The organism is Streptomyces sp. DH12, assembly GCF_020873895.1.
Taxonomy (GTDB): Bacteria; Actinomycetota; Actinomycetes; order Streptomycetales; family Streptomycetaceae; genus Streptomyces.
The window spans coordinates 54,716-110,549 of sequence record NZ_JAHWGT010000005.1; the positions used below are offsets into that span (position 1 = coordinate 54,716).

A 55,834-nucleotide genomic window follows, 5' to 3' on the forward strand; every position below is an offset into this window, starting at 1 on the left:
CCGTCCCGCCCCTGCTGTGCGCCGTCGCCTTCGCCCTCACCATCGACTACGAGGTGTTCCTCCTGGCGCGCATCAAGGAGCACTACACCGCCCACGGGGACCACGTCGCGGCCGTCGTCGCCGGCATCGCCCGCACCGGACGCCTCGTCAGCGTCGCGGCACTCGTCTTCGCCGTCGCGATGGCCGGCCTCGCCACGTCGGGCGTCGTGACGCTGAAGATCATCGGGGTGGGGCTGGCCCTCGCCGTGCTGGTCGACGCGACGCTGATCCGGGGCGTCCTGGTCCCCGCCTTCATGCGCCTCACCGGAGACGCCAACTGGTGGGCACCGGCCTTCGCCCGGCGACGCGCGCCCGTACGGCACCCCGCACGGCAGGAGGACCACGACATGGCAGGCCCCTGACCCACCGGGCCGCCCCCGACCCACCGGGCCGCCCCCGACCCACCGGGCCGCCCCCGACCGCCGGGCCGCCCCTGACCCACCGGGCCCCCCGACCCGCCCAGGCGGCCCCCGGCCCTCAGACGGAGCCGACCGGGCGCCGGTAGAGACGGTACCGCTTGGTGACGCGGCCTCCGATACGGGCGGTGGCCGCGTTGACCTGCCGGTTGTCCTCCAGGACCCACGACGCCTCGCCCACGCCCAGCCCGCGGTCGTGGCACGCCCGCGACAGCGCCAGGTACATCAGCAGCTCCAGACCCCGCCCGCGGTCCTCCTCGCCGACCCCCATGGCGATCAACCGCCCGCGCGTCAGGCGCCGCTGCGCGGACCAGAAGCGGGCCAGGCCGAGGGGCAGGCCGCAGGTGAACAGCCGGCCCCGGGCGGCGGCGAACGCCGGAGCGAGGTCGGGCAGGGCGATGGCGAAGCCGACCGGACGGCCCCGCACCTCGCCGATGACCGCCATGTCCGGCTGGAGCACGTGCTTCAGCCGGCGCGCCAACGTGGAGAACTCGCGCTCGTCCATGGGACAGAACCCCCAGTTGTCGCCGAGGGCGGCGTTGTAGAGGGTGCGGATCAGCTGCGCCTCCGCCGCGAAGCGCCGCATGTCGACCGGCCGCACGGTCAGCGCCCCCCGCTCGGAGAGGCGGGTGGCGGCGCGCACCAGCCGGGGCTCCTCATGGAAGGTCGTGGGGAACTCCCACGCCAGGAGGTCCTTCGCCTTGGTGAAGCCGCATGACTCCAGCAGCCGGACGTAGTACGGCGGGGTGTACGGCATCATGACGGCCGGCGGCTGGTCGAAGCCGTCGACGAGCACGCCGCACTCGTCGTTGGTCGTGAACGACAGCGGTCCCAGCATCGTGGGCCTGCCCTGCTCGGCCAGCCAGTCGGCCGCGGCTGCGGTGAGGGCCCGGGCGACGGCGAGGTCGTCCTCGGCGTCGAAGAACCCGAAGAAGCCCTCCGCCGTCCCGTGGTGCTCGTCGAAGCGCGGGTTGACGTGCGCGGCGATCCGCCCCACGACCGCCCCGCGGCGGCGAGCGAGGAACAGCCGGGCCCGGCCGTGGGCGAAGAAGGGGTTGCGGCGCTCGCTCAGCAGCGCCCGCTGCTCGGCGCGCAGCGGGGGGACCCACAGGGGGAGCCCTCGGTGGAGCCGGTAGGGCAGCTCCAGGAAGGCGGCGCGTTCGGCGGGCGTACGGACGGGGGTGACGTCGATGCGGGCGTCCACCACCACGGGCGACACGGACACGGCTTGCTCCTCGGGTCGACGGCGGCCCGACCGGGAGGCGGGGCGCACACGGTCGGTCGACCCGACAACGACGCGGTGGGACGGGCGAGCACGCCGGTGCACCCGTGTGGCGCAACGGGGGAGGGGCAGCGGGCGGCCTCAGGGCCGGAGGGCCTGGCGCAGGGTGGGGTAGCAGGTGATGACGGTGTCGAGGCCGACCAGCTCGATGACCCGCATGACGGAGTCGGAGGGCGCGGCCAGGCGCAGCCACCCGTCTGCCCGGTGGGCCTCCTGGTGGGCGGTGACGAGGACGTTGATCCCGCTGGAGTCCATGAACGTGACGGCGCTGAGGTCCAGGACGGACCGTGCGGTCGGCGGGTCGTCGTCCGCCGTCACCGTCAGGGCCCGGCGCAGGTCGGGGGCGGTGTGGTGGTCGAGCTCGCCGCGCACGGTGAGCACTCTGATGCCGTCGGTGGAGGTGCGGGTGATCGAGATCCGCTTGTCCTCTGGTGATCCGTAGATGTCTGCCACTCTTCCTCGACACGTGCTCGCTGACGGTTCCGACCAGCGCTCCCGGCGGGACGGCCGGCTCCGCATGGTACGGGCCGTGCACCCGTTTGGCCCTGCCACCGTTACCCGACCGGAGGGGCGCGTACGGTCGAACGCCCGCGCCTCCGACCGAGCCCCGGCCCGGCAGCGCCGGGTTCCTTGCCGCGACCTCGCCCTGGCCAGGAGGGCGGTCACGGGGGCGCCGTATGAGCGGGGGCGGGGCGGGTAGGCGCGAGGTATGTCGGAAGCAGCGGAGAACGTCGTGGCCGTGGTGGTCGAGTCGGCGATGAGTGCGCGTGAGGAGTTGGGCGACACCGTGACGGAGGCCGTCACCGAGGGGCGCGGCGGGCTGTCCGCCCTGGCGGCGGGTGGCGCCTGCGGCCTGCTCGCCACGCTGACCGCCCATGCGGCGATCCAGCAGCGGCTGTCCCGGGCCTGGTCGCCGGAGATCGCCGCGGGGGTGCTGGCCCTGACGTACGCCACGGGCGCGTCCGTGCTCGTACGGTACGGGCGGACCAGGCTGCGCCGCGCGCGCGAGGCGTCCCGCGAGACCGTCGACCTGTCACGGGAGACGGTCGTGCGGACGGTGGACGAGCTGGCGCGCGGCTGACCGCGCCGACCGAACGGAGCGCGACGACACGGACGCCTCCTCCCGGTGGAACCGGTGGAGGCGTCCGTCGTGTGTGCCGTGCGGCGGCCGGCGTCAGCGCACCCAGACGTCCATGACCGGGGACACGGCCCGCCTGCTGTCGTCGACCAGGCGCAGCTTGTTGAGCCCCTTCATGCCGAGCACCACCCGCATGTTGTACATGGAACGGGAGTTGGTGTTCATGGACGCGGGCAGGGTCGTCCAGGAGCGGCCGCTCAGCTTCTGCTGGAGGGTGACCCGGCTGCCGGGGGCGAGGTTCTTCGCGACGCCGCGGACCCGGAACTGCTCCCAGGCGCGGACGCTCTTCGTGGAGGCCTTGGCCGTGAAGGCCGGGGCCGCGGCGGCCGGCTTGTGCCGCACCGGGGTCGGTGAGGCGACGGCGACCGCCGCGCCGACCGAACCGGCCACCACGGCCGCGGCGGCGATACCGGCACTCCAGATGCGTACGGACTGACGCATGCTCTCTCCCAGATGTGTAGGGGGGAAGGGCTACGGCAGAAACATAGACACATGGGGCGATAACAGGATTATTCGACACGGGCACGTCGGGCCATATGCCCCGTCCAGCCGTGTGGACGGACCAACGTGGCGGCGACGGCCGAGGCCTCGGCGGGGGCCGTCGGCCCCGCACCTCCTGATGAGACGTCAATTCCGCGCCGGGCGGCGGATGGCCGACCGGCCCGCCGGGGGCGACCGGCGCGACTACTCCCGGCCGCGGCGGGCATCCGCACCCCGTGGAGACCTCCGACGACAAGCTCCCGCGTGCCACGGCCGAGCGCCGCCGCACCCCCTGGTGGTTCACCGTCCCCGCCGTCCTGCTGGCCCTGGCGCTCCTCTTCACCGCCGCGGGACGGTTCGACATCGTCCCCGGCTGGGGCGACGTCTTCGGCGAGGAGACACGGGACAGGTCAGGACCCGCGCTGCTGCGGTCGATCCAGGACCTCAGCCGCTACGAGGGCGCCGCGGGCTCCTACCAGATCGTGGTGGACCTGGAGAAGGACGCCAGGTTCCTGCCGGACGCGCTGCGCGGCACGCGCACCCTGTACGTCGCCGCCGGAACCGTCGGCGCGTACGTGGACCTCGGGAAGACCGGGCCCAGGGACGTGACCGTGAACGAGGAGCGCACGTCCGCCGTGATCCGGCTGCCGCGCGCCCGGCTGGGCGCGCCCGCCCTGGACCCGGAGCGGTCCTACGCGGTGTCCAAGCAGCGCGGCCTGCTGGACCGGCTCGGCGACCTCTTCTCCGACAACCCCAACGACGAACGCGCGGTCCAGCGCCTGGCGGCCCGGCGCATCGGCGAGGCCGCCACCGAGAGCGGCCTCACCGCGCGCGCCGAGCGGAACACCGCCGCGATGCTGAAGGGGCTGCTCGGCTCACTGGGGTTCGAGCAGGTGACGGTGACGTACACCTGAGCCGTCGTCGGCCGCGGGCCGGGAGCGGAAGGTGCGACGGTAGGTGTCGGGCGGCACGCCGACCGTGCGGTGGAAGTGCCGGCGCAGCGTCGTGGCCGTGCCCATCCCGGTGGCCGCCGCGACGGCCTCCACGCTGTCGTCGGTGGCCTCCAGCAACTCCTGGGCGCGCCGGATCCGTTGGGTCAGCAGCCACCGCAGCGGCGTCGTGCCCGTGACGGCCCTGAAGCGCCGGCCCAGGTGCCGCGGACTCATCCCGGCCCGGCGGGCCATGTCCTCCACGGTCAGCGGGCGGTCGAGGCGTTCGACCACCCACGGGAGCAACGCGGCCAACGGGTGGTCGTCCCGCGCGGGCACCGGCGCGGCGACGAACTGCGCCTGACCGCCCGCCCGGTGCGGCGGCACCACCAGCCGCCGGGCGACGGCGTTGGCGACCGCCGGGCCGTGGTCCGACCGGACCAGGTGCAGGCACAGGTCCAGCGCGGCGGCCTTCCCGGCGGACGTGAGCACGCTGCCGCCGTCCACGTACAGCACGTCGGGGTCGACCTCCACGGCCGGGTGACGGGCGGCCAGCGCCGCCGTGTGCGCCCAGTGCGTCGTCGCGCGCCTCCCGTCCAGCAGACCGGCGGCGGCCAGCACGAACGCGCCCGTGCACAGGGACGCCACCCGCGCGCCCGCCTCGTGCGCCGCGCGCACCGCGTCGACCAGCTCCGCCGGCGGATCGGCGTCGACGTCCGCCCAGCCGGGGACGACCACGGTGTCGGCGTGCGGCAGCCGGTCCAGCCCGTGGTCGGGCCGCAAGCCGAACGGGCCGACCCCGACACCGCCCCGGGCCCCGCACACCTCCACGTCGTACCAGGGGACCTCCACGGTCGCCGGCGCGGTCCCGAACACCTCGTACGCCACCGCCAGCTCGAAGTGCAGCATCCCGTCCGTGACGGCCAACGCGACAGTCCCCATGTCCGGAAGTGTACGGGTCACGTCGTTCCGGACACTCGCGGTGCATGCCCGTCCCCGGCAGGATGTCCGTGCTGGATCATCCGACGTGGGGAGAGGTCATGGAGACGCGGCAGACGGTGGCGGTGTACGGCGCGTACGGGCACACCGGGCGGTTCGTGGTGGCGGAGCTGCGGGAGCGCGGATTCCTCCCGGTCCTCAGCGGCCGTGACGCCCGGAAGCTGGCGGCCGCGGCGTCCGCCGCGCCGGGGGCCGCCGTCCGCCCGGCGCAGGTGGACGACGCGGCGGCACTCGACCGCGCCCTGGACGGCGCCGCGGCGGTGGTCAACTGCGCCGGGCCCTTCGCCGTGACCGCCGCCCCGCTCGTCGAGGCGGCGCTGCGCGCCGGGATCCCGTACGTGGACGTGGCGGCCGAGATCGAGGCCAACGTCGACACGTTCGCCCGCTTCACGGACCGGGCCCGCGCCGCCGGTGTACCGGTCGTCCCCGCCATGGCGTTCTTCGGCGGCCTCGGCGACCTGCTGGCGACCGCCGCGATGGGGGAGTGGACGGACGCCGACGAGGCGCACGTCGCGTACGCCCTGAGCAGCTGGCACCCCACGCCCGGGACGCGCGCCGCGGGCCGCGTCTCCCGCCGGCGGCGCGACGGCAGACGCGTCCGCCACACCGCCGGCCGCCTGGAGTACCGCACCGACCCCGCGCCGACCGTGGAGTGGCCCTTCCCCGCCCCCACCGGTCCGCGCGCCGTCATCGCCGAGTTCACGATGGCCGACGTCGTCACCCTCCCCAGCCACCTGTCCGTCCCGGAGGTCCGCACGTACATGACGGTGGAGGCGGCCGGGGACGTGTCCGCCCCGGACACCCCGGGGCCGTCGGCGGCGGACGCGCGCGGGCGGTCCGAGCAGACCTTCGTCGTGGACACCGTGGTACGCCGAGGCGGCACCGAACGCCGCGCCGTGGCCACGGGCCGGGACATCTACGCCGTGACCGCGCCCCTCGCGGTGGAGGCGGTGGAGCGCATCCTCACGGGACGCGCCAAGGCGGTCGGCGTCGCCTCGGCCGGCGCGGCCTTCGACGCCCCGGACTTCCTGCGCGCCCTGTCGCCGCACCTCACCTGCGCACCGCACCCGTGAGGCGGTGCCCGACGGCCGCCCGCGGCCGCGCGCGGTCCCTCACATCCAGGCGTTGATGTGCGGGGAGGTGTCCGCCGCGTACTGCGGCTTCGCGAGGGGGCTCGACGCGACGCCCGTGCCGCGGAACCACCACAGCCGGCCGTCCTTGTCGCGGACCAGCAGCGCGCCCTTGCCGACGGCCGATCCCTCACCGGGGGCGATGATCGCCGTGTACCCGCCCCAGCCGGTGGCGACCTTCGAGCGGGGGGCGTAGGGGCGCGCCGCGTCGCCCGTGCCCCGGTACAGCCACAGGACGCCGGAGGTGTCGCGGGCGTACAGGTCGGCGTGGCCGTCCCTGGTGACGTCCACACCCCCGGTCAGGGCGTTGTACACCTGCCAACCGGAACCCACCTTGGTACGGGCCGCGAACGGCCGGGCCTCGACGCCCGTGCCGCGGTACAGCCACAGCACGCCCGCCTTGTCCCGGGCGATCAGGTCGGCGTGGCCGTCGCCCGTGACGTCCCCGGTGCCGCGTACGGAGGAGTAGATGCTCCAGCCGGTGCCGACGCGCACGCGCGGCTTGAACGCCCCGGTCGCGCCGTACCGCTGGCCGAGGGCGGGGTAGTACCAGAGGGTGCCGGACGGCTCGCGGGCGACGACGCCGCCTCCCCGGTTGTTCGTGGCGATCGGGGACAGCTTGGTGAGCGCGTCGAAGGCGCTCCACCCCGAGCCGAGCCCGTCGCCGCCGGCGAGCGGCGGGCCGTCGGTGAGGGTGGGGTAGGACCACAGGTTGCCGACGCGGTCCCGCCCGAAGACGCGGTACGACAGCTCCACCGGATCGTCGCTCAGCACCGAGAAGCGCTCCGTCGCCCCGTACGTCTCAGGGGTGGCCGCCGGTGCGAAGGTGGCCCGCAGGTCCATCTCCCAGGCTTCCATGGCCTCGGCGGCCGTCAGCGTGTACGTGATCGTGCTCGTGCCCGGGCGGAGGTCGCAGGCCGGCCGCCGCTCGCCGTTGGCCAGCACCTCCAGCCGGCAGGTGGCGTTGCCCGCGCCCTCGGGGACGCCGTAGTTCAGCTGCCGCCACTCGTGTTCGACGAAGGACCGCAGGTGGTCGGCGGTCCTCAGGTCGACGGTGACCCGGCCCGGCTCGGAGACCTCGACCTCGACGGTGTGCGTCACGGTGCCGCCGGCCGGGATGTCCGGTACGTCCATGGAGAACGACGGCAGGTGCGGCTCGCCGGCCGCCGGCGCCGCGCCCGCGACGCCGCCGGTCGCCAGGAGCGCCGTGGACGTCGCCACGGCGACGGCCAACCGCCGCCACGCCGACCGGATATGTCGCTGCTCGCCCATGGGTCCCCTCGTGTTCCGCCAGGCCGGCGGCGCCGTCCGCCGCCGGTCCCGGCACTGAGACGACCCTCGACACGATCACATGGTTGTACGGCCCGTCAGGACCGGGAGCAGCCGGCGGGTGTCAGGGGGCGATGGGCAGCTGCCGCTTGTGCTCGGTCAGGCGGTAGCGGCGGACGATCGCCTCGAAGGCGGCCTCGCCGACCGGCTTCCCCTCCAGGAAGTCGTCGATCTCGCCGTAGGTGACGCCGAGCGCCTCCTCGTCGGGCTTGCCGGGGCTGAGGCTCTCCAGGTCCGCGGTCGGCACCTTCCCGACCAGCGACGACGGCGCGCCCAACGCCTCCGCCACCGCGCGGACGCGCCGCTTGGTGAGGCCCGTCAGCGGCACCACGTCGGCCGCCCCGTCACCGAACTTGGTGAAGAAACCGGAGACCGCCTCGGCGGCGTGGTCGGTGCCCACGACGAGGCCGTCGTGCGCGCCCGCCACCGCGTACTGGGCGATCATGCGCTGCCGGGCCTTGATGTTGCCGTGCACGAAGTCCTGGTGGTGCGCGTCGCGGAAGGCGGTGTCACCGGCGAGGAGCGCCTCCAGGGCGGCGTCGCTCGCGGGCTTCACGTCCACGGTGAGGACGCGGTCGGGGCGGATGAACTCCAGCGCCAGCTGCGCGTCGGCCTCGTCCGCCTGGGTGCCGTACGGCAGCCGCATCGCGAAGAACACCGCCTCGTGCCCGGCGGCGCGCACCCGCTCCACCGCCAGCTGGCACAGCCGGCCCGCGGTCGTGGAGTCGACACCGCCGCTGATGCCCAGGACCAGCGCGCGCAGGCCCGTGGAGGTCAGCCGGTCGGCGAGGAACGCCACCCGCCGTTCGATCTCATCCCGCGCGTCGAAGGACGGGCTCACGTGGAGATCCCGGGCGATCTCCTGCTGGACGGACATGGGCGCCAGGCCGGTCACGGTTGCTCCTCGGTCAGGCCCGTGGCGAAATCCGCACGTGCCGCCGGGCCGACACCACGGCACGTGTAGGGGACAGTGGCACTCTAGAGGACGCCTCCGACACCCTGCGCGACGCCTCACACCGGGAGGGTGCGGGCCCGGTGCGGGACGCCCCGGCGGGGGTAGTCGCAGGGTATGGCGACACGACGACGGCAGTACGCGGTCGCGGCCTCCGGGCGGTGGACCGACGAAGAGGACGGCTTCCGCCGAAGGCTCCCCGCCGGGGAGGTCCACGCCTGGGAACCCGGCCGGAACGAGACGGTGTGCGGGCTCTCGCTCAGCCGCTCCCAGCTGGCCCGCTTCTCCCACGTCCCCTGGGCAGACGCGATCCCCGAGTCCGGTGGCTCCGCCGACCGGGTCCAGCGGCTGTGCCACCGCTGTGCCGCCGTGGCGGGGCGGCGCGGCACGGACGCGTCCGCCCCGTGGCGGCGGACCAACCCCCGGCCGTGACCGGGGGAGCCGGACGCCTCCGCCCGTGTGCGGGGAGCCGGTCCGTTGCCGCGGCGGTCGTCCGTCGGCGACAATGCCCGGCATGACGATGTGAAGAGCGGCTGGCGGACGGCCGCACCGGTGGCTCAGGTCCGGGACGTGGGAGACGGTCCCGGACGGGGACCGGCGGGTCTGCGCGACCTGCGGCACGGCCGTCCGCTCGTACCGCTACCGCTGCCATCCGCCGGGCTCCCCGATGTACGAACGGTGTGTCGCACTGGCCTGGTGCTCCCGCTGCCGGGTGTACTCGGGCGCCATGGTGCGCGTCCCCCGGGACCACGTCCTCGCCGACCTCCTGGCGCCCCTGCCCGCCGAGCGGCGGGAGCGGCTGGAGCGCAGCGAGACGCGGCTGGTCGGGTACCTCGACGGACGGCTCGGGCCGGAGGACCCGCGGCCGCGATCCTGACGGACGGCCCCGCGCCCCGGCGGCGCCGGGCCGCCCGCGCCTCATGGCCGCGGACGGCCCGTGCCCGCGGCGGGGTCGGGTGCCGCGCGCCCCGACCCCGCCGCCCGGCCCGCTCGGCTCAGCCGCGGGCCAGCAGCTTCTTCATCTCCGAGATCTCGGCGCTCTGCGAGGTCACGATCGCGTCGGCCATCTTCAGGGCCGGCGGGTACGCGCCCTGGGCCCGCTCCGCCTTCGCCATGGTCACGGCTCCCTCGTGGTGCCTGATCATCATCTCCAGGAACGCCGTGTCGAAGGCCCTGCCCGAGGACTCGCCCAGCTCGGCCATGTCCTCGGCGCTCATCATGCCTTCCATGCCCTCGTGGTGGGCGTGGTCGGCGGGACCTTCGGCGGGGACCTTCTCGCCCCAGGACGAGAGCCACTCCGAGAGCGTCCTGATCTCCGGGTCCTGTGCCTTCTTGATGTCCTCGGCGAGCTTCCTCACCTCGGGCGACCCCGCCCTCGACGGTGCGAGGTCCGCCATCTCCACCGCCTGCCGGTGGTGCGGGATCATCCCCTGCGCGAAGGCGACGTCCGCGGCGTTGTGCCGCCGGTCCTGCGACGCCGGCCCCGAGGCCGGTGCGGTGGAGGCCGTCGCGGGGGCGGCGCCGTGGCCGGCGTGCCCCGCCGATCCGCCGTCGCTCCCGCCGCAGGCGGCCAGGACCAACGCGGCGGCGCCCGCGGCCAGGGCGGCGGCGGTACGGCGGTGGAGGGAAGTCCTGCTGTTCGACCGGGTGCTGTTCATGTGGGTGCTGCTCCTTCGCGCGCGGCTCCATGCGCCGCGCGGGGTGTCACGGACGAGGACGTACCGGGGCACGCCGCTCCACCGGCCGGTGCCGGAGGGCGCACGTGCGGCGCGGCGGTCTATATCCGCAGGAGTTGCAGCTCGGACAGGTCGGGAGGCCCCCTGCCGCTCACCGCGGAGGCCGGAAGGCCGTTCCCCGGCGCCACGGCGGCGGGGGCGCCGGACGGGGCGGGGGCCGGCGCGGGCGGCGTGTAGGCGGAGCCCGTACCGGCGGCCGCGCACGTCCCGTCGGCGTGGTCCGAGTGGCCCGCCCCGCCGTCGGAGTGCGAGCAGCCACCGTCCAGCCGAGGCACGTCCGACGCGGGAGCCCGCACCGCGTGGTGACCGGTGCCGGCGGCCGCCACGGGCAGCGAACCGGGCACCAGGCCGTGCATGCCGAGCACACCGGCCAGCACCGCGAGCACCAACGACGCCGGCAGCCACCCGACGGGGTGACTGCTGGTCACGGTGCGCGCGCTCGCCATGGCGCCATCGTACGCGGGCGGTGACGAGGATCCGCGCCGGTGGCGAGGCCCCGCCTGCCGCCGTCGCCGCCGGACCGCCCGAGCGGCTCCCGCGGCACGCGCGACGGCACCGTCACCCGGGGCCGGGGCGCGTCCCGAGCATGCGGACCGGCGACAGCGTCGACGGGCACAGCTCCGCCAGGGGCACCCAGACGGCCGCGTCGGTGGAGCCGTCGGTCTCCTCCACCAGCGGCGTCCCGCCCGGGAGGTCGACGGCGTAGAACAGCGCCGTGAGATGCCACCGCACGCCGTGCCGCCGCGCCCCGTAGCTCCTGGCGTCGAGCAGGCGGGCGGCGGAGAACTCCAGGCCGGTCTCCTCGCGGAGCTCGCGGGACAGCGCCTCCACGGGCTGCTCGCCCGGGGCGACGCCACCGCCGGGAAGGTGCCACAGCCCGGGGGCGAACACCGGCGACGCCTCCGACAGACGGGCCAGCAGCAACCGGTCGTCGTCCACGGCGACCGCGTACGCCGAGACCCTCGTCCGTACCTCAGTGCCCACCCTTCGCCAACCCTCCCGCTCCACGCCGGCACCGCCCCCGGCCCCGGCAACGGCAATCCCGACAACATCGGCCGGGCGCGCCGGCGCCGCCCCGTGGCGGTCGTCGGCCGGAACCGGGTTGCGGGGGGACCCGTACGGAACGTCAGATGAGCCCATGCCCTTGCACTGGAAGCTCGTCATCGACAGCGCGAACGCCCCCGCCCTCGCAGACTTCTGGGCCGCGGCCCTGGAGTACGAGGTGGAGGACCCCACTCCCCTCGTCGAGCAGCTGACGGCCGCCGGCCACCTCCCGCAGGACGCGGTCATCGAACACCGCGGCCGCCGGATCTTCCGCGGGTACGCCGCCATCCGCCACCCCGACGACCCCTACGACGCGACCAGCGGCGTCGGCCACGGCCGCCGGCTGCTCTTCCAGGACGTGCCGGAGCCCAAGGCCGGGAAGAACCGCCTGCACCTGGACGTCCACAGCGGACCCGGCGGCCTGGACGGCCTGGTGGCGAGGTTGGAGGCGCTGGGGGCGACCCGGGTCCGCGAGGTGGACGAGGGGCCGGCCGGCCACTGGTGGGTCATGCGGGACCCGGAGGGCAACGAGTTCTGCGCGACCTGAGCGACCGCGGTCCGGCGATGGCCCGGCCCGGTGCCGCGGGCTGCTGCCCCTGGGCGCCGCGTCCCCGGGGCCACGTCCGGCCGAGGTGGCCGGAGCGGCTGCCTGCCCGACCGCGACCGAAGCGCCCCGGGGGCCTCGTACCGCGGAACCGGCTGTTCAGGCCCAGGCGTTGAAGAGCAGTCCGCCCAGCGTGTCCACGCCGTAGGTGCGGGCGTGGCGCCGTTCCTCCCGGGTGAGCGCCGACATGTCGGCGTCCGACAGGGGCCTGGTCAGCTGTTCGCGGGTGAGGACCACGAAGCCCGCGTCGGAGAAGGACCGGGCCCATGGGGGCGGGGTCGCGAACTGTTCCGTGTACCAGTTCCTGCGGGTCTCGGCGAAGGCGATCCACGGGTGGTGGGCGTGGCACAGGACCACCCGCTCGCCCCCGCGCTCGGTGACCGCCGCGGTGTGGAACGTGAGCGGGTACGTCTGCTCCTCCACCTCGCCGACGGCGCCTCCCGACGCGCGGGCGGCGGCGTGCAGCGCGCGGCGGAAGGCGCGCGGGTCGGTCCGGGGGAGCGGGCCGTCCTCCGGGCGGAAGAACCCGGTCGCTCCGCGTGGCAGGGCGAAGCCGGCGGCCTCGTCGTGGCTCATGGGCCCATCCTGCCCGAGCGGCCCGCAGGGCCGGGCGGCGGCTCCCGCCGTCGGCCGCACCGGTTGGCCGCCCCCGGCGGCCGAGCGGTCCCGGCCCCTCAGGCGGAGGGTCGGCGCGGCGGCAGGTCGATCCGGGCGCGCAGGTACTCCAGACCGGTCGTGCCTCCCGTGCCGGCCTCTTCACCGATCATGCGTTCCACCATCAGCAGGTGGCGGACGCGCCACCGGGTCACCGCGTTGTGCAGGGCCCGCCAGGACGAGGCCGGCTCCCGCGGGTCTTCCGATCCCCGCGGCTCCTCGCCCGGGGCGGTGGACGTGCCGGCCGCGCCCCCGGTGTCCGGGCCGTGTCGGAAGAAGGCCCCGCCGTGCTCTTCGACCAGCTCGAACAAGGTCGCGAACTGCGGTGACTGGGCCCCGCTCGCCCCCTCCAGCAGCGGGCGGAAATCGGCGAAGTCGGCCGGGTCCAGGTGGTCGAGCAGGGCCAGGTGCCGGTCGAGGGCCTCGACCAGGGCGGTCACGCGCCGCAGCGACGAGCACGTCTCCGGCACCCGGTGCGCCCCGGCGTGCTCCAGCGCGGTTCCGAGGTCGATCAGGGCCTGGCGGACGAGCAGCTCGGCCGACTGGTGCACGACGATGAAGAAGTGCTCGTCCGCCCACCGTTCCCGACCGTCCCGGGGCGTCCGTGGATCCTGGAGGGACAGAAGCGCGGGCAGGCGCAGATAGCGCTCGTAGGGTGTGTCCACAGCGGGCTCCGTCGCAGCTGGTCCGAGAGGGGAGGGCGGTCGGCGCCTTCTCCCACTGTTACCGGGAGCGGGCCGGAAATCACCTCCGGTGCGCCGGCGCTGCACCGACCGGCGCAATGTCCCGCCGCACCTGCCGTGATCGCGAGGCGCGGCCCGGGCCCGTTGGCGTACCCTTCCCGCCCATGACCGTGCTGCGCGGCGCCTCCGTCGTCCTCCGCCCCACCGTCCGCGAGGACCTGCCCGCCCTGGCGGCCATCCGGGCGACTCCCCAGGTCCGCTCCCGGTGGAGGGGCGGGGACGACCTGGAGGCGGAGATGGCGCGGGAGTTCGACGCCCCGGACAACCGGTGGCTGACCGTGGAGTACCAGGAGCGGATCGTCGGCATGATCCAGTGGTACGCCGAGGAGGAGCCGGACTACCGGCACGCCGGGATCGACCTCTTCCTCGACCCGGCGACGCACGGCAGGGGGCTGGGCACCGACGCCGTGCGGACCCTCGCCTGCCACCTCGTCGACGTCCACGGCCACCACCGGCTCGTCATCGACCCGGCGGCCGACAACGCGGCGGCGATCCGCTGCTACACCAAGGTCGGCTTCCGCCCGGTGGGCGTCATGCGGCAGTACGAGCGCGGAGCGGACGGCACCTGGCACGACGGGCTGCTCATGGAGGTGCTGGCGGACGAACTCGTCCGCCACCCCTGACCGGCACGGGTGAGACGCCCGCCCCCCCCCGGCCGTCCGCCACCGCCGCGCCTTCGTCGCCCCGCCCGGGCGGGGGCGGGGCGCCCGCCGTCGTCAGCCGCCGTCCCGGTGGCGCGCCGCCGACGACCCGCGGTCCCGGGTGACGGCCAGGACGCCGCCCGCGATGGCGATCACCGCGATGGCCAGGGCGATGCTCACCCCGCCCTCGGTGTCCCAGTAGACGTCCTCCAGGCTGATCAGGAGCGCGGCCTCGTCCACCACGAGCGCCAGGCCGACCCCGTACGCCAGTCCCATCCACGCGCGCGTGCTGGCGGAGCGCTGCACCAGGCCCGCGACACCGACGGCCGCGAGCAGCAGGATGCCCCACACGTAGTGGTGGAGGTGCACCCCGCCGGCCTGGACGTCACCGACGCCGGCCACGTCGATGTGGATGAGCCAGGTGAGCAGCCGCATGCCGCCGAAGGTGAGGGCGAACCCCCACCAGGCCAGGACCAGGCCGCGTCGCTCCGGTGAGACGCCGGGCAGGACGCGCAGCCAGGGCGAGGGCTTGCCGCCCTCCTCCCCGGCCCGAGGGGTGCGGGTGGTGGTCTTCGACGGCTTCACGCGCGTCCTCCTGTCACGAACGTCCTGATCAGTGCGGCTGTGGCATCGGGCGCGCTGTAGTGGGCCGCGTGCGCGGCGTCGCGCACCTCGGCGAGGTGCCCGTCGGCGACGGTGCGCGCCACCCGCCGCACCCAGGCGCCGGAGGCGAGGGGGTCGCGTGCTCCCCGTACAACGAGCGTCGGCGCCCGGACCCGGGCGAGGTTCGCCTCGAACGACGTGGCCGCGTCCCGCAGGGCGTGGCGGAAGGACGCGGCGAACCGCAGCGGGCCCGTCAGCAGGTAGTCGGCCGTCGCCACGGCCAGGAGCGGCAGCGGCTCGCGGGGCGCGTCCGCGAGGAGCCGCGCCGCCTGGCGCCAGGCGGGCGCCCCCGGTTCGAGCGCGGGCCCGACCATCACGGCCCGGTCCACCCGCCGGGGGTGGCGGGCGGCGAACGCCGCGACGACCTGGCAGCCGACCGAGTTGCCGACGTATGTGCACGGCCCGAGCGACAGCCCCCGGTGCCAGTCGCCGACCGCCTCCGCGAGGGCGCCGACGTCCGGCATGCGGCGCACGGCGGACCGCGACCGCGCGTTGCCCGGGAGGTCCGGTACGAGCACGCTCGCCCCGCCCGCCGCCAGCCGCCGCGCGAGCGGCAAGAAGTACCGGCCCGACAGCCCGAGCCCGTGCACCAGCACCACGGCCGGGACGCCGTCGCACGGCGGGGGCCCGAACCGGCGGGTGAAGATCCCGGCGGTCGTCGTCTGTCCCATGGGAACACCATCGCGTCCATGGAGGTCGGAGGCGGGGAGGTGCCGTGTGTCGTCCATGGACTCCCGCCTGCCCCGATCACCCGCCCGCCATCACCCGCCCCCCGCCATCCCCCGCCACCCCTCCGGGACCGCCCTTCCGGCGGGTCGTCGGGGCGGCACGGCCGCCCCGGCCCGTCGACGCCGTGGGCGGGCCGGTGCCCGGGGCGGGGCGCGCGCCGGTACCTCACAAGCTCGCGCGCGCAAGTACCTCACAAGGAGGACCGCTCATCCGGACGCGTGCCCCGCCTCCGGCCGGGGTCCCTTCCTGGGCTCGCGAGTCGGCGCGATGCCAAACGCTCCTCTTCCGGTCATCTCCGTACCGGCGGCAGGGCGCACGGACGGAGGCACCGGGCGATGAGACCCCATCGAGGGGGTAATGGTCCTGGGCGGAGGTGGGGGCCGCCCGGGGCCACGGGTACCGGGCCTCCCACGGCGTCCGCATCACAGGAGACAGTCGTCCCGGGCGGACGGCGCGGACGACCGGAGGTGCCCGGTGAGGCGAGGGAGCAGCGAGGGCGGACGGCTCATGCTGGCGGAACTGCTCGCCGCCAGCCATCTGATGCCCGTCGAGCTGCTGCCGGTCAAGGCGTCCGAGTTCGCGCGCGCCGCCGGCTTCCACCAGGTGGCGATCTACCTGGCGGACGTACAGCGCAGCGTCCTGTGCCTGCTCACCGGGGACGAGGAGCCGGCGGACCAGCCCTACGAGGCCGTCGTGCCGGTCGAGGGCACCGTCGCCGGACGCGCCTACCAGTACAGCGACGTCCTGCCCGCCGTGCCGGGCGCCGGGGGCGGCCTGTTCGAGTGGTGGGTGCCGCTGCTGGACGGCACCGAGCGCATCGGCCTGCTCCGGGTGGGCGCCGAACGCGACGGCCCGGACGTCCGTGGCGACCTGGAGGCGCTGGCCGGGCTCATCGCGTTGATCCTCGTCAGCAAGCGCGGGACCAGTGACGCACTCGCCAAGCTGGTGCGCGTGGAACCCATGAGCGTCGCCGCGGAGATGCAGTGGAACCTGCTGCCGCCCCGCACGTACGCGGACGGGCGGGTCGCGATCTCGGCGTCGCTGGAGCCCGCGTACCAGATCAGCGGCGACGTGTTCGAGTACGCCGTGGACGGGCCGCTGATCCACCTGTCGATCTTCGACGCGATGGGCCACGACACCGCCGCCGGACTCTGTGGCACGCTGGCGCTCGGTGCGTGCCGCAACGCCCGCCGCGAGGGCGCCGACCTGGTCGGCAGGGCCGAGGCCATCGAGGCCGCGCTCATCGAGCAGTACGACCGCCGGCGGTACGTCACCGGAATCCTGGCGACCCTCGACACCCGCACCGGCCTGCTGCGGTGGGTCAACCGCGGTCACCACCCGCCGATCGTCATCCGCGACAACCGCTGGACCACCAACCTCGCCTGCCCGCCGGGCCACCCCATGGGCACCGACCTCGGGCTGCCCAGCACCGAGTGCCGGGAGCAGCTCCAGCCGGGCGACCGCATCGTGCTCTACACCGACGGCATCACCGAGGCCCGCCGGCCCGGCGGTCCGGAGTTCGGCCTGGAACGCTTCACCGACTTCCTCATCCGCCACCACGCCGACGGCCTGCCCGTCCCCGAGACGCTGCGCCGGCTCGTCCACGCCGTCCTCGACTACCACGACGGTCACCTCCAGGACGACGCCACCGTCCTGCTCTGCGAGTGGATCGGGCCCGAACTGGAGCCGGCCCACACGGCGGCCGACCTGACCGGCCTCTCCTCCCAGGGTCCCGACACCCCTGCCGGAACCGGCTCGTGAAGCGCGGGAGCCCCGGCTCACCGCCCGGCGACGGGGTGGCGGGCAAGGCCGCCTTCCCGGCCGTCGTGTCGCATCTGTGACGGTCCGCCAGGCCGGCTGCCCCACCCGGGTGTCCGGCAGTCCACCGCGCCGGCGGTGCGTGGCCGGGCGGCGGACCCGGCAGGCCGTGCTCACGAGGCCGCTCCGGTGGGTGTGGGGGAGCGGGGGAGGGGAAGGCGGAGCGCGGCGACGAACGAGAACCGTGTTCGCTTTGCGGCGATACATGGCCAAAAATTCCCATCCGTGATGTTCGTCCTACTTGTCGGTAGCTTTCGGGGACTAGCGTCCCGTCCATGATCGAAACCAAGCGGACATCAGCACGGAAGGCCCGAGCCGTGGCGACGGCCGGCGCGGTCCTGGGTCTCGCCGCGGCCCTGGTGCCCGGCCAGGGCACCGCACACGCGCAGACCGACCGGGACCGGCGGATCGTGGTCGACAGCACCACCGACGCGCCCGACGCGACCCGCTCCGACGGCATGTGCCGCACGGCCGGCGGCGGTTGCACGCTGCGGGCGGCGGTCATGGAGGCCAACGCCCACCCGGGCTCGACGATCGTGCTCCCGGCCGGCCGGTACGACCTCGGCATCCCGCCCCTCCTCGGACGGGCCTTCACCGACTACACCCTGGCCGACACGGCACACGGCAACCTGAAGGTCTTCGCGCCCACCACGATCACCGGGGCCGGCGTGGGCCGGACGGTCATCGACGGCCACGGCATCGACCGGGTGTTCACCACGATGCGGCCGACGACGATCACGGACCTCACCATCACGGGAGGCCGGTCGGAACCCACGGCGTCCCCCTACAACCTCTACGGCGGCGGAGCCGTGCTGAACTCGTCCGCCCTGACGATGGAGCGCGTCCACCTCACCCGGAACACCGGGCGGATCGGCGGTGCCGTCCAGAACATCCCGTTCAGCTCCCTCACACTGCGCGACAGCCTCGTGGACCACAACGAGGCCGGCGAGGCCGGCGGCATCCGTTTCGACTCGGCTGGACTGGTCGAACGGTCGAAGATCACCGACAACCGCGTCGTCGACCCCCACGACCCGACCCGCCCCGGCGAACTCGCCGGCTACGGCGGCGGCATCGACGTGCGGGGCGTCCGCGACGTCACGCTCGTGGACAGCGAGGTGACCGGCAACCACGCCGACAAGGGCGGCGGCGGCATCAACATCACTCTCGCCTACGTGCCCGGCCCGCCCCTGCCCGCCGGCCCCGGCGACGTCCGGCTGAAGAACAGCACCGTCACCGGCAACACCAGCCTGGCGGGGCCGGACGACTGCCGCGCCGTGCTCGCCGGGTTCGTCGACCTCGGCGGCAACACCGTCTCCGACGACCGCTGCGGCGTCACCCGGTGACATGCCGGGCCGGGCCGCGACCGGTCGCGGCCCGGCCCGCGGCCCCGCCGTGCCGGGGCCCGCGTCAGTGCGGCGCGGGCCCCGAGCGGAGGGTTACGCGGTCTCCTCGACGAACCCCTCGTCCGGGAAACCCTCCTCGGGGAAGTCGCTCCCCGCGGGCCCTTCCGCGCCCATCCCCGCGCCGGCGAAGATGTTCTCCATCAGCTCCTGGACGTCCAGCTCCGTGGCGCCGGCCGGGGCGGTGGGCTTGACGCCCTCGCTCACCCGCATCACGAGGCCGAGCTTCTTGACCTCGGCCTTCTCCGCGAGCTTCGCGAGGTCGACGTGGACCTCCTTCAGCTCGCCGTTCTTCAGGGTGAAGTCCGCCGTCACCTTGGTGTTCGGGGCGTCCTTCAGGTCCTTGTCCGCCGGCAGCTCCACACCCGGCGGCAGGTCCTTCACCAGCGGGCGGATCTCGCCGAGCATCTCGGTGATCAGCGTGCGGAAGGGGGCCGTGGCGGTGATGTGCTCCGTGCCGTCCTCGCCGCCGGCCGTCTTGAAGTCGACCTCACGCGCGACGACGTCCCGCAGGGCCTCCACGAGCCTCTTCTGCGTCGCGGCGTCCAGGCTGGGCGCCGGCGAGGGCTTCGCCCCGGGCTGCCCGCCGTTCTCGGCCGCGAGCTCCTCCATCTTCTTGGTGTCGATCTTCACCCACTCGCCCTCCAGCACCTTCTTCAACGCGCCGGCCTCCGGGGGCAGGTCCTTCGCCTCGGGGAGGGGGCTGCCCATGGCCTTGCCGATGGCGCTCGCGTCGGTGCGGAAGTAGGTGTGGTCGCCGACGACCCGGTACTCCAGGACGTCCCCGTCAGGGGTGCTGACCTTCATGGCCATGCCGTCGAGGTCCTTCTCACCGGACTCGTCGAACGGCTTCTTCGACTGCACGGTGACATTGACCTTCGCCCCGCGGAGCAGTTCCACCGCCTCGTCCGGCATCGCCTCGCCGCTCTCGGGGTCCGACGTGTCGTCCAGCGCCTTGAGCGAGGCGGCGTCGGTGTCGAGGGAGAGCTCGAAGGAGAGCGTCTTCTCCTTGTTCAGCTTCTCGAAGGCCCGGTCGAGCTTCTGCCCGGCGGACAGCTGCTCCACGGTGCCGCACGCGGCCGAACCCGCGAGGACGGCGCCGACGACGGCGGTGGCGGTGAGGGTCTTGCGTATGGCGGTGATGATGGTCTCCTCGTAGGTGTGATCGGTACGTAGACTCGCGCCCGCCTCAAAAGGTTGCCCTGTTCCTGCCAAGACGGAGGGAGAGTGACGGACCGAGGACGTCGCCCCGCACATCCTGGGTCCCGACGGGCGCCCGCGCACCGGGTTTTCCGGCGTCCCGGGCGGCGCGTGCCCCCGGCTCGACGGCGCGCGGACCCACGGAAGGGTGGTCGTCGCCGGGCGGCCTCGCCCTCGCGCCGCCGTGCTGTGACACTGGACGGGACCGGACGGGTACGGCCGGCGGCGACCGAGCGGAGGGCCGACGTGAACTGTCAGCGATGCGGTGCGCAGGCGTTACAGCAGGGCCCGCGGTGGACGTGCTCCCAGGGCTGCGGTTGGTCGAGCGCGACGCCGCCGACGGCGGGGGCGGGCGGCGATGACCAGTAGCAGGTGGGAGCCGGAGCGTGAACCGGCCGGAGCGCGGCTGACCACGCCGGAGATCACGACGACGATGTGCGAGGCCTGCGGATCGCAGGTGTCCGGACTCAACGGCCGCTACGCCTGTGGGGTCTGCGGCTGGGTCAACAACTGGGCGGAGGGGCACACGCGCCTGCCGACGGCCGACGAGGACCCGAACGCGCCGCACCCCTGAGCAGGCCGCCCCTCCACACGGCGGCCGCACGCCGGCAGCCGCCGTGAGACACCCGCACCCGTTCCCGCCCCCTGACCGGGGCCCTGGAACGGGCGCTTTTCACCGGGGTGCCGAATTCACCGCCGGGTATCGCGACGGGCCTCGGGAAAAAGGGGAAAGATCCGATTCCACATCGGGAAATCCTGCCGGACCCGGATCCGGGCCCGACCCGTCCCCGGCCCATACCCCCGGGGAGCCGCTTCACTTGAACAGCGTTTCTCTTCCCCCCGCCGCGCACTAGCATCCTGGCGAAGAACACCTGGAATGGGAACTTCGGCCGATTCTCGATGTGAGGACGCGATGACGGGACCGCTGGTAGACGCAGAATCCCTGGTCAGGAAAGACCGCTCCCGCTTGATCCACCCGCACCTGCCCGGCGACGTCACCGACCGCATCGTCATGGTGGCGGGTTCCGGTTGCCGCTTACGCGACGCGCACGGCCGCGAATACCTGGACGCCACCGGCGGTCTCATGCTCGCGCACGTCGGCCACGGACGGCGCGAGATGATCGAGGCCGCGGCCGGGCAGATGGGGAAACTGGAATACTTCAGCAGCTTCCACGAGTTCACCAACGAACCCTCGATCAGACTGGCCGACCGCCTCATCGGCCTGGCGCCCTCCCCGATGGAGCGCGTGTACTTCACCAGTGGCGGCGCGGAATCCGTCGACGCCGCACTGCGCATGGCCCGGCTCTACCACCACCGGCGCGGCGAGACCGAGCGCACCTGGGTCCTCGCCCGGAACTTCGGGTACCACGGAATCACCTACGGCGGCGGCGCGGCGACCGGAATGCCGATGTTCCACCAGGGTTTCGGCCCCATGATGCCCGACGTCCGGCACCTGACGCCCCCGATGCCCTTCCACCCGGAGATGTACGGCGGTGAGGACCCCACGGAATTCTGTCTGCGCGAACTGCGCGAGACCATCGAGGAGATCGGCGCCCACCGCATCGCCGTCATGATCGGCGAGCCGATCCTCGGCGTCGCCGGTGTCATCGAACCGCCGGCCGACTACTGGCCGCGAGTGCGTGAACTCCTCGCCGAGCACGGGATCCTCCTCATCCTCGACGAGGTCATCACCGCGTTCGGCAGGACCGGGCACTGGTTCGCCGCCGAACGGATGGGCGTCACACCCGACTTCATCGTCACGGCCAAGGGGCTGACCTCCGGCTACTTCCCGATGGGCGCCCTGCTCGTCGCCGACCACGTCGTCGACGTCGTCACCCGGGACGAGGGGTTCATCGGCGGCTACACCTACAGCGGCCACGCGACGGGGTGCGCGGTGGCCCTGGAGAACCTCGACATCATGGAGCGGGAGAACCTGCTCGGGGCCGCCGTGAAGGTCGGCGACCACCTCGGCGCCCAGCTGCGCCGCCTGGAGGAACTGCCCACCGTCGGCCAGGTGCGGCAGATCGGCCTCATGATCGGCATCGAACTGGCGGCGGACCCCGCCACCGGTGAGCCGCTCTCCGCCGAGTGGGTGCCGCCCTTGGTCCGGGAGCGCCACGGCGTCGTCATCCGCAACAACCCGAACACCGTCCTGCTGAGCCCGCCGCTGGTGATGGGGCTCGACGAAGCGGACCGGGTGGCGACCGCCGTCACCGACGCCCTCACCGAGCACGCCGACAGGTCCGCCCGCAGGCGCGCCGGCGGGAACGGCGCCGCCGGGGCCGCCGCGCCGACCCGCGAGCCGTCGGTGCTCGACGCGCCGTGGGAACGGCCACCGTCGATGCCGGACCTGCTGGCCGCCGCCATGGAGTGGCACTTCGACCCGAAGACCGGCTCCCGGTTCTGGCTGGAGCGGGCCAGGACACTCGACTTCGACCCGCGCAAGGACGTCCGGACCGAAGCCGACCTGGCGCTGTTCCCGAACGTCGTCGACGAGCTGCGCGACGTCCGCGCCGAGGACCTCGTGCCGCGCGGGTACGGGGAGGCGCCGATCCCGCTGGACGTCTTCGAGAGCGGCGGCACGACCGGCGCCCCCAAGCGCGTCGCCTGGCTGCCCGACCTGCACGACCGGCTGAACTCGTGGCACTGCGGCGTCCTGGACGACCGCGGCGTCCCCCGGGGCGTCAACTGGCTGACCATCGGCCCCAGCGGACCGCACATGTTCGGCCCCATGGGCCGCACGCTGGCGCACCGCCGCGGCGGCCACCCCTTCACCGTCGACCTCGACCCCCGCTGGGTGAAGAGGTGCGTCGCGGAGGGCCGCCAGGACGACACCAGGAGGTACCTGGAGCACGTGCTCGACCAGGTCAGGTGGATCCTGCGGAGCCAGGACATCGGTGTCGTCTTCACCACCCCGCCCCTGCTGGAGGCGCTGGCCGACGACGAGGAGATGGCCGACCTCGTCAACCGGAAGGTCCGCACCCTCATCTGGGGCGGCGCCTCCATGGACGTCGACACCCGCACCCTCTTCCGCACCGAGGTGTTCCCCGAGGCGCAGCTGCTCGGCTTCTACGGCAGCACCATGGTCGGCTGCGGCATGTACGAGCGGGCGGGCCTCGCCGAGGACGAACCGTCGACGTTCGACCCGCCGTACCCGTTCGTCAGCATGAGCGTCGTCGACCCGGAGACCGGGAAGCGCGTGCCGTACGGCGAACGCGGGCGGGTCGTCATGAACCACGTCAGCCGCAGCATGCTCATACCGAACAACCTCGAACGGGACACCGCCATCCGCAGGCCCCCCGCCGCCGGGTTCGGCGGGGACGCGGTCGCCGACATCAAGCCCGTCCCGACGTTCGACGGCACCACCGTCATCGAGGGGGTGTACTGACGATGCCCGCTTCCCCGGGAGTCGTCCACCTCGACGCCCTCGGCCCCGGCGGCCCCTACCGGGCGCAGGCGCGGGAGGTCGTCACCGACGTCACCGGCCGGCCGGTCGCCGAGCTGAGCATGGTCCCGCGCCTGTACGTGCGGCGCGCCCTGACCGCGCTGAAGCGGGCGCGGACGCTCTCCGCGGACGAGCGGACGGCGGCACTCGCCGAGGCGGGCCGGCTGTTCGCCACGGCCACCCTCGGCGGCCTGTCCGTCGAGGCCTACGAGCACGCCGTGGCCCGCGTGAGCGGTCTGCCCGTCACCATGGTGCGGGAGGCCACCGCCACCACCGCCGCGGGCATGGCCGGCGCGTACGGCTCCGCGGGCCAGGCCAGGCCCCGCGGCAGCCGGGACACCTCGCACGGCGCCGGCCGGGCGGTGTGGATCCGCCGCGCCGACGTGCTCGCCGTCGTCACCGCCGGCAACCACCCCGGCATCCACGTGCAGTGGGTGGAGGCGCTGGCGCTGGGCTACCGCCTCGCCGTGCGGCCCTCCCGCCGCGAGCCGCTGACCGCGCACCGCCTGGTCACCGCCCTGCACGAGGCCGGGTTCGGCACCGACCACGTCGTCCTCCTGCCCACCGACCACGGCGTCGCCGACGACCTGGTGGACGGCGCCGACCTCGCCATGGTCTACGGCGGCGAGGACGTCATCGCCAAGTACCGCGCCGACGCGACCGTGCTGCCGCACGGGCCGGGACGCGCCAAGATCCTCGTCACCGCCGACACCGACGCCACCGGGCACCTCGACACGATCGTCGACTCGATCAGCCGGCAGGCCGGCGCCGCCTGTGTGAACGCCACGGCCGTCTTCGTCGAGGGGGACCCGGCGCCGGTCGCCGAGGCCATCGCCGGCCGTCTCGCCGCCCTCCCCTCGCTGCCGCCGCAGGACGACCGGGCCGTGCTGCCGGTCCGGCAGGTCGACGCGGCCCGCACCCTGGACAAGTACCTGCGCTCCGAGGCCGCCGGCGCCAGGGCGTGGCTCGGCGGCGAGACCGTCGTCGACGAGCTCGGGGACGGCTCCGCGGCGCTGCGCCCGGCGGTGTTCCAGCTGGACCGCGCCGACGCGCCCCAGACCCGCCTGGAGATGCCCTTCCCCTGCGTGTGGGTCGCGCCCTGGACCCGCGCCGACGGCCTGGCCCCGCTGCGCGACACGGTGGTGCTCACCGCCCTGACGTCCGACGGGGAACTGGTGGAGGAGCTGCTCGACGAGCCCGCCATCCGCAGTCTCCACGTCGGCGACCACCCGACGCACGTACTGGTCCCCGGACTGCCGCACGACGGCTACCTCGGCGAGTTCCTCATGCGCGGCAAGACCTTCACACCGCCGTCCGCGCCGGCGGCCGCGGCGACCGCTCCCGCCACTGCGACCGCGGGGCCGGGACGGTAGCGCCGCCACGCTCCGAGCCCGGCCGCACCACGGTCGGCGCCGGGGCGGAGCCGTGTGCTCCGCCCCGGCGCCGGCCTCCTCCGCTCCCGCTCCGGAGCGCGAGACGCAGGTCACACCCGTCCGTGTCACACGCGGTCGGGCTGTCCCGTCTCGGGTGTGCAAGCCACTTCGCCACCGCAGGGAGCACACCATGGACGCGCGACTGGACTTCTTCGCCCACCAGAGCTCGGGGAAGGTCCTGAAGAACTTCATCACGGCGGGCCGGGCCCTCAGGGAATCGCCGCTGCCGGCCGCGACGCAGGAGCTCGTGGCGCTGCGCGTGAGCCAGATCAACGGCTGCGCGGTCTGCCTCGACATGCACACCAAGGACGCCGTCGCCGCCGGCGAGACGGCGGTGCGGCTGAACCTGGTGGCGGCGTGGCGGGAGGCCACCGTCTTCACCGAGGCCGAGCGGGCCGCGCTGGAGCTGGCGGAGGAGGGCACCCGCATCGCCGACGGGGCCGGCGGGGTCGCCGACGCCGTGTGGGAGCGCGCCGCCCGGCACCACGACGAGGAGCAGCTCGTCGCCCTGGTGCTGCTGATCTCCTTCATGAACACGGCGAACCGGATGAACGTCATCACCCGGCAGCCGGCCACCGGCTCCTACACGCCCGGCCTGGCCCACTGACCGGGCGCGCTGGCGGCCGTGCCATGGGCGGGGCCGCCGGCGGGCCGACGATCGGAGAGGAAGCCGCCCGCGCCGCCGCGTACGGTCGGGTGGGAGCGAGTCCGGGGAGGACTTCGGTGCAGGTGGACCAGGCGAACCACGCGAGCAAGGTCGAGGAGTTCGAGGGGCTGCGCCCGCTGCTGTTCTCGATCGCCTACCGCATCCTGGGCAGTGTGGGCGAGGCCGAGGACGCGGTGCAGGAGACGTGGCTGCGGTACGACGGTTCGTCGACCAGGCCCGCGTCGACGAAGTCCTTCCTGTCGGCGACGGTGACGCGCGTCTCGATCGACGTACTGCGTTCCGCGCGGGTGCGGCGGGAGCAGTACGTGGGCCCCTGGTTCCCCGAGCCGCTGCTGAGCGATCCGTACCAGGACCCGGCGCGGTCGGCGGAGCTCGCCGACTCCGTCTCCATGGCGGCGCTCCTGCTGCTGGAACGGCTCAGCCCCCTTGAGCGGGCGGTGTTCGTGCTCCGGGAGGTCTTCGGCTTCGGCTACGAGGAGGTCGCCTCGGCGGTCGGGCGGTCGGAGGCGGCCTGCCGGCAGCTGGTCGTACGGGCGCGGCGGCACATGCGGGACGGGCGGCCCCGCTTCACGGCGGACCGTCGGGAGAGGCAGGAGCTGGCGACGCGGTTCCTGGTCGCGCTGAAGGACGGGGACGTCGAGGCGCTGCAGGACCTGCTCGCCGCGGACGTGCACCTCGTGGGGGACGGCGGCGGCAAGGCCCCGCAACTGCCGAGGGCCCTCGTCGGCGCCGGGAACGTGGCCCGGCTGCTCGCCTCGGTCTTTCCCGCGATGGCCCGTGTCGGGGTGACGTTCGAGCCGCGGGAGGTCAACGGCCAGCCGGGAGCCGTCTCCCGCGACCGGGAGGGCAGGGTGCTCAACACGTTGGTGCTGGACGTGGTCGAGGGGCGGATCCGGACCATCCGCTCCGTCATCAACCCCGACAAGCTGCGGCACCTGGGCCCGGTGGCCGACGTGTGGGCCCTCTCCCACGAGGTGAAGCAGGCCCGCCGACTCACGCGGTGACCCCCGCGGGGCGGCCCCGCGGGCGCCGCCGGCCGCCCGGCGCCGGAGACGTCGTTGCCGTACCGGCACCGTCGCTTCCCGCCGGGAGAAGTCGTGCCGCAGGCTTCCCGTAACGGGCGTCGTACGGGGCGGGGCGCCCGGACGAGCAGACGACCGCCCGGCACCGGAGGCACCCGATGAACGCCACGCCCGCACCGGAACGGCCCGCCGACTTCTGGGAGGCCCGCTACCGCGACACCGCCCGCCTCTTCAGCGGCCGCCCGAACGACCTGCTCGTCAGGGAGGCGGCGGGCCTGCCGCCCGGCACCGCCCTGGACCTGGGGTGCGGGGAGGGCGGCGACGCGATCTGGCTCGCAGCGACCGGCTGGCGGGTCACCGGCGTGGACGTCTCGGCCACCGCGCTGGAGCGCGCCGCCCGGCACGCCGTCGAGGCCGGGGTGGCCGAGCGCACCTGCTGGGAGCGCCACGAACTGGGCCGGTCGTTCCCGGACGGCTCCTTCGACCTGGTCAGCGCCCAGTACCTCCAGTCGCCGGTGGAACTCGACCGGCGGGGCGTCCTGCGCCGCGCCGCCCGCTCCGTCGCGGACGGGGGGACCCTGCTGATCGTCATGCACGCGGGCTGGCCCTCCTGGATGGAGAGGCCGCCCTTCGACACGGAGTTCCCCACCCTGGACGGCCTCCTCGCCGAACTCGCCCTGCCGGAGGGGGAGTGGAGCGTCGTGACCCGGGAGACCGTGCGCAGGCCGAGCGCGTCCCCGGAGGGGCTCGACGGCCACCGTGACGACCACGTGTGGCGCCTGCGGCGGGAGTGACCCCACGGGGGCCCTGCGGTGTCAGCGCCAGCCGGGTCGACGGTGGGCGCGGGGGGTTCGGTGTCGGTGCGGTCCCGGCGCTCCGCCTGGTCCGCCGCGAACTCGTCGAGCAGGGCCCGCAGCTGACTTGTCGGCAGTGACTCATCGGCAGCGCCGATCAGGAGCCGTCCCGGGTGCGGCTGTCGGCGATGACGTCGTCGGACTCGCCCTCGCAGCGGGCCCTGGCCCGGCCGGAACGCTCGCCGAGCAGCGCGGGCGGAACCGGGCGGTCGGACCGGAGTCCGGTGGGCCCGGCGGGAGCGGCTTCGCCGCTGGGCGGGGGTGGTGCTCGCGCCGGGCGCTCGGGGCGCGTGGGAGGTCCCGGGTGCGCTCCCGGACGCCCTGTGCACCTCCCCCCAGCGCCCGGAAGGATCCAGGCATTGCCGGAGTTCTCCGGCATACCGCAGGAGTCGACCGGCCCCGCGAGGCCGGTCGGAGACAGCGAGAGGACGGGCTTCGTGAGCAACCCGCAGGACGACGCGGTCAGCACCTTCACGGCAGCGCAGTTGAGCCGGATCGCCCGGCACGGCATCCACACCTCGCCCACATCGATCGACCCGGCCGCCGTCCACCTGGCCGAGGCGCTGATCGCCGCCCTGGACGGCACGGCCGAGCAGCCGACGCTGCCCCCGGACCTCCGGGAGCTGACGGAGCGGGTGCGGCAGGCGGCGGACCTCGGCTTCCCCCGGATCACCGCCCGGGACGGGGTGCGGCTGTCGGCGTTCAGCATCAGGCTCCGTACCGACGAACCGCGTCCCGTGGTGATCGTCCCCTCGGGCTGGACGCCGTTCGGCTGGGGCCTGTTCGCGTACACGTACCTCCAGCTGGCGCTGCGCGGGTACCACGTGCTGGCCTACACCCCCCGTGGGCTCGGCACCACCACGTTCGTGCCGGGCAAGGGCTACGTCGACGGGCCGTTCACCTCCGGGGGCACCATCGACGTGGCCGGGCCGGCGGACTGGGCCGACGGCTCGACCGTCATCGACTACGCCCGGCAGCACCTCTCCCCGAGCCGGATCGCCTTCCTGGGGGAGTCGTACGGTTCGGGGATCAGCCAGCTGGTCGCGGCGAAGGACCCGGACGGGCGGGTGGACGCGGTCGTGGCCCTCAGCACCTGGGGCGACCTGGCCACGAGCCTCCTCCAGGGCGGCACCCGGCACCTGGCGGCCGTCACGCTGCTGGTCGACTTCACCGGCGGCCCGGTGGAGCGGAAGTTCGACGCGCCCACCCGGCAGCTCCTGGCCGACTTCCGGGCCGGCGAGAACCTGGGCGCCGTCGAGTCGTGGTTGAAGGAGAGGAGCCCGGCCTCGTACCGCGACACGACCAACGCCCGCGAGGTTCCGACGTTCTTCTCCAACACCTGGCACGAGACGCTCTTCCCGGCCAACCAGGTCATCGAGCACTTCGACGCCCTGACGGTGCCCAAGCACCTGAACCTGTGGATCGGCGACCACGCCGCCCCCGAGGGCGCCGGCCTCACCATCCCGTTCAGCGGGCCGAACACACCGGTCGAGGAGGCGTTCGCCTGGCTGGACCACCACGTGCGCGACGTCGGCAACGACGTGCCGGGCTGGTCCCCGGTGAGCAGCCAGATCATGTTCACCTACGAGACGCGGACCGACCCCCGGTCGAGGAAGGCCGAGATCGTGGCACCGGCCGCCCGGGAGCCCAAGCCGTCCTGGGAAGCCGTCACCACCGCCACCGAACGGTGGTACCTCACGGCCGCCGCGTCGGACGACGGCCGTGACGGTGGTCTGGCCACCGAGGCGGAGACGGGCTGGCGGCGGGAGTTCACCGCCGGGCAGCCGACCGAGGCCGTCGCCGTGGACGCCCCGATGACGACCGGCCAGGCCGAGTGGAACGGCACCCCGAAGACGTACGTCACGGAGAAGTTCGACCGCCAGTACCTCGCCGTCTGGACCAGCGCCCCTCTCACGGCGGACGGCGAAGGGGCGGCCCGCCGCATCCGCGGCATCCCCGAACTCACCCTCGGCGTCCGCAGCACGGCCCCCGCCACGACCCTGGTGGCCTACCTGTTCGACGTCGGCCCCGACGACACCGGCCGCATCGTCACCCACGAACCGCTCACCCTCACCGACCTCGACCCCGACCAGGACCGCGACGCCACCTGGCGACTGCAGGCCGCCGGCTACGACGTGGCCGGGGGCCACCGGCTGATGCTGGTCGTCACCAGCAAGGACCCGCTCTACTCGGACGCGAGCGTCGACGGCAGCACCACGACGATCACCTCCCCCGACGGCAGCGCCGCGGTCCTCACCCTGCCTCTGGGCTGACCGGGCGATCCGGGGCGGGCCGCCCACCGCCCCGGGAAGCCGGCCGAAGGGCGGCGAGACGAAGGACGTGGGCGCCGTACGGCACCCGCGCCGCCGGACGGATCTCCACCGCGGTCGGCGCGTCCGCCGGACGGGCCCGTGTGAACCGCGCGTCCGGGGGCAGGCGCGAGGAATGGCCGATCTGTCGCACGTCCTCAAAGCAGCGATGCGCCGCCGGCACCTCAGCGTGCAGGGGCTCGCCGACCGCACCGGCATCCGGACCCCGCGCGTCCGGGTCTTCGTCCAGGACGGTGCCGGCGGGCCCGTCCCTCCCACCGAGCAGGAGCTGCGCGAACTCGCCGAAGCCCTCGACCTGCCCCTCACGGAGCTCCTCCCCGGCGCACTCGCCGGCGCCGGCTGAACCCCGTCCTGGGACCACCCAGCCGAACCTGGGCCGGACCTGGGCCGGCCCCCGTGCGCCGACGTATCGCGCGCCGGAGCGCGCCGTCCGCGACGCGCGCCGGCGCGGCCGCGTCGACCGGCTGGTCGAGGTGGCCCTCGATGTGTGCCCGATGACGTCGGGTGACGCGGCGGGCGGTCCGGCGGCGCCCCGTCATCCCGTCGCTCGCGCCGCCGCCTCCCGGGTGATGTCGGCGTAGAGGCGGAACAGCGTGGGCCGGGGCCCGCCCCGGTCACGCGCGTGCAGGGCCGCCCAGCACCGCGCGACGACCTGGCGGGCCCGGGTGCCGGGCCACGGCTGGGGGAGGAGCTGGGGCGGGAGCAGCGGGTCGGGCCGCATGGCGCGGGTCAGCTCGGCGGCCAGCTCCACCGCGAGGGTGAGGAGCGTGGACGGCGAGAGCTCGGCGGGGCCGGTGAGCCGGTCGAGGCGGGGCCGGGCGACGTGTTCGAGGCGGTGGTAGCGCTCGGCGACCTCCCCCAGGGGCCACAGGTGACGCGCGAGGTCGGCTGGCTCCCTGGTGTCGCCTCTGCGCAGGTCCGTCGTGGTGAGGAGGGTGAGCGCGTCGTGGGCGCCCAGCCGGTGGGCGGCCTCCTCGACGTACGGCTCCCAGGCGTTGGCGCAGACGTACAGGCCGCCTTGGAGCGGGGCTCCGCCCAGGTGGACGAGCGCCTCCCGCAGGGCGTCCCGCGCGGTGCGGGCCGACTCCGGCACCGCGAAGGCGGCCAGGTGCCACACGCCGTCCCAGGGGGCGAGCCCGGCGTCCTGCCGGAAGGCGTGCCGCACGAAGTCCGCGTCGGGGGCGAGGGCGCGCGTGGTCTCCTCCGTCGCGTGCAGCGTCGCCCGGCGCCCCCGGCCCTCGTGGGTGAACCGCCCTTCGGCGACGAGGCGCTTGACGCACAGCCGCACCTGCTGGTCGCTCATGCGGAGGGCGGTGGCGACCGTGTACAGCTCGTCCGCGTCGACGGTGCCGTCCTCGCGGACCAGCGCGTGGACGAGCATGCGGGTGGGGACCTCGACGTGGTCGGTTCCGGCGTTCACAGCGCGCCCTCCTCCGGTGTCGGGACCGCGCGTCGCATGGTGGTCACCGCGCCGAACCCGAGCAGCCCGCGCAGGTAGGGCGTCCGCTCGGTCCGCACGGCTCGGAAGCCGCGCCGCTCGTACAGGGCCCGGGCGCGCGGGTTGGTGTCGATCACGTCCAGCCTGACCTCCTGGCACCCCGACTCGGCCGCGACGGCGGCCACCTCCTCCAGGAGCAGCCCCCCGATGCCGCGGCCGCGCGCGGCCGCGTCGACGGCGATGCCGTCCATGACGAGCTGCCCCGGCGCGGGGCGGCGCTCGAACAGGGCGAGCAAGGCGAGCCGGTGCAGCCCCCGCAGACGTCCGTACGCGCGCAGCACGTCGGACGCCGAACCCCCGGTGAGGGGCCGGCCGTCCAGCTGGTAGCCGGCGAGGCCGACGAGCCGTCCGTCGAGGAGCGCGGAGACCGCGCGGTCGGCGTTCAGGTGCGCGGCGATGAAGCCCACCGCCTTCCCGGGCGGGCCGAGGGCGGGGCCGAGCTTGCGTCCGAACGCCTCCCAGTACAGGTCGGCCGCCCGCCGCTCCGCGCCCGCCGGCACGCCCCGCAGGACGGTCACCGACCCGGGGCCGCCGCCCGGCCCCACCGCGTTCCCACTCATGCCTCGGTCCCTCCGCTCGACGACAGCTGAAACTATCAGCATCGGTACGATCGTAAGTGAGATGATAGTTTCCCGTCGAGCCGCCCCCGACGGCGGGCGGTGCCACGCCGACCGATCACTCACCGAGCAACCCCCCCGACGATCCCGAACACCCGACAGCGAAGGCGGTCATGCCCTCATGAGCCCCGAAACCCGGCCCTCACGGCGCGCACTCCGCGCCACGCTCTGGACACTCGTCGCCGTCCTGGTCGTGACCGCCGGATCGGCCGGAGTGGTGCTGTGGCAGCACTCCTACGCCATGGACCTGCAACGGGTCTCGATCCGCCACGGCGGCCACACCCTCAACGGCGTACTGGCCACCCCCCTGGACGGCCGCACCCGCCACGGCCTCGTCGTGTACCTCCACGGCGACGGCCCCGTCGACGCCACCCACGACGGCGGGTACGAACCGCTGTGGGAGGCGAACGCCGAAGCCGGGTACGCCACCCTCTCCTGGGACAAGCCCGGCGTCGCCGGCGCACCCGGCAACTGGCTCCACCAGTCCATGGACGACCGCGCCGACGAAGCCGCCGCCGCCATCGCCTGGGCCCGCCGGCGCCCGGACGTCGACGGTGACCGGATCGGCCTGTGGGGCGCGAGCCAGGCGGGGTGGGTCCTGCCGAAGGTGGCCGCCAGGACACCGGTGAGCTTCGTCATCGCCGTCTCACCGGCCGTCAACTGGCTGCGCCAGGGCCGCCACCACCTCCTCGCCGAACTGCGCGCCGACGGCGCGCCCCCGGCCCGCGTCGAGGCCGAGATCGCCAGGAGCGACGCCATCCGCCGCCTGTTGGAACGCCGCGCGACCTTCGAGGAGTACGTCGCGGCCGTACGCGGCGACACCCGCGGCATGACCGCCGACCGCTGGCGCTTCGTCTCGCTGAACCACACCGCGGACGCCACCCGGGACCTCCGCGCACTGCGCGGCGTACCGGTGCTGCTCACCCTGGCGGGCCACGACCTCAACGTCGACACCGCCGACACCGAACGCGTCTACCGCGAGGTACTGGGCCCTGGCGGCGCGCTGACCGTCGAGCACTACCCGGACGCCACCCACGCCATGGTCAGGTACTCCGTCGAACGGTCGGAGCTCCGCACGGTGCTCACCGCGCTCTTCCGTCCCCGCGCGCTCTTCGCCGACCGGTTCCTGGAGGACCAGCGGCGGTTCCTGCGCCGCGGCGGCACCACTCCCTAGCCGGGTCGGCGGGCGTGGACGTACAGGTGCGGTTCGGGTTCGGCGCCGGGGCCGTGGGGACGGTAGAGCGCGGTGTGGTGGTGGACGACCTCCAGCCCGGCCTCCCGCAGCACGCGCAGGTGGTCATCGACGTCCAGACTGCTGACGGTGACCCGGTGGCCCATCCAGACGATCTCCAGCCCCCTGATGTCCCCCGGCACCGTCGCCATGGCGAACGCCCCGCCGGGGGCCACCCACGACGCCATCCGGGCCAGCGACCGCTCCACCTCCGGCTGGTCCATCACCAGCAGCGGGAAGAACGCGCACACCGCGTCGTACCCGCCCTCCGCGACCCGGTGGGTCCGTACGTCGGCCTGGTGGAAGGTAGCGGCCGGCACCCGCTCCCGGGCCAGCCGCACCATCTCGGCCGACACGTCGATCCCGGTCACCGCGAATCCCGCCCGGGCCAGCCGCTCGGCGGCCGGCCGCCCGGTGCCGCTGCCCACGTCCAGGACCCGCGCGCCCGGCGGCAGGCAGCCGGTGAGCCACTCCAACGCCGCGAGCTGCCCGGGCACGTCGGCGAAGACCTCCTCGTACCGCGCGCCCACCGCGTCGAAGACGTCGGCGGCGGACGCACCCGCGGACCGTGGTTCCCGACTCACTCGTCCTCCTCCGTGCCGTGCCGTCCCATCCCGTGCCGTGCGGGCAGGCGGGCCACGACGGTACCCCCGGCGGCCCGCGCCCGGCCACGCCTCCGGCGCGACCACCCGCCCCGGCGCGACGACCCGCCCCGGCGGGGCCGCGCCGCCTCGCGGCCGCCGCGCCGCTCTGGCAGTGTCGCGGGAATGGCAGGTGAGGCGCGGCAGCCCGAGCGCACAGCCGACGGGCGGTACATCGTCGTGGACGGGAGGCGCTGGCGGGCGACCGACCCGGACATCCCCGACGACGTGGCCGCCCGCCTGCGCTCCCACCTGATGGCGGCCCGCCGCGCCGTCGGAACCGCCCGGCGCGCCCGGGACCCCGAGGCGGAACGCGCCGCGCGCACCCGGGTGCACACGGCGAAGGTCGCCCTCGGCGAGCGCGGCACGCCCTGGTGGGAGCAGGACGACATGGAGCGCCGCACCCGCTGGGGCGAGGGGCTGGCGGCACTCGACCGAGGGACGCCCGAAGCCTGACCGCGTGGCACGGCGACCGCACCGCCGGCGGGCCGGGGGCCGCGCCGCCGGCCGGCGAGCCGCGTTCCGCGACGGCGCGCCCCCCGGCCGTACCCTGGCCCGGTGCACAGTGTGGAGCTGCTGCCCGACGAGGCGACCGAGCGGGCCGTCCGGGACGTGTGGGACCGCCTGCTGCGGGCAGGGCTGCCCAGCCAGGCCGCCCACCGGCACCCGACCAACCGCCCGCACCTCACCCTCGCCGCGGCGGACGACCTCACGCCCGAGGCCCGCGCCCGCCTGGACGAGCTGCTCACCGCCCTCCCGGTCCCGCTCGTGCTCCAGGGCAGCGTCCGGTTCACCGGGCGGACTCGCGTACTGGCCTGGGCCGTCCGCCGGGACGCCGTCCTGCTGCGGCTGCACGAAGCGGTGTGGCGCGTGCTGCGCGACACCCCGACGTGCGGGCGGCTCCACCCGCTCCACGACCCCGCGCGGTGGAACCCCCACGTCACCCTCGGCCGGGGCCGCGACGCCACCTGGCCCCTCCCCGACCCGGCGCTCTTCGGCGGGGCGCCCGGCGCTGCACCGGGCTCCCTCGCGGGCCGGTGGGTCGGCGCCCGTACCCACGACTCGGCGACCCGCACGACGGCGCCCCTGGGCCCCCGCGCCTGAGGACGGGCGCGCGCGTACGGCGCGCACACGTACGGGGTGTCCGCAGTCCGGGTGCCCGCGCCCTGCCGGCGGCGGCTTGATCGGGTGCCGTCAGCGCGGCTCCGCGCGGACGGCGGCGCGGATGACGGGGACGGCTGAGGGGCGAGGCGATACAGTGCCGCCCCCTCGCCGTAGGCCGTGCCGGAGGCGGCGCGAACCGTTCCTGCGGTGAACCTCATCCGCCAGACGAGTGAGCGGAAGGCCGTTGGGTTTCGGCCGAATGTCAATAGGCCGGTACAAGTCAGGTTGATGGCTTGATCCCGCGCACGGACGTCGGTGCGGCGCCCGGTGTGGCGACCGGCACGGCGCTGGTGCGCGGGAGCCATGTCCCCCGTCTTGTTTTGGTGAAGGGTTTCTCATCGTGAGCCGCAGTCTGATCGTCGTGGATGTACAGAACGACCTCTGTGAAGGGGGCCGCGTGCCCGTCACCGGAGGCGCCCGGCTGGCGACGGCGATCGCCGATCTGGTCGAGCGGACCGCGGGCGGTGACTACGGGTACGTCGTCGCCACGCGCGACCACCACGTCGACCCCGGCGACCACTTCTCCGACGACCCCGACTTCCAGGACAGCTTCCCGGTCCACTGCCTGGCCGGGGACCCGGGCAGCGAGTTCCACCCCGGCTTCGCCCCGGTCGTCGCCGCGGGCAAGGTCGACGCCGTCTTCCTCAAGGGCGCGCACAGCGCTTCCAAGAGCGGCTTCGAAGGGGCCGACGCGGACGGCACGCCGCTCGGGGACTGGCTGCGCGCCCGCGGGGTGCGGGACGTCGACGTGGTGGGCATCGGCACCGAACACTGCGTCCGCGCGACCGCGTTGGACGCCGTAGCGGCGGGGTTCCGCACGCGCGTGCTCCTGGAGTACTCGGTGGGGGTCACCCCGCAGACCACGGCCGCCGCGCTGGACGACTTCCGCGCGGCGGGCGTGACGGTGTCCGGCCCGGTCCCCGTGGGGTGACGCCCGAGGCCGGCGCACGGCGCGCCGGAGCCGACCGCGCTCGGCGCGGGAGCGCACCGCGCGCCTCCCGCGGCTGAGCGCCGGGACCCCGTCCGGTACGTCGAGCCGGACGGGGTCCTCCCGCGTGGCGTGCCGTCACGCGCCGGGGCCCGGGTCGGGGTGGACCGGTTCCGTGATGCCCGCCCTGGCGGCTTCGAGCTGGGCGGCGAAGGCGACGCCCAGGAAGAGGGCGACGCCGGTCACGTTGGCCCACAGCAGCAGCGCCACGAACGCGGTGAGCGGGCCGTACACCGCGCCGAACGAGCCGCTTTCGCCGACGTACAAGGCGAGCAGCCAGGTGGCGACGACCCACAGGAGCAGGTGGACGCCCGAACCGAACACCAGCCACGTGTATCCGGGCTGGTCGCGGCGGGGCGCCCAGCGGAAGACCACGGCCGACGCCAGCGCCGCGAGCAGCACGCCGAGCGGGACGTGCAGCGGCTGCCACCAGCCGAGCAGCGACGGCGGCCAGTGCAGCGCCCGCACCACCGACTCGCCGATGTCCCCGCCGGCGACGATCGCCAGGAAGCCGCCGCCCAGGGGGAGCCCCGCGCACACGGCGAGCACCACGCCCCGGGCGTACTTGGCGAGGAAGGGCCGGTCGCGTTCGATGCCGTAGATCCGGTTGCACCCGCGTTCGATCTGGGCCATGGCGGAGGCGAGGTTGAGGACGGCGAAACCGAGGCCCAGCCACATGGCCACGGCCCCCGCGACGTCCGCGCCGGCGCTGCGCCTAGTGTCCGACAGCGCCTGGCGCACCAGGTCCGCGCTGGTACCCGGGACGATCCGTGCCAGCGTCAGCTCGACGACCCGGCCGACGCCCTCGGTGTGCATGGTCGTCGCCACCCCGACGAGGGCGATGGTGAACGGCACGATGCCGAGGACCACCTGGTAGGCGAGGGAGCGGGCGGAGCTGAAGCCGTCGGCGTACCGGAAGCGGGCGAACGAGTCGAGGAGCAGTTCGCGCCCTCCGTACCGCCGCAGCGCGGTGAACGCCTCGTCCCCGGAGAGCTCCTCCCCGACCATGTCCCGCGTCTGCGGCACATGCACGACCGTGCCCATGTCGTCCCTCCCGCCGGAATCCCGGCCGTGCCTCCGCCGCGTCCCGCGCGGTGGACGGGCCACCTCGCGGACGGAGGAGGGGCGGCCGAGACCGCCCCTCCGACGCGGTGTCTGCCGTCTGCCCCGACGGAGGGACCCGCATACCCGGGGCCGGGCGCCCGGCGCGGGCCGCCGCTGTCAGGCGCGGGTCCGGGCGGCGTCGAAGTCGGTCCGGGCGACGTACTCCGCGAAGTCGCGCGGCGCTCGGCCCAGCGCCTCGCGGACGCCGTCGGTGACCGTCGCGCCGCGCTCCTCGCGGATGTGCCGGTACAGGGCCAGCATCTCGTCGGCCACGTCGTCCGGGTGGCCGAGTGCGGTGAACTCCTCCCGGTAGGCGTCCTCGGAGACCGGGACGAAGCGCAGCGGCCGGCCCGTCGCACGGGCGATCTCCGCGACCGCCTCGCCGAAGCTCAGGGAGCGCGCACCCGACAGGACGTACGTACGTCCCGCGTGCCCGTCCTGCGTCAGCGCCGCCACCGCCACGTCCGCGAGGTCCTCCAGGTCCACGAACGCCTCCCGGCCCTCCCCGGTGGGCAGCCGCAACTCGCCGGGGCCGTCCAGCAGGGAGCCCAGGATGTCCAGTTCGGTGAAGTTCTGGGCGAACCAGGTGGGGCGCAGGATCGTCCACTCCAGGCCGGACGCCCGCACGGCCCGCTCGGTGGCGAGCCGGTCGCCGTCCGACTCGCCCCAGACGCGGGCGGACAGCAGCACCAGCCGCCGCACCCCGGCCCGGGCGGCGGTGGCGGCGAAGTCGCGGACCTCGGCGGCCGCGTCCGGGCCCTGCGAGTCCACCACGTAGACGGCGTCGACACCGGGGAGGGCCGGCTCCCAGGTCGAGCGGTCGGCCCAGTCGAACCGGACCGGGCCGCGGCGGGAGGCGACGGCGGGGGACAGGCCGCCGCGGCGGAGCGCGGCGGCCACGCGGGTGCCGGACTTGCCGGTGCCGCCGAGGACGAGGACGCGGGTGGCGGCGGGGACACGAGAGGTGCTGTCAGTGATCATGTGCCCCAGTACACGGCACCGGAAGGAGACGGACGATGGCTGATGATCTCGTCTTGATGTCCGGGCGTCTCCCCCCCTGCCCGGTCCCCGACGGGCCTCCCCGTAGGCTCGGCAGGCATGGATGACGCGCTGTCCGGACTGCTGCAGGACGTCCGTGCCCAGGGGGCACTCTTCGACCAGTCGGTCCTCAACCCGCCGTGGTCGCTGCGCTTCCTCGACGGGGCGCCGCTCTCCCTGCTGACGATGCTCAGCGGCGACGCCTGGCTGACCGCGGACGGGGCGGAGGCGCAGCCCCTGCGGCAGGGGGACGTGGCGATCGTGACGGGGCCCGGGCCCTACACCGTCGCGGACGCCCCGCAGACGCCGCCGATGGCCCTGTTGGGCGAGGGGTACCGGTGCACCACGCCCGACGGGGCCCTCATCCTGGGCGACACACTCCCCATGTGCGGGCCCGGCGCGGATGGATCCGGCGCCGTCCTCCTCAAGAGCACCTACCCGGTCCGCGGCCACGTCTCGGAACGGGTGCTCACCGCCCTGCCGCGCCTGGCCCTGGTCCCCGCCGGCGCGGACGGCCACCTCCCGCTCGCGATGATCGTGCACGAGCTCCGCGCGGACACCCCCGGTCGGCAGGTCATCCTCGACCGCCTGCTCGACCTGCTCCTCCTCTCGGCCCTGCGCGCCTGGTTCGACCGCTCCGACGCCCACGCCCCCGCCTGGTACCGCGCCCACCGCGACCCCGTGATCGGCGCGGCGCTGAGGCTGATCCACGGCGACCCGGCCCGCCCCTGGACCGTCGCCTCACTGGCTGCGGCGGCCGGCATGTCCCGGGCCCGGTTCGCGCGGCGCTTCCACGAGGTCGTCGGCCGGCCGCCGATGGCGTACCTGACCGAATGGCGGATCTCCCGCGCCGCCGACCTACTGGCCACCACCGACGCCACCGTCGACGCGATCTCCCGCCAGGTGGGGTATGCCAACGCGTACGCCCTCAGCACCGCCTTCAAACGCACCCTGGGCGTCCGCCCCACCGAGCACCGCGCCCGGGCCCACGCACCGGCCTGAAGTCCCGTCACCCCGACCCGTCACCCCGACCCGGCGGCCCGGGCGACGGCGCGCGGCCGGCCGTCCGCGGGCGAACACGCCTCGCAAAAGCGAAAAAAAGCGCATCAAGTGATGTTTTGCTTATGCTGACGGCTGTGTCCGACGTCCCGGAGGCCCGCTCGTGAGCCCTGACGCCCGCACCACCGTCGTCATGATCACCCACAACCGCCGTGACCAGCTGCTGCGCTCGCTCGACCGGCTCGCCGCGCTCCCCGAGGAGCCACCGGTGATCGTCGTCGACAACGCGTCGACCGACGGCACCCCGCAAGCCGTGGCCGCCCACCACCCCCGCACGGTCGTCCTCGCCCCGGGCCGCAACCTCGGCGCGCCGGGCCGCACCCTGGGCGTGCGGCGCGCCCGCACCCCGTACGTGGCCTTCAGCGACGACGACTCCTGGTGGGAGCCGGGCTCGCTCCGGCGCGCGGCCGACATCCTGGACCGCCACGAGCGGCTCGGCCTCATCGCGACACGGATCCACGTCGGCCCGGACGCGGAACCCGACCCCCTGAACGACGTGCTCGCCTCCTCGCCCCTCGACCCGGCCGGGGACCTCCCCGGCCCCCAGGTCCTGGGGTTCCTCGCCTGCGCCGCCGTGGCTCGGCGGCAAGCCTTCCTGGAAGCGGGCGGATACCACCCGCTGCTGTTCCTCGGCGGCGAGGAGACGCTCCTCGCCTACGACCTCGCGGCCCGCGGCTGGGGAGTGTGCCACTGCCCCGACGTCGTCGCCGTCCACAGCCCCACCGGCGGGGTACGCCCGGGGCGCCCCGCCGTCCAGCTCCGCAACGCCGCCCTGACGTCCTGGCTGCGGCGCCCCCTGCCCGTCGCGCTGCGGCACACCCGGGAACTCGTCCGGGCGGCCCGCCGCGACCCGGACGCCCGGGCCGCGCTGCGCCAGATGTTCCGGCGACTCCCGACTGCCCTGCGGGAACGCCGACCGCTGCCCCCGGCCGTGGAGGCCGCGGCCCGCCGCCTCGACGCCTGAGGAGCCCCCCGTGAGCCACGCCGGCACCGACCCCCGAAGCGACCCCCGCACCGACCCGGTCCCCGACCCCCGCACCACGGTGGTCGTCATCACCCACAACCGCCGTGACGAGCTGCTGCGCACCCTGGACGAACTGGCGCGGCTCCCCGAACGCCCGCCGGTGATCGTCACCGACAACGCCTCCACCGACGGCACCGCCGAGGCCGTGGCCCGCCTCCATCCGGAGGTGACCCTGCTGACGCCCGGACGGAACCTGGGGGCGGTGGGCCGCAACCTCGCCGTGGCGCAGGCCACCACGCCGTACGTCGCCTTCTGCGACGACGACTCGTGGTGGGAGCCCGGCTCGCTGGCCCGGGCCGCCGACCTGCTGGACCTGCACCCGCGGCTCGCCTCCGTCACCGGGCGCATCCTCGTCGAACCGGGCGGCCGGGAGGACCCGATCGTCGCCGAATTGCGCGACTCGCCCGTCGAGGGGCCCGCGTGGCTGCCCGGACCCGCGCTCGGCTCCTTCCTCGCGGCGGCGACCGTGCTGCGGACCGAAGCGTTCCGCCAGGCGGGCGGCTTCGACGAGCGCCTGTGGCTCGGCGGCGAGGAGGAACTGCTCGCGACGGACATGGCGTCACACGGGTGGTGGCTGGTGTACGCCCGTGACGTGACCGTCCACCACGCCCCCTCGCTCGCACGGGACTCCACGCTGCGGCGCGTCCACGGCCTGCGCAACACCCTCTGGTTCTGCTGGCTGCGCCGCCCGGCCGGTGCGGCGCTGCGCAGGACGCTCTTCCTCGCCCGGACCGTCCCGCGCGACCTCCCGTCGTTGCGCGCGTTCGGACTGGCCGTGGCGGGACTGCCGTGGGTGCTGCGCGAGCGGCGCGTCGTCCCGCCCGAGGTGGAGGCCCGGCTGGAGGCGCTGACGTCGGCCCAGCGGCACTCCACGGCCCGCCGCTACGTCGGCTGACACGCGCCGCCGACGACGGGCCCCGGGCCCCGGGCCCGCCGGCCACGGACGGGCGGGGGCGGCGCTCAGCCGTGGAGGAAGGCCGACAGCTCCCGTTCGAGGGCCGCCTTCGGCTTCGCGCCCACGATGGTCTGCACCACTTCGCCGCCCTGGTAGACGTGCAGGGTGGGGATGGACATGACGCCGTAGGCGGCCGCCGTGGTCGGGTTCTGGTCGATGTTGAGCTTCACGATCTCGATCTTGTCGCCGTGCTCCTGGGCGAGCGCTTCGAGGGACGGGGCGATCTGGCGGCAGGGGCCGCACCACTCCGCCCAGAAGTCCACCAGGACGGGCTTGTCGCTCTTGAGGACGTCCTCGTCGAACGAGGCGTCGGTCACCGTCTTGAGGGCCACAGGGGCCTCCTTCTCGTCGTCGTTCCGCACCGGCACGGGTCGTTCCGCACCGGTCGGCTCGGTCCTTCCCCGGCCGGGCGGCCAGTCAACACCCGACCGCGGAGCGTGTCCCGCCTAGACACGGAGGGACGAGCCGACGGGGCCGGCGCCCGGTGGGCGGAGGGCGGCTCCGGCCGGGGGGAGGCCCGCCCCCGGCAGGCGGCCGGCCCGGTCTTCCGGTGCGCCGCCCCGCCCCCTGCCGGGCACCGGCGACCGGCATAGGCTGAGAACAGCGCAGTCGCTCCTACGGCGGGAGGCGTCATGACATTCGTCCAGATCATCGACTGCAAGACCGACAAGATCGACGAGATGAACCGGCTGATGGACAGCTGGGCCGAGGCCACCAAGGGGAGGCGGACGGCCACGCACTCGCTGATGGCGCGCGACCGCTCCGACTCCACCCACGTGCTGGAGATCGTGGAATTCCCCTCGTACGAGGAGGCGATGGAGAACTCGAAGCTGCCGGAGACCGACCGGATCTTCCGGGAGATGGTGGCCCTCTGCGACGGCGAGCCCACCTTCACGGACCTGGACGTCGTCCGGGACGATCAGCTCAACAAGCTGGTCGTCCGGAGCTTCGTGGACGAGGTGATCAACAAGGGCGACTCGGGGGCGGCCGACCGGCTGTGCACCCCGGACTACCGGGAGCACGACCCGTCCCAGCCCTCGTACGACGTGGACCTGGCCGCCGCCAAGGAGGCCAACCGGGAGATCATGGAGGCGTTCCGGCCGACGTGCACCATCGAGGAGCTCGTCGCCGAGGGCGACACCGTCTGTCTGCGGATGTCCTTCAAGGGCCGCCACGTCGGCCCCTACCAGGGCGTCGAACCGACGGGCCGGGACATCACCGGCACCGGGCACGCGACCTTCCGCTGCCGCGGCGGGTTGATCGCCGAGAGCTGGTGGAACGTCGACGACATGGGGGTCATGCGGCAGTTGGGCGTCGTGGAGGGCTAGAGCCCTGTCCTGCGCGCCGGGTACCGGTCGCCGGCCGGCCGGCCCCTGCCGGCCGTGGGGCCGGGCGGGCCGGCAGGGGGAAAGAAGCAGGGGGCCGGGGCCAGGAGAGCGGTGTCACCCGCCCCCCGGCCCCGGCCCTACCGCGCATCGCCTCAGGCGCGGACGAGTTCGGCCGCCCCGAAGGACACGTCGAACCGGTCGCACCAGATGCTGACGCTCGTGTACGCGGGCAGGTCGACGTCGGCCGGCAGCACGTAGTTCTGGTCGCCCTTGTTGCCCTTGAGCTTCCCCAGGCTGACGTACTTCCCGTCGTCGAAGACCCCCCACCCGGCCTTGCCCTCCTTCACCGGCGCGTCCGTCAGCCAGACGCGCAGGTCGGGACCGTTGCTGGTGTCGAGGCCCTCCAGACGCAGCGTGTGCGTCCCGTCCGCGAGGCGCAGGAGCTTCGCCGTGCCGGCCGTCGCGTGCTCGTGGCTGATGAACGTCCCGGCCGCCAGGGTCGTCGGGCCGCTCGGGGAGGGCCTCGCCGACGCACCCGCCGACGGGGCGTGCGACGGCGCCGCGGCGGTGGGCGTGGTGGCGGGAAGCCCCTCGTGCACGGTCTCGTCCACCCAGAGCGCCCAGGGCTTGAACCACACCAGCCCGCTCACCAGCACCACCGCGAAGGCGATCCCCGCCCCGACCCACAGCTGCCTGCTACCCCGTCCCACGGCGCGTCCCCTTCATCGGTGTCGGCTTCCCCGCACATCCAACGCGATCACCCACCAGGAGGGAAGCCGTACGCGACGACCGGGCCGCACGGGCGCACGCCCCGGGACGACGGGAGGCCGCCGCCCGGGCACCCCCCGTCGGGTTCAGGGGCGGGGGCGGGTGGCGGTGTCGAGGTAGAAGGCGTCGATGCTCTGCACGGCCCGCTCGAACTCCGCCAGGTTGACCGGCTTGGTGACGTAGGCGTTGGCGTGGCTGCTGTACGCGTCGGTCACGTCGTCCGGGGCGGTGGACGTGGTGAGGACGACCACGGGGATCGTCTGCAGGTCCTCGTCGCTCTTCAGGACCTTGAGCAGCTCGCGGCCGTTCATCCGCGGCATGTTCAGGTCCAGGACGATGAGGTCGGGCCGGGCCGTGTCCGACGCGCGCAGGTGCTCCAGCGCGGCGACCCCGTCGGTGACCCGGACCAGGTTGCGGGCGCCGCGCTCGGAGAGGGCCTCCTCGATGAGCATGGCGTCGGCGACGTCGTCCTCGACGAGCAGGACGTCGAAGGGGCGGGCGGGGGTGGTCATCGTCGGAAGCTCCGTTGGTTGCTCGGGGGAGTGGTGGAAGATCCCCGGCCAGCGGCGCCGGGCGCCCTGCCGGGTCAGGCCGCAGGCGGCACCGAGCTGCGGATAGCCCGCCCCCGCGCGCGCGGCGGCCACGGCCGCCTCCCGCTGGAGTCGCTCGGTGGCCTGCTGGAGGTGGTCCAGCACGTGCAGCAGGGCCAGGGCCCGCGTCGGATCGTCCGGTGCCGGGTGCGAGGAGGCTTCCAACAGATCGGCGGCGAGGCGGCGCGCGAGGTCACCGACCGCCGCCTCCGCGAGGCCGGCGGTCTCCTGCGGAGTGGTCCGCATGTGGAAGTTCTTGCCTGGCACACCTGGCACTCTAGGCCCGGGGACGGCCGTGCGACAACAAACGTTGTCGCCGATTAAGGTGGGTCGGCCGCACGCGCACGGCGACGGACACAGCGAGGAGCCCAGAGGATGACCATGGATGAGAAGCAACCGCGTACGCGTGGGCTCTCCACGTGGACGACCCGGCGGTGGCTTCGTGTGGGGGCGGCCGTGTCCCTGGTGGTCCTGACCCTGCTGGGAGCGGCGGGGGCCTGGGTCCTGTCACGCACGCAGGCGATCAGCGCGGACCTCGTGGACGTGCGGTCCCCCGCCCTGACCACCGCGGTCCGCCTGGAGACGGCCATCCTCAACCAGGAGACCGGCATCCGCGGCTACGGGCTCACCGGCACCCCCGAGTTCATCGCCCCGTACGAGCAGGGCCTCACCGAGCAGCGAGCGCGCGCGGCGGAACTGTCGCGGCTGCTGCGCGACGACCGGGCCGCCCTGGCCGACCTGGAGGCGGTGCAGGACCGGGTGGGGAGGTGGCAGGAGAGGATCGCCCGGCCGGTCGCGGCCACGCCCCCGGGCCGGCCCTCGCCCACGGCCGCCGCCAGGGCGGGGGAGGGCAAGGAAGCCTTCGACGCCGTACGCGTCGCCCTGAGCGGCCAGCAGGAGCGGCTGCGCGCGGAGCTCGACCGGGTGAGGAGCGACCTGAGGGCCACGATCGCCCTGCGCAACTGGGTGTTCAGCGCCATCGGCGCGCTGATCGCCGTCCTCACCGCCTTCGTCTTCGAGGGGCTGCGCCGCGGCATCAACCAGCCCCTGGAACAGCTGGGCACGGACGCCCGCACCATCGCCGGGGGTGACTTCGACCACCCCATCACCCCCACCGGCCCCGCCGACCTGCGGCACCTCAGCGGCGAGATCGACTTCATGCGCAGGCGCCTGGTGCGCGAGCTCGCCTTCAGTGAGGAGGCACGCCTGCGCCTCGACGCGCAGGCCGCCGACCTCCAGCGGTCCAACGCCGAGCTGGAGCAGTTCGCCTACGTCGCCTCGCACGACCTGCAGGAGCCGCTGCGGAAGGTGTCCAGTTTCACCCAGCTCCTCCAGCGGCGCTACGGAGGACAGCTGGACGCCCGGGCGGACCAGTACATCGACTTCGCGGTCGACGGGGCGAACCGCATGCAGAAGCTCATCAACGACCTGCTCGACTTCTCCCGCGTGGGCCGCCTGCACAACGCCCACCAGGAGGTCGACCTGGACGAGGTGCTGGAGCGCACCCTGTCCTCGCTGAGCGTCGGCATCGAGGAGTCCGAAGCGGTGATCACCCACGACCCGCTGCCGTCCCTGATCGCCGACCCCACCCAGATGGGCATGCTCTGGCAGAACCTGATCGGCAACGCCGTCAAGTTCCGCCGCCCGGGCCGGCCGCCCGAGATCCATGTCACGGCCGCCCGGGAAGAGGACCTGTGGCGGTTCACCGTCACCGACAACGGCATCGGCATCGCACCCGAGTACGCCGACAAGGTGTTCGTGATCTTCCAGCGGCTGCACACCAAGGACACCTACTCCGGCAGCGGCATCGGCCTCGCGATGTGCAAGAAGATCGTCGAGTTCCACGGCGGCACCATCGCGGTCGACCCGGAATACCGCGACGGCGCGCGCATCACCTTCACCCTGGCACCCCGGCCGCCGGAGGACCCCGGACCGTCGACCATGCCGGAGGCCAGCCGCGCCGGCACGGAGCAGGCATGACGACCCCCACCACGGCCGCCGGACCGCACGCGGTCCCCGACGGGACGACGTACCGCATCCTCCTCATCGAGGACGACGAGGGCGACGCGCTGCTCGTGGAGGAACTCCTCCACGACACGGGGCTGCGGTTCGAACTGACGACCCGGCCGACCCTCGCCGAGGCCCGCACCCGGCTCGCCGCCGGCGCGCCGATCGACTGCATCCTCCTCGACCTGCACCTGCCCGACGTGTCGGGTATCGACGCGGTCGCCGCCGTCCGCGGCATGGCCCCGCACACCGCGGTGATCGTGCTGACGGGGCTGTCCGAGGCCCAGGCCGGCACCGACGCCATGGCCGCGGGTGCCCAGGACTTCCTCGTCAAGGGGAAGGTCGAGGCGGACCTGCTGCACCGGACGGTCCGCTACGCCGTCTACCGCAGCAAGACCGAACGCGCGAGCGCCGAAGCCCAGGCGGCGCGGCTGCGGGCCGAGGAGAACGCGCGCCTGGAGCGCGGCCTGCTGCCCCAGCCGATCCTCGACACCTCCACGGTGAGAGTGACCTCCCGCTACCTGCCCGGCGCCGCCATGGCCCTGCTCGGCGGGGACTTCCTCGACGTGGTGGAGGGCGACGACGGGCTGCTTCACGCCGTCGTGGGCGACGTCAGCGGCCACGGCCCCGACGCCGCGGCGCTCGGCGTCTGCCTGCGCATCGCCTGGCGCTCCCTCGTCCTCGGCGGACACCGCGGCGACGACCTGCTGCACCTGATGGAACGCATCCTCATCGCCGAACGCGGCGGGCGGCACATGTTCGCCACCTGCACCCTCCTCACCCTCGACCAGGACGCCGGCACCGCGACCCTCCACCTCGCGGGCCACCATGAACCCCTCCTCACCACCGACGGGGGCACCCGGGAGGTGGCGGCCGCACACGGCATCGCCCTGGGCATCCTCCCCGGTCTGCGCAGCTGGCCCCCCACGGTGGTGCCGCTCCCGCCGTCGGGAGCGCTCACCCTGTACACCGACGGCCTCACCGAGGGCCACAACGGGGGCTCCAGCGAACGGCTCGGCGTCGAGGGGCTGCTCGCGCTGATCGAGGACCTGCCGCCGACGGACCCGGCCGTCCACGTCGACCTGCTCATCGAGCGGACCCACAAGCTCAACGCCGGCCGCCACTCCGACGACCTCGCCGTGCTCCGCCTCGACTGGGGGGACCACTCCGCCCGCCCCTGACACCCCGGCCGCTGCGACATCGGGCCGCCGTGACTCAAGGTCGCCGCGGCACCTGCCCGGCCGGCCCCCGGGGCCAGCCGACCGCTGCCTGTCGTCCGCCCGGAGTCCGCGCCGTGACGGCGGCTCACCCTGCGCTGTCCGCCGGGGCGTTGTCAGCGGTGGCCGCTGGCGTCCCCGGTGTGGGAAGGGCCGTTCCCCGACAGCGTCCTCCCGGGGATCGCCGGTGTGTTCGACACGCCGCTGACGGACTTCCGGGACGCCGTCGCCCCGGTCGGCCGGGTGCTGCCCGGCCTCGGCCGGTGCATCGAGCGGTCCGGACGGTTCGGCAGGCGGCGCGCGGACGAGGCGTCGGCGGCCTGCCGGCCGACGCGATCGTCGGGCTCCACCTCCAGACGTGCGAGTCCGCCTTCCACCGGGAGGCCAACGCCGTCCTGCGCTCCCCGGACCGCACCAGGGCCGTGCCCTGCCTCCCGTACGTGGGATCCGGAGCTTCTCCGTCTTCACCGGGGAGGAGGAGTGCCTCCCCGCTCCGGGCACCCGGCTCGGGTGACGGGCGTGAGGGCCGAGCGCGGCGGCCTCTGCACGGTCAGGCCGGCCGGGGTGGAGGTCGCCCGGGCTCCCCTCCTGTTGGGCGCCCGTCGGCCGGACGGCGGGGGAGAGGGTTGGTTGTCCCGCTCGGCTTGGATGTCCCGCTCGGCTTGGATGTTCTGTCCAAAGATGGATAGCGTGTCCAAGTCGTCGGCGCCCGGTCGACGCGAGGAAGGAGCCCGCCGTGCAGCGCCGAGAACCCCCGGGGACGAGCCCGCGCCTCGTCGACGCCCGCTCCGGCCGTACCTACGAGCCGGACCCGCTGCGCTGGCGCGGCGACGACGGCGCGCCGCTGACCGTGTCGCCCCTGCCCGGCCTCGCCCCCTCGGACGTCGACACCGGCACCCGTTCGCTCTGGCGGTACCGGGCGGCGCTGCCGGCCGTCTGCGCGGAGCGGCCCGTCAGCCTCGGCGAGGGTCTCACCCCGCTGGTCGAAAGGGTCTGGGACGGCGAGCGGGTCCTGTTCAAGCTGGAGTGGTTCAGCCCCACGGGCAGCTTCAAGGACCGGGGCAGCAGCGTCATGGTCTCCGCGCTCGCCGCGAGCGGGGTGCGCCGGGTGGTCGAGGACAGCTCGGGCAACGGCGGGTCGTCCGTCGCCGCCTACGGCGCCGCGGCAGGGATCCGTGTCACCATCCTCGTCCCCGAGGGCACGTCGCCGGCGAAGGTCCTCCAGACCCGGGCGTACGACGCCGCCGTGGAAACGGTGCCGGGCGGCCGCGACGAGACCGCCGCCGAGGCCCTGCGCCGATCGGCCGGCACCTGCTACGCGGGGCACAACTGGCACCCGTTCTTCCTCCAGGGCACCAAGACCCTCGCCTACGAACTGTGGGAGGACCTCGGCTTCCGGGCCCCCGACGCCGTTGTCACGGTCGCGGGGGCCGGCAGCATCGTCCTCGGCTGCGACCTCGGCTTCTCCGAACTGCTCGCCGCCGGGCGGATCCCCCGGCTGCCCCGACTGCTCGTGGCGCAGCCCGCGGCCTGCGCTCCGCTGCACGCGGCGTTCCAGGGCCTGCCGGCGCCCGCCTTCGGACCGACGATCGCCGAGGGAACGTCGATCCGGGAGCCGGTGCGGAAGTCGGAGGTCCTCGACGCGATCCACCGCTCGGGAGGTGACACCGTCGCGGTGTCCGAGGAGGCCATCATGGCCGCCGCCCGGCGTCTCGCGGCGTCGGGCCTGTACGCGGAACCCACCAGCGCCACCGCCGCCGCCGCGGTGTCGCTGTTCCGGGCGCGGGGAGCGATCCGGGACGGCGAGACGACGGTGGTGGTGCTGACGGGCTCGGGGCTCAAGGCCCCGGCGGCGACGGACCGTCTGCTGGCGTCGACCGCGACGGGCAGCGGCATCGACGGCCACGCCGGTACCGCTGCCGACACCGGTGTCCCGACCGCCGGGGAGGGCGCCGCGTGACGGCCGGCCCCGACGACTGCGCACCCGCGCCGGAACGCGCCTCGCCCCCACCCGTCCCGCGGATCAGTGAGGACGACCTGCTGCTGCGCGAGGCCGAGAAGATCGTCACCGCGCTGGGCGGCATGTTCCCCGGGCTGTGCGAGGTGGTGCTGCACGACCTGCGCGACCCGCGCCACGCCGTGCGCGCCATCGAGAACAACCTCTCCGGCCGGCGGGTCGGGGACGCCGCCACCGAACTCGGACTCGCCCGCGTCAAGGACCCGGACTACCCCGGCATCCTCCAGAACTACCCCAACAGCTTCCCCGACGGCCGGCCCGCCAAGAGCACGTCGATCGGGCTCAAGAACGGCCGCGGCGAGTACGTGGCGGCCATCTGCCTCAACCTCGACGTGTCCCTCCTCGGCACCGCGGCCCGAACCCTCGCCAACCTCGTGCGCACCGACCTCCGGGACGAGCCGGTGGAGGAGACCCTGCGTGCGCAGACGACGGCCGAACTGCGGGAAGCAGTCGAGGAGTTCGCCGCCGCCCGGGGCAGTACGCCGCGCGGGCTGGACGCGGCCGCCCGGCGCGAACTCGTCCGTTCGCTCAAGGACCGGGGCTACTTGCGGGTGAAGCACTCCGTGCAGGCGCTCACCGACCTGCTGGGCGTCTCCCGGGCCACCGTCTACAACTACCTGCGCTGACCGCCGGCCGACGACTGCCGACCATTCCCCTGACCCTGGCCCTGACCCTGCCCCTGACCCGACGCCCCGGCGTCCTCCGGCGGCTTGCCCTCCTTCGGCCGCGCGCCCGGCTTGCCGTCGTGCGCCGGACCTCCCGCCGCGTTGCCCCGCGGACCGCCCTGCCCGCCCCGGTGGGAGGCGCGGGCCCCGTCGCCACCGGCCCCGGTGCCGGCAGGGGCGCCGGCACCGGGGCGCTCGCCGGTGGTCGCGCCGGTCCTTCCGGTCGCCCCCGCGAAGCTGTCGGCGGTGCGCTTCGCCCCCGGGCCCGCGTCGGAGGCGGGCACCACCGGCGCGGAGGGCGAGGGGCGCGGATCGTCCGCCGACGGCGGCTCCGTCACGGCGTGGCGCGGTGGCCGAGACACCGCGTCCTCGCCCTCGGCGGGGCGGCCGTCGATCGACCCGGTCAGGGTGACCCCGAGCACCGCCAGCGCCGCGCCCGCCGTCAACAGGGCCCGGCCGGTACGGAACGCCGACGAGGGCGCCGGTGCGGCGGACGCCGTGGGAACCGGCCTCGGCGCCACGTTCCCGCCCCTCGGGGGCGCCGCGGCGACGGGAGCGACGGCGGCGCCGCCGGTGCGCGCGTCCACGGCCTCCGACCGCCGGGTGTCGGCCACCGGGTCCCGGTCGTCGCCCGGCGGTCCGCCGTCCGGGAGGTACGGCATCAGCTGCGCGCCCGGTACGGCGGCCAGCGCCCCGGAGCAGGCGTCGGCGTCCGGCCGGCTGTTCTCGTCCGGATCCGTCATGGCCTCCAGCAGCCCGGCGAGGCCGTGCGGCAGGTCCGGCGGGATGGCCGGCGGCCGGTGCAGCCGCGCGACCGCGGCCTCCAACGGGGCGCCCCCGTACTCCAGTTCGCCCTTCAGGGCCTCCAGGAGCACCAGGCCGAGGCTGTAGACGTCCGCGGCCGGCCCGGCCCCCCTGCCGAGGACCTGTTCGGGGGCCATGTAAGCGGCCGTCCCCACCAGCGTGCCGGTGGTGGTGCGGGCGGTGGTGTCCAACAGTCGGGAGATGCCGAAGTCGGTCAGGTGCGGGGAGCCCGTCTCGTCCAGCAGTATGTTCGACGGCTTGACGTCGCGGTGCACGACACCGGCCGCGTGGATGTGCGCCAGGACCGAGGCCAAGGCGGCGCCGGTCCGGGCGGCCTCGCCGGGCGTCAGGGGGGCCGCGGCGATGCGCCGGCGCAGCGTCGTGCCCTTGATGAGCTGCATCACCAGGTACGGTTGTCCGTCCTCCTGACCCGAGTCGTACACCGTGACCAGCCCGGGGTGCTCCAGCCGGGCCAGCAGACGGCCTTCGTGGTCGAAGCGCTCCTCCGTCTGGGCCGCGTCCTGCGGCCGGAACACCTTCACCGCCACCGGTCGCCGCAGGCGCAGGTCCAGTCCCTCGTACACGTCCGCCGCACCACCGCGCCCGAGCAGGTCGTCGAGCCGGTAGCGGCCGGCGACCACGTGGGCCGTGAGCCGGAGATCCGGTCGGATGGACCACGGGCGGACCTTCATCTGTGCTCCCTGCGTTCCGCTGACACCTTCCTCCGGCCGCCCGCCCACGGATCTCCGTGCCGGGCCGGGCCGACGCCCGACCGCGTACCGGCCGGGCGGCACCCGGCGCCGGACGGCAGGCCGCGGCCCCGCCCGTGTGCGAGCACGGACTACGCGTGCCCCCTCAGGGCGAGGACATCCGTGCGGGGAGCGGAAAGTCGGGTTCGGTCCGCCCTCCGGCCACCGCCCGACTGCCCGGGAGCGCGAACCGCTCCGGCCCGCCGGCAGGTCACAGGGCGCCGGGGAACTCCGTGGCGTCGGGCGCCGACACCCTGGGCGCCGCCTCCGCGGCATGGCTCCGCCGCCCCGGCGCCTTCGGGCCGCTGCCGGACCCGTCGCATCCGGTGACCAGCGTCGCGGCAAGCTGCTTTGGGAAGCCGTCGACGATGTGCCGAAGCGGCACTCGCACGGGTGAGATGCCGTGTCCACCGCCTCGGCCCGACGTTGGGCAGGAGCCTGAAAGGCCCAGCAGGCGACCCTGATGTACCGGCCATCTGAAGGGACAGCGTGCCCGATGACCGACAAGCCCGTCGGAACCGCCGCTCCCCGGCAGACGGGGGTCACCGAGGCGTCCCCCACCACCGATCCGCCCGGTGCCGAGGCGCCGGTTCCCTCCGGTCCCATCGCCGACCCGGACCGTCCGCACGCGGCAGCTCGCCCGGGATCTCCCGTCGCGCCGCGGATGGACCTGCTGGGCAGGGTGGCGCGCTGGTCCTACGGTCACCGCTGGTGGGTGATCGGCGCGGCGGCCTGCCTGCTCGTCATGGGCGCCGTGACGGGCGTGAGCGCGGGCGACCGGTGGTCGAACGGCGGCTACAGCGCCGGCGGAACGGCCGCTCAGGACGCTGAGCGCACCGCCCAGCGGTACGCCGCCGGCACGCCCGACCTGATCCTCCACATCCGTTCCAGCCGATCGGTCGACTCGCCCGACGTGACGCGGCAGGGCAGGAGGGTGACCGAGCTCGCCGCGCGGTCACCCGGCGTGGCTTCCGCGCTCTCGTACTGGACCACTGGGCTGGACCCGCTGCGCGAGGCCGACGGTCGCGGCGCGCTGCTCCGGATGGACCTCGAGGGCGACGACTCCGCTGCTGCTCGCACGGCTCGTGATGTGGTGCCGTCCTTGCGCGCCGCCGCTCCGGAACTGACCATCTCGGCGAGCGGACCTGCCTGGGTCAACGTCACCGCCACCGACCAGGCCCAACGCGACTTGTTGCACTCCGAGCTGTTCAACCTGCCTCTGGTCCTGCTCGTCCTGGCACTGGCCTTCGGGTCCTTGCGTGCCACGCTCGTACCCGTGGCGATCGGTGCGACCGCGGCGTCGGGAACGCTGGCGGTGCTGTCGGTCGTGTCCCAGCTGACCCCGGTGACGGTCTTCGCCGTCAATCTCAGCTGTGCCCTTGGCTTCGGCCTGGCCGTGGACTACGCACTGTTCACTCTCTCCAGGTATCGCGAGGAGCGCGCCCGTGGTCTGGAGGCCGAGGAGGCTGTCGGACGGGCGATGTCCAGCACCGGACGGGCGGTGGTCTTCTGTGCCATGACCATGGCGTGGTGCATGGCTGCGCTGCTCGTCTTTCCTCTGGGGCTGATCCGGTCGCTGGCCATCGCCTCGCTCATCGTCGTCGTGTTCTGCGTGGTGGGCACCCTGTTCCTGCTTCCTGCCTTGGTGGCCGCTCTGGGCGGGCGCATCGACGGCCTGGCCGTGTCGCGGCGCCCGCCATGGCGTCGGTTCGCCGGCAAGTCGGCGGCCGGGTCGGGTTGGCGGCGCATCGCCGTCACCGTGACCGGGCGGCCCTTGGTGTGGGCTGCGGCCGGTTCCGTCCTGCTGCTGGGGCTTGCGGCACCCGTCCTCTGGCTGCGGCCCGCCCTGATGGACGAGAGCATCCTGCCGCCCCATGCCGAGGCGCGGACCACCTCACAGGCCATCCGCGAAGCCTTTCCCCATCCGCCCGAGCGACAGCTGACGGTCGTGTTGCCGCGTACGAACCCGGTGGCCCGAGCGAATGATCTGGATGCCTACGCCAGGCACCTGTCGGCCCTGCCCGGCACGGTCCGGGTGAGCACCGGCGCGGGCGACTACGCCGCCGGCAGGCTCATCGAAGCCCGACGCGCCGAGAAGGCCACCGAGCAGCATGGCACGCTGGTGATGGTGTTCACGGCGGGCCCTACCCAATCCCGGCAGACCGCCGACCTGGTCAATGCCGTACGCGCCGCTCCGGCGCCAGGACCCGCGCAGGTGGCGGGTACCGCAGTGCAGCTGGCCGACACCAGGAAGGCCGTGACCGACGCGCTCGGCTGGTGGTCGGCACTGATGCTCAGCGGTGTGTTCGTGATGCTGCTGGTCTTCACCAGAAGCCTCCTGGTCGCGGTGAAAGCCGCGGTCCTCGGCGGGCTGAGTATCGGCGCGGCGCTCGGGCTGATGGTCCTGCTTTTCCAGCAGTTGCAACTCCTCGGCCCTCCGGCTGGGGGCGGCGAGGGGACGCTGGAGATCACCATGCTGCTGCTGGCTGCCGCCCTGGCGTTCGGACTCTGCGTGGACTACGAGGTCTTCCTCGTCGCCCGCATGGCCGAGGAGTGGCGGCGCACCGGGCGGAACACCGCCTCCATCGTGTTCGGCATCGAACACACCGGTCGCTTGTTCACCGCCGCCGCGCTGGTCGTGACCGTCAGCATGGGCGCGCTGGTGGTGTCCGAGGTCCGCCTGCTGGTGGTCCTCGGAGCAACGATGGCCGCCATCGTCGTCCTCGACGCCACCGTCGTACGAGGTGTCCTCGTGCCGGCGGTGATGCAACTGGCGGGCCCGGCGAACTGGTGGACCCCGGCGGCTCGTCGGCGGGCCGGAGCGACGCGGCCTCCCGCCGCCACGAGCACGCGATGAGCACGCGCCGGAGGGGACTGCGGCACAGCCACCTTTCGCTGCCGGCGGCGACCGGCCGCCGGCTGTGCAACGCACACCACCGCATCTGCCCGGTCGGTGGCACGACGCCGGAGGAGCCGAGCAGATGGGCGAATCCGTAGTCACATGACTACAGTCAGTTTTGACTGGGATCGCCTGTATCGATCATGCTGGGTGTCGTGACGGTTCTGCTGACCGGTGCCACCGGCTTCCTCGGGTCCCGTGTCGCCCATGCCCTCCTGACCACCCGTGACGAAAGCGTGATCGCCCTGGGCCGCGGAACTCCGGCCCACTTTCGCGGCCGTGTGCTCGACGCCCTGAAAGCTCACGGTGAGGACGTGGCCGAGGCCGGCCATCCGGCCCGTCTGCGGTGCGTCAGTGGTGATGTCACCGAACCGTGGCTGGGTCTGCCGCCGGCGCTGTACGCGCGTATCGCCCATGAGGTGGACGCGGTATGGCACTGCGCGGGTGACATCGCACTCACCGGCGAGCGGGAGCGGCTGTTCCGGGTCAATGTGCACGGCACGGCGCGCATCCTGGACTTCATGGAGCTGACGGCAGCTCACTGCCGACTGGTCCACCTGAGCACGATGGCCGTTGCCGGTGCCCGTCCCGGCGGGCGCGTCACGGAGAGCGAACTGTCGGACGCGTGCGGATTCGAGACGCATTACGACGCCTCGAAGTTCGAGGCGGAGAAGGCGGTGCGCCAGTGGGCGGACCGCTACCGGCGGCCGGTGGTGGTGCTGCGGCCCGGCATCGTCGCGAACGACCGCCCGCAGTCGGGCGACAGGGCGGGTCACCCGCTCTCGGTGCTCGGATCGATGGTCGAGGCCGTGGCGCGAGGCGGCGCGCCCGGCATCCCGGCGCAGCGACCCCACGGTACCCAGGTACGTCTGCGCCTGGCCGCTTCTCCGGATGCCGCTTTGAACATCGTTCCTGACCGTTACGCCACGGAAACCATGGTCCGCATCGGACACGACGCGGACCACGACGGAGGCGGGGGAGCCCGCACCTTCCACGTGGTGCACGGGCAGAACACCACGGTCAAGGACCTGTTCACCGTGCTGGAACAGCAGTACCCGGGCCTGCGGATCGAGTGCGTCACCGGTGACGTCCAGGACGCGACGGAGGCCGAGCGCCACATCGCCGCACACCTCACCGGCTTCCTCAGCTACTGCCGCCACCAGCGCACATACGACCGCTCCCACGCGCTCGCCGCGACACCCCCTCTCGAGGAGCCCGCGCCCATCGACGCCGCGTTCCTCCGCGGCGCTCTCGGCTTCACGGCTCACGCCGGCATGCCCGTCTGACGAGAGCCGTCCGGGTCCGCCGGCGGACTCCCGTCGCCCTTCTTTCACCCACCCTCTGCACGTCTTCGGAGTCGTTCTGTGTCCTTGCGCATGCCGGCCTGGTCGGAAGAAGCCGTCGCCATCGTCGGAACGGCCTGCCGGCTGCCCGGTGGCATCCACACCCCCGACGACCTGTGGGCCGTCCTGTCGGCGGGCCGGGACGTCGTCGGTGAGGTCCCCGTCGATCGCTTTCCCGTAGGCGACTTCGTGGACGCGGCGCGTCGGCCGGGGTGGTCGTACACGGCCGCGGGCGGCTTCCTCGACGACATCGCGGGCTTCGACACCTCGTACTTCCAGGGGATCTCCCCGCGGGAGGCCGCCCGGATGGACCCGCAGCAGCGGCTGCTGCTGGAGATGGCCGTGGAGGCCCTCGACGACGCGGCCGTGGACGCGGCCCGGCTGGAGGGTTCCGACACCGCCGTCTTCATCGGCTGCTCCAGCCGGGACTACGGCGAGCTGCAGTCCTGCG

At 74.4% G+C, this 55,834-nt stretch carries 56 protein-coding genes (2 of these 56 cut by a window edge); 33 read left to right on the plus strand and 23 right to left on the minus strand.

Annotated features, from left to right (window positions below; translation table 11 throughout):
• Positions 1-401, plus strand: the 3' portion of a protein-coding gene (locus LPA54_RS05960; RefSeq protein ID WP_228974500.1) for an MMPL family transporter. The gene continues 1,915 nt to the left of window position 1, outside the view; 401 of the gene's 2,316 nt are visible here — the last part of the coding sequence; the start codon falls outside the window, past its left edge; its stop codon occupies positions 399-401.
• Between the two features lie 115 nt (positions 402-516).
• Here LPA54_RS05960 and LPA54_RS05965 read toward each other — a convergent pair whose 3' ends face one another.
• Positions 517-1,680 carry a hypothetical protein gene (locus LPA54_RS05965; RefSeq protein ID WP_228974502.1) on the minus strand — a complete coding sequence of 388 codons (1,164 nt, stop codon included), beginning with the start codon at positions 1,678-1,680 and terminating at the stop codon, positions 517-519.
• A 138-nt stretch (positions 1,681-1,818) separates the two neighbouring features.
• On the minus strand, positions 1,819-2,190 hold the full coding sequence (locus tag LPA54_RS05970; protein WP_228974504.1) for an STAS domain-containing protein: 372 nt from the start codon (positions 2,188-2,190) through the stop codon (positions 1,819-1,821).
• 256 nt (positions 2,191-2,446) lie between these two features.
• On the opposite strand from LPA54_RS05970, the gene LPA54_RS05975 reads away from it, so the two are divergent.
• On the plus strand, positions 2,447-2,818 hold the full coding sequence (locus LPA54_RS05975; protein WP_228974507.1) for a phage holin family protein: 372 nt from the start codon (positions 2,447-2,449) through the stop codon (positions 2,816-2,818).
• 93 nt (positions 2,819-2,911) lie between these two features.
• Here LPA54_RS05975 and LPA54_RS05980 read toward each other — a convergent pair whose 3' ends face one another.
• Positions 2,912-3,316 (minus strand): hypothetical protein, encoded by a 405-nt coding sequence (locus tag LPA54_RS05980; protein WP_228974509.1) that lies wholly within the window; start codon positions 3,314-3,316, stop codon positions 2,912-2,914.
• Between the two features lie 275 nt (positions 3,317-3,591).
• On the opposite strand from LPA54_RS05980, the gene LPA54_RS05985 reads away from it, so the two are divergent.
• On the plus strand, positions 3,592-4,269 hold the full coding sequence (locus LPA54_RS05985) for a DUF4230 domain-containing protein (protein ID WP_228974510.1): 678 nt from the start codon (positions 3,592-3,594) through the stop codon (positions 4,267-4,269).
• Here the strand turns inward: LPA54_RS05985 and LPA54_RS05990 are convergent.
• Positions 4,231-5,226, minus strand: coding sequence for a helix-turn-helix domain-containing protein (locus LPA54_RS05990; RefSeq protein WP_228974511.1), 996 nt, complete (start codon positions 5,224-5,226; stop codon positions 4,231-4,233). The two genes, LPA54_RS05985 and LPA54_RS05990, sit on opposite strands and share 39 nt — an antisense overlap.
• 98 nt (positions 5,227-5,324) lie before the next feature.
• Here LPA54_RS05990 and LPA54_RS05995 point away from each other — a divergent pair, with 98 nt between their 5' ends.
• Entirely contained in the window at positions 5,325-6,356 is a 1,032-nt protein-coding gene (locus tag LPA54_RS05995) for a saccharopine dehydrogenase NADP-binding domain-containing protein (RefSeq protein ID WP_228974513.1), read from the plus strand.
• Between the two features lie 39 nt (positions 6,357-6,395).
• On the opposite strand, the gene LPA54_RS06000 is transcribed toward LPA54_RS05995, so the two are convergent.
• Together LPA54_RS06000 and nadE are read right to left on the minus strand one after the other, a co-directional pair.
• A complete protein-coding gene (locus tag LPA54_RS06000) occupies positions 6,396-7,685 on the minus strand; it encodes an FG-GAP-like repeat-containing protein (RefSeq protein WP_228974514.1) in 1,290 nt (429 codons plus the stop codon).
• Between the two features lie 121 nt (positions 7,686-7,806).
• Positions 7,807-8,637 carry an ammonia-dependent NAD(+) synthetase gene (gene nadE / locus LPA54_RS06005; RefSeq protein WP_308112802.1) on the minus strand — a complete coding sequence of 277 codons (831 nt, stop codon included), beginning with the start codon at positions 8,635-8,637 and terminating at the stop codon, positions 7,807-7,809.
• Positions 8,638-8,811: 174 nt separating this feature from the next.
• On the opposite strand from nadE, the gene LPA54_RS06010 reads away from it, so the two are divergent.
• Together LPA54_RS06010 and LPA54_RS06015 are read left to right on the plus strand one after the other, a co-directional pair.
• A complete protein-coding gene (locus LPA54_RS06010; protein ID WP_228974516.1) occupies positions 8,812-9,126 on the plus strand; it encodes a hypothetical protein in 315 nt (104 codons plus the stop codon).
• A gap of 295 nt (positions 9,127-9,421) precedes the next feature.
• Positions 9,422-9,571, plus strand: coding sequence for a hypothetical protein (locus tag LPA54_RS06015; RefSeq protein WP_228974518.1), 150 nt, complete (start codon positions 9,422-9,424; stop codon positions 9,569-9,571).
• A gap of 118 nt (positions 9,572-9,689) precedes the next feature.
• Here LPA54_RS06015 and LPA54_RS06020 read toward each other — a convergent pair whose 3' ends face one another.
• The 3 genes from LPA54_RS06020 to LPA54_RS06030 all read right to left on the minus strand — a co-directional run bounded on the left by LPA54_RS06020 (position 9,690) and on the right by LPA54_RS06030 (position 11,414).
• A complete protein-coding gene (locus LPA54_RS06020) occupies positions 9,690-10,352 on the minus strand; it encodes a DUF305 domain-containing protein (protein ID WP_228974520.1) in 663 nt (220 codons plus the stop codon).
• Positions 10,353-10,471: 119 nt separating this feature from the next.
• On the minus strand, positions 10,472-10,876 hold the full coding sequence (locus LPA54_RS06025; protein WP_228974522.1) for a DUF6153 family protein: 405 nt from the start codon (positions 10,874-10,876) through the stop codon (positions 10,472-10,474).
• Positions 10,877-10,988: 112 nt separating this feature from the next.
• On the minus strand, positions 10,989-11,414 hold the full coding sequence (locus tag LPA54_RS06030; RefSeq protein ID WP_308112803.1) for an NUDIX domain-containing protein: 426 nt from the start codon (positions 11,412-11,414) through the stop codon (positions 10,989-10,991).
• A 154-nt stretch (positions 11,415-11,568) separates the two neighbouring features.
• On the opposite strand from LPA54_RS06030, the gene LPA54_RS06035 reads away from it, so the two are divergent.
• A complete protein-coding gene (locus LPA54_RS06035; protein WP_228974524.1) occupies positions 11,569-12,021 on the plus strand; it encodes a VOC family protein in 453 nt (150 codons plus the stop codon).
• 156 nt (positions 12,022-12,177) lie between these two features.
• Here the strand turns inward: LPA54_RS06035 and LPA54_RS06040 are convergent, their stop codons facing one another.
• Both LPA54_RS06040 and LPA54_RS06045 read right to left on the minus strand, forming a co-directional pair.
• On the minus strand, positions 12,178-12,654 hold the full coding sequence (locus LPA54_RS06040) for a hypothetical protein (protein ID WP_228974526.1): 477 nt from the start codon (positions 12,652-12,654) through the stop codon (positions 12,178-12,180).
• A gap of 98 nt (positions 12,655-12,752) precedes the next feature.
• Positions 12,753-13,397 (minus strand): tryptophan 2,3-dioxygenase family protein, encoded by a 645-nt coding sequence (locus LPA54_RS06045; protein ID WP_228974528.1) that lies wholly within the window; start codon positions 13,395-13,397, stop codon positions 12,753-12,755.
• A 182-nt stretch (positions 13,398-13,579) separates the two neighbouring features.
• Here LPA54_RS06045 and LPA54_RS06050 point away from each other — a divergent pair, with 182 nt between their 5' ends.
• Positions 13,580-14,098, plus strand: a complete 519-nt coding sequence (locus LPA54_RS06050; protein WP_228974531.1) for a GNAT family N-acetyltransferase — start codon at positions 13,580-13,582, stop codon at positions 14,096-14,098.
• Positions 14,099-14,191: 93 nt separating this feature from the next.
• Here LPA54_RS06050 and LPA54_RS06055 read toward each other — a convergent pair whose 3' ends face one another.
• Both LPA54_RS06055 and LPA54_RS06060 read right to left on the minus strand, forming a co-directional pair.
• Positions 14,192-14,701: a hypothetical protein gene (locus tag LPA54_RS06055; protein ID WP_228974533.1), complete on the minus strand. Its 510-nt coding sequence runs from the start codon at positions 14,699-14,701 to the stop codon at positions 14,192-14,194.
• On the minus strand, positions 14,698-15,450 hold the full coding sequence (locus LPA54_RS06060; RefSeq protein WP_228974535.1) for an alpha/beta fold hydrolase: 753 nt from the start codon (positions 15,448-15,450) through the stop codon (positions 14,698-14,700). The genes LPA54_RS06055 and LPA54_RS06060 overlap by 4 nt, the downstream gene beginning before the upstream one ends.
• Positions 15,451-16,015: 565 nt before the next feature.
• On the opposite strand from LPA54_RS06060, the gene LPA54_RS06065 reads away from it, so the two are divergent.
• Both LPA54_RS06065 and LPA54_RS06070 read left to right on the plus strand, forming a co-directional pair.
• Positions 16,016-17,269 carry a PP2C family protein-serine/threonine phosphatase gene (locus tag LPA54_RS06065; RefSeq protein ID WP_228974799.1) on the plus strand — a complete coding sequence of 418 codons (1,254 nt, stop codon included), beginning with the start codon at positions 16,016-16,018 and terminating at the stop codon, positions 17,267-17,269.
• Between the two features lie 332 nt (positions 17,270-17,601).
• Positions 17,602-18,669, plus strand: a complete 1,068-nt coding sequence (locus LPA54_RS06070; RefSeq protein WP_228974538.1) for a hypothetical protein — start codon at positions 17,602-17,604, stop codon at positions 18,667-18,669.
• Between the two features lie 93 nt (positions 18,670-18,762).
• On the opposite strand, the gene LPA54_RS06075 is transcribed toward LPA54_RS06070, so the two are convergent.
• The gene (locus LPA54_RS06075) at positions 18,763-19,941 is read right to left on the minus strand and encodes a hypothetical protein (RefSeq protein ID WP_267486804.1); all 1,179 of its coding nucleotides are present in this window, start codon (positions 19,939-19,941) and stop codon (positions 18,763-18,765) included.
• A gap of 343 nt (positions 19,942-20,284) precedes the next feature.
• Here LPA54_RS06075 and LPA54_RS06080 point away from each other — a divergent pair, with 343 nt between their 5' ends.
• From LPA54_RS06080 to LPA54_RS06120, 8 genes are all read left to right on the plus strand, one after another.
• Positions 20,285-20,500: a hypothetical protein gene (locus LPA54_RS06080; protein ID WP_228974540.1), complete on the plus strand. Its 216-nt coding sequence runs from the start codon at positions 20,285-20,287 to the stop codon at positions 20,498-20,500.
• 393 nt (positions 20,501-20,893) lie between these two features.
• On the plus strand, positions 20,894-23,314 hold the full coding sequence (locus tag LPA54_RS42600; protein WP_306806461.1) for an aminotransferase class III-fold pyridoxal phosphate-dependent enzyme: 2,421 nt from the start codon (positions 20,894-20,896) through the stop codon (positions 23,312-23,314).
• A gap of 2 nt (positions 23,315-23,316) precedes the next feature.
• Positions 23,317-24,744, plus strand: a complete 1,428-nt coding sequence (locus tag LPA54_RS06095) for an aldehyde dehydrogenase family protein (RefSeq protein ID WP_228974542.1) — start codon at positions 23,317-23,319, stop codon at positions 24,742-24,744.
• Between the two features lie 190 nt (positions 24,745-24,934).
• Positions 24,935-25,411, plus strand: coding sequence for a carboxymuconolactone decarboxylase family protein (locus tag LPA54_RS06100; protein ID WP_228974544.1), 477 nt, complete (start codon positions 24,935-24,937; stop codon positions 25,409-25,411).
• 116 nt (positions 25,412-25,527) lie between these two features.
• Positions 25,528-26,475, plus strand: a complete 948-nt coding sequence (locus LPA54_RS06105; RefSeq protein ID WP_228974546.1) for an RNA polymerase sigma-70 factor — start codon at positions 25,528-25,530, stop codon at positions 26,473-26,475.
• Between the two features lie 176 nt (positions 26,476-26,651).
• Positions 26,652-27,287: a bifunctional 2-polyprenyl-6-hydroxyphenol methylase/3-demethylubiquinol 3-O-methyltransferase UbiG gene (locus tag LPA54_RS06110; protein WP_228974548.1), complete on the plus strand. Its 636-nt coding sequence runs from the start codon at positions 26,652-26,654 to the stop codon at positions 27,285-27,287.
• 497 nt (positions 27,288-27,784) lie between these two features.
• The gene (locus tag LPA54_RS06115; protein ID WP_228974550.1) at positions 27,785-29,620 is read left to right on the plus strand and encodes an alpha/beta fold hydrolase; all 1,836 of its coding nucleotides are present in this window, start codon (positions 27,785-27,787) and stop codon (positions 29,618-29,620) included.
• A gap of 172 nt (positions 29,621-29,792) precedes the next feature.
• On the plus strand, positions 29,793-30,020 hold the full coding sequence (locus LPA54_RS06120; RefSeq protein ID WP_228974553.1) for a helix-turn-helix domain-containing protein: 228 nt from the start codon (positions 29,793-29,795) through the stop codon (positions 30,018-30,020).
• 192 nt (positions 30,021-30,212) lie between these two features.
• Here the strand turns inward: LPA54_RS06120 and LPA54_RS06125 are convergent, their stop codons facing one another.
• Together LPA54_RS06125 and LPA54_RS06130 are read right to left on the minus strand one after the other, a co-directional pair.
• Complete coding sequence (locus LPA54_RS06125) at positions 30,213-31,058, minus strand: PaaX family transcriptional regulator C-terminal domain-containing protein (RefSeq protein ID WP_228974805.1); 846 nt, start codon at positions 31,056-31,058, stop codon at positions 30,213-30,215.
• A gap of 35 nt (positions 31,059-31,093) precedes the next feature.
• Positions 31,094-31,735 carry a GNAT family N-acetyltransferase gene (locus tag LPA54_RS06130; RefSeq protein WP_228974555.1) on the minus strand — a complete coding sequence of 214 codons (642 nt, stop codon included), beginning with the start codon at positions 31,733-31,735 and terminating at the stop codon, positions 31,094-31,096.
• Positions 31,736-31,913: 178 nt separating this feature from the next.
• Here LPA54_RS06130 and LPA54_RS06135 point away from each other — a divergent pair, with 178 nt between their 5' ends.
• Complete coding sequence (locus LPA54_RS06135; RefSeq protein ID WP_228974558.1) at positions 31,914-32,966, plus strand: S9 family peptidase; 1,053 nt, start codon at positions 31,914-31,916, stop codon at positions 32,964-32,966.
• Here the strand turns inward: LPA54_RS06135 and LPA54_RS06140 are convergent.
• The gene (locus tag LPA54_RS06140; protein WP_228974563.1) at positions 32,963-33,607 is read right to left on the minus strand and encodes a bifunctional 2-polyprenyl-6-hydroxyphenol methylase/3-demethylubiquinol 3-O-methyltransferase UbiG; all 645 of its coding nucleotides are present in this window, start codon (positions 33,605-33,607) and stop codon (positions 32,963-32,965) included. The genes LPA54_RS06135 and LPA54_RS06140 overlap by 4 nt on opposite strands.
• A 183-nt stretch (positions 33,608-33,790) precedes the next feature.
• On the opposite strand from LPA54_RS06140, the gene LPA54_RS06145 reads away from it, so the two are divergent.
• The 3 genes from LPA54_RS06145 to LPA54_RS06155 all read left to right on the plus strand — a co-directional run bounded on the left by LPA54_RS06145 (position 33,791) and on the right by LPA54_RS06155 (position 35,759).
• A complete protein-coding gene (locus LPA54_RS06145) occupies positions 33,791-34,120 on the plus strand; it encodes a hypothetical protein (RefSeq protein ID WP_228974566.1) in 330 nt (109 codons plus the stop codon).
• Positions 34,121-34,222: 102 nt separating this feature from the next.
• Positions 34,223-34,768 (plus strand): 2'-5' RNA ligase family protein, encoded by a 546-nt coding sequence (locus LPA54_RS06150; RefSeq protein ID WP_228974568.1) that lies wholly within the window; start codon positions 34,223-34,225, stop codon positions 34,766-34,768.
• A gap of 400 nt (positions 34,769-35,168) precedes the next feature.
• Positions 35,169-35,759, plus strand: a complete 591-nt coding sequence (locus LPA54_RS06155; protein ID WP_228974571.1) for an isochorismatase family protein — start codon at positions 35,169-35,171, stop codon at positions 35,757-35,759.
• 135 nt (positions 35,760-35,894) lie between these two features.
• Here the strand turns inward: LPA54_RS06155 and LPA54_RS06160 are convergent, their stop codons facing one another.
• Both LPA54_RS06160 and LPA54_RS06165 read right to left on the minus strand, forming a co-directional pair.
• Entirely contained in the window at positions 35,895-36,860 is a 966-nt protein-coding gene (locus LPA54_RS06160) for a YihY/virulence factor BrkB family protein (protein WP_228974573.1), read from the minus strand.
• A gap of 177 nt (positions 36,861-37,037) precedes the next feature.
• Entirely contained in the window at positions 37,038-37,901 is an 864-nt protein-coding gene (locus LPA54_RS06165) for an NAD(P)H-binding protein (protein WP_228974574.1), read from the minus strand.
• A 117-nt stretch (positions 37,902-38,018) separates the two neighbouring features.
• On the opposite strand from LPA54_RS06165, the gene LPA54_RS06170 reads away from it, so the two are divergent.
• The 3 genes from LPA54_RS06170 (at position 38,019) to LPA54_RS06180 (ending at position 40,936) form a co-directional block, all read left to right on the plus strand.
• Entirely contained in the window at positions 38,019-38,960 is a 942-nt protein-coding gene (locus tag LPA54_RS06170) for an AraC family transcriptional regulator (protein WP_228974577.1), read from the plus strand.
• A 160-nt stretch (positions 38,961-39,120) separates the two neighbouring features.
• Positions 39,121-39,981 (plus strand): glycosyltransferase family 2 protein, encoded by an 861-nt coding sequence (locus LPA54_RS06175; RefSeq protein ID WP_368857859.1) that lies wholly within the window; start codon positions 39,121-39,123, stop codon positions 39,979-39,981.
• Between the two features lie 10 nt (positions 39,982-39,991).
• The gene (locus LPA54_RS06180; protein ID WP_228974578.1) at positions 39,992-40,936 is read left to right on the plus strand and encodes a glycosyltransferase family 2 protein; all 945 of its coding nucleotides are present in this window, start codon (positions 39,992-39,994) and stop codon (positions 40,934-40,936) included.
• A 65-nt stretch (positions 40,937-41,001) separates the two neighbouring features.
• Here the strand turns inward: LPA54_RS06180 and trxA are convergent, their stop codons facing one another.
• Positions 41,002-41,328 (minus strand): thioredoxin, encoded by a 327-nt coding sequence (gene trxA / locus LPA54_RS06185; RefSeq protein WP_228974580.1) that lies wholly within the window; start codon positions 41,326-41,328, stop codon positions 41,002-41,004.
• A 300-nt stretch (positions 41,329-41,628) separates the two neighbouring features.
• Here trxA and LPA54_RS06190 point away from each other — a divergent pair, with 300 nt between their 5' ends.
• Complete coding sequence (locus LPA54_RS06190; protein ID WP_228974581.1) at positions 41,629-42,324, plus strand: ester cyclase; 696 nt, start codon at positions 41,629-41,631, stop codon at positions 42,322-42,324.
• A 152-nt stretch (positions 42,325-42,476) separates the two neighbouring features.
• Here LPA54_RS06190 and LPA54_RS06195 read toward each other — a convergent pair whose 3' ends face one another.
• On the minus strand, positions 42,477-43,034 hold the full coding sequence (locus LPA54_RS06195) for a DM13 domain-containing protein (protein ID WP_228974583.1): 558 nt from the start codon (positions 43,032-43,034) through the stop codon (positions 42,477-42,479).
• 144 nt (positions 43,035-43,178) lie between these two features.
• A complete protein-coding gene (locus LPA54_RS06200; RefSeq protein WP_228974585.1) occupies positions 43,179-43,949 on the minus strand; it encodes a response regulator in 771 nt (256 codons plus the stop codon).
• 108 nt (positions 43,950-44,057) lie between these two features.
• Between LPA54_RS06200 and LPA54_RS06205 the strand changes: the two genes are divergently transcribed.
• The 4 genes from LPA54_RS06205 to LPA54_RS06220 all read left to right on the plus strand — a co-directional run bounded on the left by LPA54_RS06205 (position 44,058) and on the right by LPA54_RS06220 (position 49,549).
• Positions 44,058-45,662, plus strand: a complete 1,605-nt coding sequence (locus LPA54_RS06205) for an ATP-binding protein (protein WP_228974587.1) — start codon at positions 44,058-44,060, stop codon at positions 45,660-45,662.
• Positions 45,659-46,870, plus strand: coding sequence for a PP2C family protein-serine/threonine phosphatase (locus LPA54_RS06210; RefSeq protein ID WP_228974589.1), 1,212 nt, complete (start codon positions 45,659-45,661; stop codon positions 46,868-46,870). The genes LPA54_RS06205 and LPA54_RS06210 overlap by 4 nt, the downstream gene beginning before the upstream one ends.
• Positions 46,871-47,642: 772 nt before the next feature.
• Entirely contained in the window at positions 47,643-48,866 is a 1,224-nt protein-coding gene (locus LPA54_RS06215) for a pyridoxal-phosphate dependent enzyme (RefSeq protein ID WP_228974590.1), read from the plus strand.
• 62 nt (positions 48,867-48,928) lie between these two features.
• The gene (locus LPA54_RS06220) at positions 48,929-49,549 is read left to right on the plus strand and encodes a transcriptional regulator (protein ID WP_228974807.1); all 621 of its coding nucleotides are present in this window, start codon (positions 48,929-48,931) and stop codon (positions 49,547-49,549) included.
• Here LPA54_RS06220 and LPA54_RS06225 read toward each other — a convergent pair.
• Entirely contained in the window at positions 49,537-51,084 is a 1,548-nt protein-coding gene (locus LPA54_RS06225; RefSeq protein ID WP_228974591.1) for a serine/threonine-protein kinase, read from the minus strand. The genes LPA54_RS06220 and LPA54_RS06225 overlap by 13 nt on opposite strands.
• A 553-nt stretch (positions 51,085-51,637) precedes the next feature.
• Between LPA54_RS06225 and LPA54_RS06230 the strand changes: the two genes are divergently transcribed.
• The 3 genes from LPA54_RS06230 to LPA54_RS06240 form a co-directional block, all read left to right on the plus strand.
• Complete coding sequence (locus tag LPA54_RS06230; RefSeq protein WP_228974592.1) at positions 51,638-53,998, plus strand: MMPL family transporter; 2,361 nt, start codon at positions 51,638-51,640, stop codon at positions 53,996-53,998.
• 197 nt (positions 53,999-54,195) lie between these two features.
• Positions 54,196-55,326, plus strand: coding sequence for an SDR family oxidoreductase (locus tag LPA54_RS06235; protein ID WP_228974594.1), 1,131 nt, complete (start codon positions 54,196-54,198; stop codon positions 55,324-55,326).
• 78 nt (positions 55,327-55,404) lie between these two features.
• Positions 55,405-55,834: the beginning of a type I polyketide synthase gene (locus tag LPA54_RS06240; RefSeq protein ID WP_228974596.1), read on the plus strand. It continues 7,052 nt past the right edge of the window; the window shows 430 of its 7,482 coding nt (coding positions 1-430); it begins with the start codon at positions 55,405-55,407; the stop codon falls past the right edge of the window.

Excerpts from the sequence above, each read along its gene's own strand:
- LPA54_RS05975 (WP_228974507.1), top strand. The coding sequence starts at position 2,447 with ATGTCGGAAGCAGCGGAGAACGTCGTGGCCGTGGTGGTCGAGTCGGCG.
- LPA54_RS05980 (WP_228974509.1), bottom strand. The coding sequence starts at position 3,316 with ATGCGTCAGTCCGTACGCATCTGGAGTGCCGGTATCGCCGCCGCGGCC.
- LPA54_RS05990 (WP_228974511.1), bottom strand. The coding sequence starts at position 5,226 with ATGGGGACTGTCGCGTTGGCCGTCACGGACGGGATGCTGCACTTCGAG.
- LPA54_RS05995 (WP_228974513.1), top strand. The coding sequence starts at position 5,325 with ATGGAGACGCGGCAGACGGTGGCGGTGTACGGCGCGTACGGGCACACC.
- LPA54_RS06000 (WP_228974514.1), bottom strand. The coding sequence starts at position 7,685 with ATGGGCGAGCAGCGACATATCCGGTCGGCGTGGCGGCGGTTGGCCGTC.
- LPA54_RS06010 (WP_228974516.1), top strand. The coding sequence starts at position 8,812 with ATGGCGACACGACGACGGCAGTACGCGGTCGCGGCCTCCGGGCGGTGG.
- LPA54_RS06015 (WP_228974518.1), top strand. The coding sequence starts at position 9,422 with ATGGTGCGCGTCCCCCGGGACCACGTCCTCGCCGACCTCCTGGCGCCC.
- LPA54_RS06020 (WP_228974520.1), bottom strand. The coding sequence starts at position 10,352 with ATGAACAGCACCCGGTCGAACAGCAGGACTTCCCTCCACCGCCGTACC.
- LPA54_RS06025 (WP_228974522.1), bottom strand. The coding sequence starts at position 10,876 with ATGGCGAGCGCGCGCACCGTGACCAGCAGTCACCCCGTCGGGTGGCTG.
- LPA54_RS06035 (WP_228974524.1), top strand. The coding sequence starts at position 11,569 with ATGCCCTTGCACTGGAAGCTCGTCATCGACAGCGCGAACGCCCCCGCC.
- LPA54_RS06040 (WP_228974526.1), bottom strand. The coding sequence starts at position 12,654 with ATGAGCCACGACGAGGCCGCCGGCTTCGCCCTGCCACGCGGAGCGACC.
- LPA54_RS06050 (WP_228974531.1), top strand. The coding sequence starts at position 13,580 with ATGACCGTGCTGCGCGGCGCCTCCGTCGTCCTCCGCCCCACCGTCCGC.
- LPA54_RS06060 (WP_228974535.1), bottom strand. The coding sequence starts at position 15,450 with ATGGGACAGACGACGACCGCCGGGATCTTCACCCGCCGGTTCGGGCCC.
- LPA54_RS06065 (WP_228974799.1), top strand. The coding sequence starts at position 16,016 with ATGCTGGCGGAACTGCTCGCCGCCAGCCATCTGATGCCCGTCGAGCTG.
- LPA54_RS06070 (WP_228974538.1), top strand. The coding sequence starts at position 17,602 with ATGATCGAAACCAAGCGGACATCAGCACGGAAGGCCCGAGCCGTGGCG.
- LPA54_RS06080 (WP_228974540.1), top strand. The coding sequence starts at position 20,285 with ATGACCAGTAGCAGGTGGGAGCCGGAGCGTGAACCGGCCGGAGCGCGG.
- LPA54_RS06095 (WP_228974542.1), top strand. The coding sequence starts at position 23,317 with ATGCCCGCTTCCCCGGGAGTCGTCCACCTCGACGCCCTCGGCCCCGGC.
- LPA54_RS06100 (WP_228974544.1), top strand. The coding sequence starts at position 24,935 with ATGGACGCGCGACTGGACTTCTTCGCCCACCAGAGCTCGGGGAAGGTC.
- LPA54_RS06110 (WP_228974548.1), top strand. The coding sequence starts at position 26,652 with ATGAACGCCACGCCCGCACCGGAACGGCCCGCCGACTTCTGGGAGGCC.
- LPA54_RS06120 (WP_228974553.1), top strand. The coding sequence starts at position 29,793 with ATGGCCGATCTGTCGCACGTCCTCAAAGCAGCGATGCGCCGCCGGCAC.
- LPA54_RS06125 (WP_228974805.1), bottom strand. The coding sequence starts at position 31,058 with ATGCTCGTCCACGCGCTGGTCCGCGAGGACGGCACCGTCGACGCGGAC.
- LPA54_RS06130 (WP_228974555.1), bottom strand. The coding sequence starts at position 31,735 with ATGAGTGGGAACGCGGTGGGGCCGGGCGGCGGCCCCGGGTCGGTGACC.
- LPA54_RS06135 (WP_228974558.1), top strand. The coding sequence starts at position 31,914 with ATGAGCCCCGAAACCCGGCCCTCACGGCGCGCACTCCGCGCCACGCTC.
- LPA54_RS06145 (WP_228974566.1), top strand. The coding sequence starts at position 33,791 with ATGGCAGGTGAGGCGCGGCAGCCCGAGCGCACAGCCGACGGGCGGTAC.
- LPA54_RS06160 (WP_228974573.1), bottom strand. The coding sequence starts at position 36,860 with ATGGGCACGGTCGTGCATGTGCCGCAGACGCGGGACATGGTCGGGGAG.
- LPA54_RS06165 (WP_228974574.1), bottom strand. The coding sequence starts at position 37,901 with ATGATCACTGACAGCACCTCTCGTGTCCCCGCCGCCACCCGCGTCCTC.
- LPA54_RS06170 (WP_228974577.1), top strand. The coding sequence starts at position 38,019 with ATGGATGACGCGCTGTCCGGACTGCTGCAGGACGTCCGTGCCCAGGGG.
- LPA54_RS06190 (WP_228974581.1), top strand. The coding sequence starts at position 41,629 with ATGACATTCGTCCAGATCATCGACTGCAAGACCGACAAGATCGACGAG.
- LPA54_RS06205 (WP_228974587.1), top strand. The coding sequence starts at position 44,058 with ATGACCATGGATGAGAAGCAACCGCGTACGCGTGGGCTCTCCACGTGG.
- LPA54_RS06210 (WP_228974589.1), top strand. The coding sequence starts at position 45,659 with ATGACGACCCCCACCACGGCCGCCGGACCGCACGCGGTCCCCGACGGG.
- LPA54_RS06225 (WP_228974591.1), bottom strand. The coding sequence starts at position 51,084 with ATGAAGGTCCGCCCGTGGTCCATCCGACCGGATCTCCGGCTCACGGCC.
- LPA54_RS06230 (WP_228974592.1), top strand. The coding sequence starts at position 51,638 with ATGACCGACAAGCCCGTCGGAACCGCCGCTCCCCGGCAGACGGGGGTC.